Origin of the sequence: Nocardiopsis sp. B62 (assembly GCF_018070675.1) — a bacterium.
GTDB classification, from domain to species: Bacteria; Actinomycetota; Actinomycetes; order Streptosporangiales; family Streptosporangiaceae; genus Nocardiopsis; species Nocardiopsis prasina.
On the sequence record NZ_JAGPXK010000020.1, the window covers coordinates 56,439 to 100,419 of the forward strand.

44 protein-coding genes and 1 tRNA gene (1 of these 45 running past the window's edge) are annotated in these 43,981 nt (G+C 70.3%); 31 read left to right on the forward strand and 14 right to left on the reverse strand.

Going from position 1 to position 43,981, the window contains the following annotated elements:
* The 7 genes from KBX21_RS19625 to KBX21_RS19655 form a co-directional block, all read left to right on the forward strand.
* A protein-coding gene (locus KBX21_RS19625; protein WP_210842859.1) for a GntR family transcriptional regulator crosses the window boundary here: on the forward strand, positions 1-699 show its 3' portion. Its footprint begins 81 nt before the window's first position; 699 of the gene's 780 nt are visible here — the last part of the coding sequence; its start codon lies off the left edge, out of view; the stop codon is at positions 697-699.
* Between the two features lie 510 nt (positions 700-1,209).
* The gene (locus KBX21_RS26710; RefSeq protein WP_247666013.1) at positions 1,210-1,566 is read left to right on the forward strand and encodes a hypothetical protein; all 357 of its coding nucleotides are present in this window, start codon (positions 1,210-1,212) and stop codon (positions 1,564-1,566) included.
* Positions 1,563-1,994, forward strand: coding sequence for a hypothetical protein (locus tag KBX21_RS19635; protein ID WP_247666014.1), 432 nt, complete (start codon positions 1,563-1,565; stop codon positions 1,992-1,994). The genes KBX21_RS26710 and KBX21_RS19635 overlap by 4 nt, the downstream gene beginning before the upstream one ends.
* Positions 1,995-2,204: 210 nt before the next feature.
* Positions 2,205-2,945, forward strand: coding sequence for a GntR family transcriptional regulator (locus KBX21_RS19640; protein WP_210842862.1), 741 nt, complete (start codon positions 2,205-2,207; stop codon positions 2,943-2,945).
* 113 nt (positions 2,946-3,058) lie between these two features.
* A complete protein-coding gene (locus tag KBX21_RS19645) occupies positions 3,059-3,463 on the forward strand; it encodes a plasmid replication, integration and excision activator (RefSeq protein ID WP_210842864.1) in 405 nt (134 codons plus the stop codon).
* A gap of 103 nt (positions 3,464-3,566) precedes the next feature.
* Positions 3,567-3,818, forward strand: coding sequence for a hypothetical protein (locus tag KBX21_RS19650; RefSeq protein ID WP_210842866.1), 252 nt, complete (start codon positions 3,567-3,569; stop codon positions 3,816-3,818).
* Positions 3,818-5,239, forward strand: coding sequence for an FtsK/SpoIIIE domain-containing protein (locus KBX21_RS19655; RefSeq protein ID WP_210842868.1), 1,422 nt, complete (start codon positions 3,818-3,820; stop codon positions 5,237-5,239). Before KBX21_RS19650 ends, KBX21_RS19655 begins: the two co-directional genes overlap by 1 nt.
* Here the strand turns inward: KBX21_RS19655 and KBX21_RS19660 are convergent.
* Positions 5,200-5,406 carry a hypothetical protein gene (locus tag KBX21_RS19660; protein ID WP_210842870.1) on the reverse strand — a complete coding sequence of 69 codons (207 nt, stop codon included), beginning with the start codon at positions 5,404-5,406 and terminating at the stop codon, positions 5,200-5,202. The genes KBX21_RS19655 and KBX21_RS19660 overlap by 40 nt on opposite strands.
* A 71-nt stretch (positions 5,407-5,477) precedes the next feature.
* Between KBX21_RS19660 and KBX21_RS19665 the strand changes: the two genes are divergently transcribed.
* From KBX21_RS19665 to KBX21_RS19675, 3 genes are read left to right on the forward strand one after another with little or no spacing between them, the layout of a single operon-like run.
* Positions 5,478-7,166: a replication initiator gene (locus KBX21_RS19665; protein ID WP_210842872.1), complete on the forward strand. Its 1,689-nt coding sequence runs from the start codon at positions 5,478-5,480 to the stop codon at positions 7,164-7,166.
* Entirely contained in the window at positions 7,163-7,372 is a 210-nt protein-coding gene (locus tag KBX21_RS19670; RefSeq protein ID WP_210842874.1) for an AlpA family transcriptional regulator, read from the forward strand. Before KBX21_RS19665 ends, KBX21_RS19670 begins: the two co-directional genes overlap by 4 nt.
* A gap of 27 nt (positions 7,373-7,399) precedes the next feature.
* Complete coding sequence (locus tag KBX21_RS19675) at positions 7,400-8,599, forward strand: site-specific integrase (RefSeq protein ID WP_210842876.1); 1,200 nt, start codon at positions 7,400-7,402, stop codon at positions 8,597-8,599.
* 113 nt (positions 8,600-8,712) lie between these two features.
* Here the strand turns inward: KBX21_RS19675 and KBX21_RS19680 are convergent.
* Both KBX21_RS19680 and KBX21_RS19685 read right to left on the reverse strand, forming a co-directional pair.
* Positions 8,713-8,786, reverse strand: a tRNA-Pro gene (locus tag KBX21_RS19680).
* Positions 8,787-8,860: 74 nt separating this feature from the next.
* Positions 8,861-9,781 carry a metallophosphoesterase gene (locus tag KBX21_RS19685; protein ID WP_210842878.1) on the reverse strand — a complete coding sequence of 307 codons (921 nt, stop codon included), beginning with the start codon at positions 9,779-9,781 and terminating at the stop codon, positions 8,861-8,863.
* Between the two features lie 97 nt (positions 9,782-9,878).
* Between KBX21_RS19685 and KBX21_RS19690 the strand changes: the two genes are divergently transcribed.
* Entirely contained in the window at positions 9,879-10,331 is a 453-nt protein-coding gene (locus tag KBX21_RS19690) for a GatB/YqeY domain-containing protein (protein ID WP_049579534.1), read from the forward strand.
* A gap of 72 nt (positions 10,332-10,403) precedes the next feature.
* On the opposite strand, the gene KBX21_RS19695 is transcribed toward KBX21_RS19690, so the two are convergent.
* Positions 10,404-12,788: a penicillin-binding protein gene (locus KBX21_RS19695; RefSeq protein ID WP_049579531.1), complete on the reverse strand. Its 2,385-nt coding sequence runs from the start codon at positions 12,786-12,788 to the stop codon at positions 10,404-10,406.
* A gap of 435 nt (positions 12,789-13,223) precedes the next feature.
* Between KBX21_RS19695 and KBX21_RS19700 the strand changes: the two genes are divergently transcribed.
* Complete coding sequence (locus tag KBX21_RS19700) at positions 13,224-13,541, forward strand: WhiB family transcriptional regulator (protein ID WP_049579529.1); 318 nt, start codon at positions 13,224-13,226, stop codon at positions 13,539-13,541.
* 19 nt (positions 13,542-13,560) lie between these two features.
* On the opposite strand, the gene KBX21_RS19705 is transcribed toward KBX21_RS19700, so the two are convergent.
* Positions 13,561-14,733, reverse strand: a complete 1,173-nt coding sequence (locus KBX21_RS19705) for an ArsA family ATPase (RefSeq protein ID WP_210842937.1) — start codon at positions 14,731-14,733, stop codon at positions 13,561-13,563.
* Between the two features lie 86 nt (positions 14,734-14,819).
* The gene (locus KBX21_RS19710) at positions 14,820-15,887 is read right to left on the reverse strand and encodes an ArsA-related P-loop ATPase (protein WP_210842880.1); all 1,068 of its coding nucleotides are present in this window, start codon (positions 15,885-15,887) and stop codon (positions 14,820-14,822) included.
* A gap of 147 nt (positions 15,888-16,034) precedes the next feature.
* Between KBX21_RS19710 and KBX21_RS19715 the strand changes: the two genes are divergently transcribed.
* The 4 genes from KBX21_RS19715 to KBX21_RS19730 all read left to right on the forward strand — a co-directional run bounded on the left by KBX21_RS19715 (position 16,035) and on the right by KBX21_RS19730 (position 18,490).
* Complete coding sequence (locus tag KBX21_RS19715) at positions 16,035-16,208, forward strand: DUF4177 domain-containing protein (RefSeq protein WP_017590156.1); 174 nt, start codon at positions 16,035-16,037, stop codon at positions 16,206-16,208.
* The gene (locus KBX21_RS19720; RefSeq protein WP_049579293.1) at positions 16,209-16,670 is read left to right on the forward strand and encodes a RidA family protein; all 462 of its coding nucleotides are present in this window, start codon (positions 16,209-16,211) and stop codon (positions 16,668-16,670) included.
* 59 nt (positions 16,671-16,729) lie between these two features.
* Positions 16,730-17,569 (forward strand): NUDIX hydrolase, encoded by an 840-nt coding sequence (locus KBX21_RS19725; RefSeq protein WP_210842883.1) that lies wholly within the window; start codon positions 16,730-16,732, stop codon positions 17,567-17,569.
* A gap of 114 nt (positions 17,570-17,683) precedes the next feature.
* Positions 17,684-18,490: an MBL fold metallo-hydrolase gene (locus tag KBX21_RS19730; protein ID WP_210842885.1), complete on the forward strand. Its 807-nt coding sequence runs from the start codon at positions 17,684-17,686 to the stop codon at positions 18,488-18,490.
* Positions 18,491-18,689: 199 nt separating this feature from the next.
* On the opposite strand, the gene KBX21_RS19735 is transcribed toward KBX21_RS19730, so the two are convergent.
* The gene (locus KBX21_RS19735) at positions 18,690-19,364 is read right to left on the reverse strand and encodes a Crp/Fnr family transcriptional regulator (protein WP_187294582.1); all 675 of its coding nucleotides are present in this window, start codon (positions 19,362-19,364) and stop codon (positions 18,690-18,692) included.
* Positions 19,365-19,778: 414 nt separating this feature from the next.
* Here KBX21_RS19735 and nth point away from each other — a divergent pair, with 414 nt between their 5' ends.
* The 3 genes from nth to KBX21_RS19750 all read left to right on the forward strand — a co-directional run bounded on the left by nth (position 19,779) and on the right by KBX21_RS19750 (position 22,430).
* On the forward strand, positions 19,779-20,435 hold the full coding sequence (nth, locus tag KBX21_RS19740) for an endonuclease III (protein WP_049579303.1): 657 nt from the start codon (positions 19,779-19,781) through the stop codon (positions 20,433-20,435).
* A gap of 139 nt (positions 20,436-20,574) precedes the next feature.
* Complete coding sequence (locus tag KBX21_RS19745; protein ID WP_017546682.1) at positions 20,575-21,228, forward strand: CoA pyrophosphatase; 654 nt, start codon at positions 20,575-20,577, stop codon at positions 21,226-21,228.
* A 23-nt stretch (positions 21,229-21,251) separates the two neighbouring features.
* Positions 21,252-22,430 carry a MarP family serine protease gene (locus KBX21_RS19750; protein ID WP_049579283.1) on the forward strand — a complete coding sequence of 393 codons (1,179 nt, stop codon included), beginning with the start codon at positions 21,252-21,254 and terminating at the stop codon, positions 22,428-22,430.
* 78 nt (positions 22,431-22,508) lie between these two features.
* Here the strand turns inward: KBX21_RS19750 and KBX21_RS19755 are convergent, their stop codons facing one another.
* Both KBX21_RS19755 and KBX21_RS19760 read right to left on the reverse strand, forming a co-directional pair.
* On the reverse strand, positions 22,509-23,063 hold the full coding sequence (locus KBX21_RS19755; protein WP_049579281.1) for an ATP-binding protein: 555 nt from the start codon (positions 23,061-23,063) through the stop codon (positions 22,509-22,511).
* A 13-nt stretch (positions 23,064-23,076) separates the two neighbouring features.
* Positions 23,077-23,424, reverse strand: a complete 348-nt coding sequence (locus KBX21_RS19760) for an STAS domain-containing protein (protein ID WP_026117083.1) — start codon at positions 23,422-23,424, stop codon at positions 23,077-23,079.
* A 233-nt stretch (positions 23,425-23,657) separates the two neighbouring features.
* Between KBX21_RS19760 and KBX21_RS19765 the strand changes: the two genes are divergently transcribed.
* The 6 genes from KBX21_RS19765 to KBX21_RS19790 all read left to right on the forward strand — a co-directional run bounded on the left by KBX21_RS19765 (position 23,658) and on the right by KBX21_RS19790 (position 29,352).
* Positions 23,658-25,955, forward strand: coding sequence for a DEAD/DEAH box helicase (locus KBX21_RS19765; protein WP_210842887.1), 2,298 nt, complete (start codon positions 23,658-23,660; stop codon positions 25,953-25,955).
* A gap of 109 nt (positions 25,956-26,064) precedes the next feature.
* Positions 26,065-26,241 (forward strand): DUF4244 domain-containing protein, encoded by a 177-nt coding sequence (locus KBX21_RS19770; RefSeq protein WP_234004182.1) that lies wholly within the window; start codon positions 26,065-26,067, stop codon positions 26,239-26,241.
* The gene (locus tag KBX21_RS19775; RefSeq protein ID WP_156208166.1) at positions 26,219-26,575 is read left to right on the forward strand and encodes a TadE family type IV pilus minor pilin; all 357 of its coding nucleotides are present in this window, start codon (positions 26,219-26,221) and stop codon (positions 26,573-26,575) included. The genes KBX21_RS19770 and KBX21_RS19775 overlap by 23 nt, the downstream gene beginning before the upstream one ends.
* A gap of 98 nt (positions 26,576-26,673) precedes the next feature.
* Positions 26,674-27,060, forward strand: a complete 387-nt coding sequence (locus tag KBX21_RS19780; protein WP_210842939.1) for an Rv3654c family TadE-like protein — start codon at positions 26,674-26,676, stop codon at positions 27,058-27,060.
* A 664-nt stretch (positions 27,061-27,724) separates the two neighbouring features.
* Entirely contained in the window at positions 27,725-28,288 is a 564-nt protein-coding gene (locus tag KBX21_RS19785; protein WP_049579275.1) for an RNA polymerase sigma factor, read from the forward strand.
* The gene (locus KBX21_RS19790; RefSeq protein ID WP_210842889.1) at positions 28,276-29,352 is read left to right on the forward strand and encodes a CU044_5270 family protein; all 1,077 of its coding nucleotides are present in this window, start codon (positions 28,276-28,278) and stop codon (positions 29,350-29,352) included. The genes KBX21_RS19785 and KBX21_RS19790 overlap by 13 nt, the downstream gene beginning before the upstream one ends.
* Before the next feature lie 45 nt (positions 29,353-29,397).
* Here KBX21_RS19790 and KBX21_RS19795 read toward each other — a convergent pair whose 3' ends face one another.
* From KBX21_RS19795 to KBX21_RS19815, 5 genes are all read right to left on the reverse strand, one after another.
* The gene (locus KBX21_RS19795; protein ID WP_210842891.1) at positions 29,398-30,135 is read right to left on the reverse strand and encodes a type II secretion system F family protein; all 738 of its coding nucleotides are present in this window, start codon (positions 30,133-30,135) and stop codon (positions 29,398-29,400) included.
* 516 nt (positions 30,136-30,651) lie between these two features.
* The gene (locus KBX21_RS19800) at positions 30,652-31,332 is read right to left on the reverse strand and encodes a type II secretion system F family protein (protein WP_210842899.1); all 681 of its coding nucleotides are present in this window, start codon (positions 31,330-31,332) and stop codon (positions 30,652-30,654) included.
* Complete coding sequence (locus KBX21_RS19805; RefSeq protein ID WP_374225736.1) at positions 31,320-32,462, reverse strand: TadA family conjugal transfer-associated ATPase; 1,143 nt, start codon at positions 32,460-32,462, stop codon at positions 31,320-31,322. Before KBX21_RS19805 ends, KBX21_RS19800 begins: the two co-directional genes overlap by 13 nt.
* A gap of 74 nt (positions 32,463-32,536) precedes the next feature.
* Positions 32,537-33,592, reverse strand: a complete 1,056-nt coding sequence (gene ssd / locus KBX21_RS19810) for a septum site-determining protein Ssd (protein WP_049579309.1) — start codon at positions 33,590-33,592, stop codon at positions 32,537-32,539.
* Between the two features lie 964 nt (positions 33,593-34,556).
* A complete protein-coding gene (locus tag KBX21_RS19815; RefSeq protein WP_210842904.1) occupies positions 34,557-35,369 on the reverse strand; it encodes an oxidoreductase in 813 nt (270 codons plus the stop codon).
* A 205-nt stretch (positions 35,370-35,574) separates the two neighbouring features.
* Between KBX21_RS19815 and acs the strand changes: the two genes are divergently transcribed.
* The 6 genes from acs (at position 35,575) to KBX21_RS19845 (ending at position 43,576) form a co-directional block, all read left to right on the forward strand.
* A complete protein-coding gene (gene acs / locus KBX21_RS19820; RefSeq protein WP_210842906.1) occupies positions 35,575-37,545 on the forward strand; it encodes an acetate--CoA ligase in 1,971 nt (656 codons plus the stop codon).
* 224 nt (positions 37,546-37,769) lie between these two features.
* Positions 37,770-38,258, forward strand: a complete 489-nt coding sequence (locus tag KBX21_RS19825; protein ID WP_210842914.1) for a phage holin family protein — start codon at positions 37,770-37,772, stop codon at positions 38,256-38,258.
* Positions 38,259-38,264: 6 nt separating this feature from the next.
* Entirely contained in the window at positions 38,265-39,209 is a 945-nt protein-coding gene (locus KBX21_RS19830; RefSeq protein ID WP_210842916.1) for an alpha/beta fold hydrolase, read from the forward strand.
* Positions 39,210-39,216: 7 nt separating this feature from the next.
* A complete protein-coding gene (locus KBX21_RS19835) occupies positions 39,217-39,732 on the forward strand; it encodes a DUF309 domain-containing protein (protein ID WP_210842918.1) in 516 nt (171 codons plus the stop codon).
* Positions 39,733-40,326: 594 nt separating this feature from the next.
* Positions 40,327-42,753, forward strand: a complete 2,427-nt coding sequence (locus tag KBX21_RS19840) for a sodium-translocating pyrophosphatase (RefSeq protein WP_210842920.1) — start codon at positions 40,327-40,329, stop codon at positions 42,751-42,753.
* Positions 42,754-43,090: 337 nt separating this feature from the next.
* Complete coding sequence (locus KBX21_RS19845) at positions 43,091-43,576, forward strand: histidine phosphatase family protein (RefSeq protein ID WP_210842929.1); 486 nt, start codon at positions 43,091-43,093, stop codon at positions 43,574-43,576.
* Positions 43,577-43,981: the final 405 nt, after the last annotated feature.

Sequence of the window (43,981 nt, forward strand, 5' to 3'; positions counted from 1 at the left end):
GGCCGGCTGGCTCCTGCTGAGGAGATCCCGAGCGAGACGACGCTGATGGAGCGCTACGGCGTCTCGTCGGGCACAGTCCGCAAGGCGGTAGCCCAGTTGCGGACGTCGGGCCTGGTGGACACGTACCAGGGCAAGGGCTCCTTCGTGAAGTCCAGACCTCCCGTCAGACGCAAGTCCTCGGATCGGTTCCGTCGCTCCCATCGTCGTGCGGGCAAGGCCGCGTACATCGCGGAGACCGAACAGGCAGGCGTGAAGCCCACGGTCCAGGTGATTTCCATCGGCCCCGTGCCCGCTCCGGCGGAGATCGCCGAGCGCCTGGCCGTGGATGAGGGCGACAAGGTGCTTGCTCGGCGTCGGCTCTACTTCAGCGATGGCACCCCCACCGAGGAAGCGACGTCCTACCTGCCGTGGGACGTGGCGCGGGACATCCCCGAACTCTTCGAGGAGAACCCCGGCGGTGGTGGCATCTACGCCCGCTTGGAAGAGCACGGTCACGAGTTCGAGGAGTACACCGAGACCGTGCGGGCGCGTCTGGCGACCAAGCAGGAGGCGAGTGCGCTCGCGCTCAGTCCTGGCTCTCCGGTCATCCACTTGACCCGCAACGCCGTGACCGCCGAGGGGCGTGTCGTGGAGGTGTGCGACACCATCATGGCCGCTGATCAGTTCGTGCTCGACTACCGGATCCCGGCGACGGACTGACGGCCTGGCTGGCGCCCTGGGAGTCGCGTCTTCGACTCAGAGGGTTGACTCATGTACAGGAGTACGTCACTCTTATCTACATCACTCATGTGCATGAGTGAATGGGTTCAGCTCATATATAGAGGTTGGGCCTTGGGTTCGTTGATGTGACCGGTGCCCCTGCCATCGCGGCGGGTGTCGCCGGCCCAGTCCCCTTGGGAGCGTGCTTCGTGGAATCCGTCGCCGTATCCGCTCCGAAGCGGTGCAGGTCCTGCCGTGGTCGTGGGTGGAAATCGATCCGCTCACGGCGGCTCGTTGTGGTTCGCTCCTCCACCGCACGTGAACCCACTGTCCGTATGGCTCTCTGTACGGCATGCCGGGGGAGCGGAACGGGCTCGTGATGAAACGGGGCGCGGACTCCTGCGTCGGGTGGCTCCCGACTCGTCGGCGGTTCCGCCTCATAGACAGCAGACCCCCGCGACGCGGGCTAGGCGTCCGGGGGCATGGCCAACCTGATGGAAGCAGGCTGACGTGAGAGACCTTATCGCCCTGATTCGGGCGCTGGTGACTCTGATACGACCGACCCGACACGGCAGGCACCACCGCAACGGCTCTCCGTCGTTCCGGGTGCCCGCTCCCGCGCGAGTGGAGCTGTGGCCCGCTCCGGAACCCATCGTGATGGACAGCGACGATCCCCGTTCCTACTCCCTGGTGCGCGGTCCCTATGCGCACGTGGAGCGTCGTCGCTCGACTCAGCGGGCCGAGCGAGACCGGCGGGGGATCGACCTGCTGGTGCAGATCGCGCGTTCCTCCCCTGCCTTGGACGACATGGCCGAGTTGCGTGACCTGGTGCGCACGGCCATCGCTGTTGGGGCGGTGCGGCGATGAACGGTGACGGATGCGGCACGGTGGTCGACCGCGCAACCCTGATGGCGTGGGCTCGTGCTCAGGGTGTGCGGGTGCGTGTGGCCTGTGAGGACTGGGAGTCCATCACCTACGAGACCCTGTCCCGGCAACAGGACGGGACGTCTTTGGTCCAGCGGCATCGGTGTGTGCTGCCCGAAACCGTGACGCGGCGACGGCTGCTGATGTCCTATGTGGTCGGGTTGTGTCACGGGGTCGACGGGGCCGAGTGCAACCATGTCCGGCGCATCGTGCCTCCGGTGCTGTCCTCGACGGATGAGGCGGCTCGGCGTGACGTGGCCCTGGTCGCCGCTGCTCTGGTGGAAGTCGAACGCCGGGCGATGTGCGGGGCGACGGTGGACAATCTGCGGGTCTACACCGTCGAACGCGCCGTGCACTGGCGGCCCTTCTGAGAACTCCCGCGTGCCCTGCCGTCTCTCCGAGATCACGGGGGCAGGGCACGCGGGTCTCGTTCCTTTTCACACGGTGATGTGCGCGCCTGTGTGGCGTGCTTCCCGCCGTGCTCCCTGATCACGGGTCGGGGCTCAAATGTGCCCCCACCTGCTGACAGGGCCGGACCACGCAAGTAAGCTACTCGACCATACGAGTACTAGAGTCACCAGGTGGACATCATGTCGAGTTTGGAGTTCGCTCCGCCCAAGTACGTACAGATCGTGCGGGCGATCCAAGAGCGCATCGAAGACGGGACCTATCCCGTGGGGGAGATGCTCCCCTCGGAATCCCGTATGGTCCGCGAGTTCGGGGCCGGCCGCTCCACGGTGGTGCGGGCCTTGCAGATCCTGAGCATGCAGGGGTGGATCGAGCGCGAACACGGGCGCGGCTCGTTCGTGAGGGGCGTTCCGCAGCAGACCTCCGAGCGATCCCATGCCGGCGCCAGTGCCTTCGACGCCTCCGAGGAGGCCAGGAGCAACCGCATTCTCAAGGCGGGCCGCACTCCCGTTCCCGCTGCCGTGGCTGAGGCCGTCGGTGTTCCCGAGGGGTCCCCGGCGATCATGCGTCAACGCCTGGTCCTGGATGACGGCCAACTCAGTGAGCTGGTCACCCTGTGGTTCCCCCTCGACGTCGCGGACGGCACCGACCTGGGCGACGAACAGCCGATCAGCATCGGCGCGCGTGAACACGTGCAGATGGTCAAGCAGGTGCGGCCCTCCCGGGTCTCCGAGCGGCTGTGCGCGCGGCTGGCGACGGACGAGGAGGCCGAGCGCTTGGGCCTGGACGAGGGAACTCCCGTGCTCGGCATCACCGCGCGGATACTGGACGCCTCGGAGAAAGTGATCGCGGTCGCCGAGGTGGTCCTTCCCGGTGACCTGCACGAACTGGAGGACTCCTACCCGGCGGGGTAGGCACGGGCGAACACCGGCCACTTATCTGCTTGTCTGATCAAGTGTGGCCGGTTACCCTGAACTCAACTCGACCGGACGAGTGGTTGAGTGATTATCAAGCGGAAGGCTGATCGATGGCTATTCAGGGTGCGTTGCCGGTCGCGTTCGGGACGGTGTTCCCGCACGGTGCGTTCGCGTTGGGCGTGGAGGCGATCACGGACTTCGAGACCAAGCGTCCGCAGATGGACAAGGACACCGGGCTCCCACTGTGGGCGGTGGACGTGATCGACGCCGACCCCGAAGCGCGGGGCAAGGCCAAGTCGGTGAAGGTCAAGGTCGCCGCGAACGTGTGCCCGACCCTGCCCGACGAGGTTCCCGGGCTGCCGTTCCGGCCGATCGAGTTCGAAGCGATGGCGGTCATGCCCTACGTCGACGACAACGGGCGTCGTCCCCGGGTGGCGTACTCGCTGCGGGCTCGGGGTGTGAAGGCTCCCGGCGGTGCTGGTGGTCGTCGTGCTCCGGCCAAGGAAGCGGCCTGACCGCCTCCTGACACGTAAGCGGGGCGGCCTGGTGCTCCAACACCTAGCCGCCCCTGAACCCCTCCCGTTACCTGCGAAAGCTTCGTGAAGAGGTGTCTTCAGTATGTCCGATTACCCCACCGACCTGTCCACTCTGACCGGTCCGCAGTTGGTTCGGCTGTTCCTGGACGCGGTCGACTCCCGGCCCGCTACGGATGCCGAGCGCGCTGAGTTCTTCGACTTCAAGGCCCGTGTGTTCGCCACGCTCGCGGACCGGGACGACAACCCGGACGCGGTCAAGGCCGCTGCCCGTGCTCGCGCTGACCGTGACCGGATCCTGGCGCGGATCGAAGACGCGATGGGTGGTGAGCTGTGATGGCGAAGATCGGTGCTGCTCACACCCCTCCGACGCTGCCGACTCCGGCTCAGGGGGTGCGGTGGACGACCCCGATCGTGGAGACGCCGGGAATCGTGGTCCTTGGCTCCTGGATCTGGCGGCTGACCCGGTTCCTGGTGTGCCTGCCGTTCCGCTTCCCCGTCATGGTCGCCTGCTTCGCGGTGTCCTTCGCCGCCTGGTGGTGGCTGGACTGGCCCGGCCTGGCCGGACTGTGGGGAGCGGCTGCGGTCTCCTCCCTGGCGTGGTGGCGTACCTGGCCCGACTCCTACCGGACCTGGGTCACCCTGCGCATGCTGGCCTGGTGGCGGCACGTGTTCGTGTACCGCCGCCACTGGCAACCGGTGCTGGTGATCTCCGGGCTGGCCGAGTCCTACCAGGAACGCCGCTACCTCCCCCGCATCCGGCGTGTGGTCTGCTCGGAATGGGCCGACCGGGTCCGGGTCTCCCTCGTCGCCGGGACGTCTCCGGCTGATTTCGAAACGCGGGTGGCCGAACTCGCCCACGGATTCGGCGCCCCGTCCTGCCGGGTCATCGTGAACGGGCCGAGGGACATCACCCTGGAGTTCCCCCGGCTCGACACCCTGGCCGATCCCCTCGAAGCCCTTCCGGTCCCTGACGTCCCGGAACTGGACGCGCTCCACGTGGGCCAGAGGGAAGACGGTTCTCCGTGGCGGCTGCGGCTGCACGGCACGCACGTCCTGGTGGCCGGGGTGACCGGGTCGGGGAAGGGTTCGGTGATCTGGTCGGCCATCCGGGCGATGCTCCTCACCATCGCGGACGGGACGGCGCAGGTGTGGGCGATCGACCCCAAGCGCATGGAACTCGCCTACGGGCGTGACCTGTTCGCGCACTATGCCGATGACGGTGAATCCGCGGTGGCGGTGCTGGAACTGGCCGTGTCCCAGATGCAGGATCGGGCCCGGCGCTACGCGGGCAAGCGGCGCTCGCACACCCCCACTACGGAAGACCCGTTCGTCCTGGTGGTGCTCGATGAGGTGGCGTTTCTGACCGCCTACCACCCTGACCGGGACATTCGGAAGCGCTCCGAGAACGCCATTGCCACCCTGACCTCACAGGGGCGTTCGGTCGGTTTCGCTGTCCTGGCCGCTTTGCAGGACCCGCGCAAGGAGGTGATGAACCTTCGGAACCTTTTTCCGGACAAGGTCGCGCTTCGTCTGGACGAGGCGTCCCAGGTCGACATGATCCTTGGCGAGGGTGCCCGGGACCGGGGTGCGAACGCGCACCTGATCGACCCGACGCTTCCCGGGGTGGGCTTCGTGCGGATGGAGACCTCACCGGCCCCGGTACGGGTACGCGCCGCCTACGTCTCCGACACCGACATCACGGCCATGACCGATGTCTACGGCGCGGATTCGTCCTCGGACGGGGAGGCTGCCTGATGCGCGCGGTACTGGGCCAGGTCCAACCGGTAGATCACAATGGCGATTATCAGCATGCACAGCCAAAGGGGGAGGTGCATCGCCAACGTCAGCGTGCGGCTGGTGAAGCTGGGATCGATCACGAACATGGCGACGTGCCATCCGAGACCGACGAGGGCGAAGAGCAAGTACCGCAGTCTGGGTCGCTTGGGTTGCATGCGGTGGGGGACTCCCGCTGTGTGGTTGTGGGGGTGGGCTGATGCCGACTCCTACCGGTAAGTCGACACGGGCTGAGCGGCTGGCGCAACCTCTGGCCCGTGAGGTGGCCGAACAGGTCGCTGCTGACCATGGGGTGTGTATCCGTCCGGTGTCCCTTCGACGTACGAACATCACCACTGGTGCCACCGAGGTGATCGACGTCCCGTGCGGGTCCACGCTGGAATCCCGCTGTCCGGCCTGTGCCAAGCGGAAGAGGTCGCTTCGGCGGACTCAGTGTGAAGAGGGCTGGCACCTGACGGAAGAACCCGTGGTGCAGCCTGACCCGCCCTCCGAGGAACAACGGGGTTGGGTGGAACAGCGCGCCATGGTGACGGCCGAGAGGGATCGCCTCGCCTCCACGGGCGCGGCGTCGGCTGAGGATCTGGCGCGGCTGGACGCGGTGATCGCTGACCTGGATGAGGAGATCACCGCTTCGGGGCTGCGGGGATCGGTGACCCGCTCGGCCGACTCCTCCTCGTCGGGGGCACGTCGGGTGCGCTCGACCAAACGGCGTCAGGACGTCCCGGACCTTCCCAAGCGGCCCATGACCCGCAAGACGGTCGGGCGGGCGTTCACCGACTCTGCCTCGGGCAAGGTGTTCCGGCCTTCCCTGTTCATCACGCTCACACTCGACTCGTACGGGCGGGTGCGTTCGGACGGCACTCCGGTCGACTTCTCGACGTATGACTACCGGCGTGCGGCTCGGGACGCGCTGCACTTCTCCAAGCTGGTCGACCGGTTCGTGCAGAACCTGCGCCGGGTGGCCGGGTTCGACGTGCAGTACTTCGCGGCCGTGGAACCGCAACGGCGTCTGGCTCCGCACCTGCACATGGCCACGCGGGGCACGATTCCGCGTACCGAGCTGCGGCAGATCGCGGCGGCGACGTATCACCAGGTGTGGTGGCCTTCGGCTGATCAGGTCGTGTTCGAGGGCGATCACCTTCCGGTCTGGGACGAGAAGACAGGTGTCTTTGTCGACCCGTCGACAGGCGAAGTCCTGCCCACCTGGGATGAGGCGCTGGACGACCTCGATGACGATCCTGACGCGGAACCTCATCACGTGGTCCGGTTCGGCCGGCAGGTGGACGCCAAGGGCGTGGTCGCGGGCTCGGCGGATGCTGACCGGTGTGTGCGCTACCTGGCGAAGTACCTGACCAAGGACATCGCCGACTGCCATGCCGCCGAGACGGCACGCCAGGAACAGCACGTGGACCGACTCCTGGACGCGCTCCGCTTCGAACCGTGCTCGCCTCGGTGCTCTAACTGGCTTCGCTACGGAATCCAGCCCGAGAACGCCAAAGCGGGGATGCGTCCTGGGTTCTGCCGGTCCAAGGCACACCGTCGCGAACACCTGGGTTACGCGGGTCGTCGTGTCCTGGTCTCTCGGAAGTGGTCCGGCAAGACCCTCGCCGATCACAAGGCCGACCGCCTGACCTGGGTCCTGGACGCCCTCGGAGTCGACCCCACAGGCGAGGACCAGGGCGACGAGGACAACCCCCGGCCTCCGGTGCTGACCTCGGCCAACTCCGGTGACTACGCCTGGGAACTGGCGCAGCCCACTGACCCGGACGTTGCTCCCCGCGAACAACGCCTGCTCCGGGCTGTCGGTGAAGCACTCAAACGCCGTTCCCAACTCGACGCGGCTCGGCAGAACGATCTTTCGGCAACTCCAGAGACGAGGGTGGCATGAGCGCAGCGACGGCCCGTGTGGACGTTCCCGAACAGCGTCGGGCCGACGTCCTGTGGTCGGTCAAGGATGCCGCCGCCTACCTCCGTGTACCGCCGAAAACCCTCTATGAGTGGCGCTACAAGGGCGACGGGCCTCCCTCCCACCGAGTCGGCCGGTACGTCCGCTACGTGCCCGCAGAGGTCTATGCCTGGGTCCGATCCCAGTAACCCCAACCCCCGAGAGGAACACCCCCTATGGCTCGCGCGTGGGTCTACGACCGCACCAAGGACAAGGCGTACGTGGAGGCGGCGAAGAAGGCCAAAGTGACCAAGCGCACACCTCCCGCGCGCTGGATGGTCCGCTATTACGACCCTTCTGGCCGGATCAAGAGCGGCGGCACGTTCAAGAAGAAGCCGGACGCGGAGAAGAAGCAGACCGAGATCGAGAACAGCCTTCATGAAGGCTCCTACCGCAACCCCCACGACGCCAAGGTCACCGTGACCGAGATGGCTGAGAAGTGGCTGAGCACGCGCACCGACATCAAGCGGTCGACCTGGTGGAAGTATCGGGGCCTTCTGGACGCCCACGTGCTGCCTCGCTGGGGAGAGCTTCCGATCTCGGCGGTGTATTCCGAGGACGTCGCCGTGTGGGTGGCCGACCTCCAGAAGCCGCGGGACGAGGGCGGGGCCAACCTGGGTGCCTCACAGACCAGGCACGCCTACGGTGTCCTCTCCATGGTCCTGGAATGGTGTGTGCCGCGTCGCCTGCCCGCCAATCCCGCACGCGGGGTGCCGCTTCCGAAGCCGAGTGAGGCCGAACACGTCTACCTCGATCACCTCCAGGTGGAGGCGTTGGCGGACGCGGCCGGATCTCTACGCACCAAGTACGGGCAGATCGCCGCCGCCGCGAACATCAACCGGCCCCTCATCCTGCTTCTCGCCTACACGGGCCTGCGCTTCAACGAAGCCGCCGCGCTGCGGGTCGGCAGGGTGGATCTGGAGACACGGCGCATCCGGATCGTGACGGCCTTCGCCGAGGTGGAGGGCAAGCTTGTCGAGCAGTCGCCCAAGACGGGCAAGAGTCGGACCGTGCCCGTTCCCAGGTCCCTCGTCGCCGAGCTGCTTCCGCTCGTGCAGGGGCGGCCGGACTCGGCGCTGGTGTTCACCACCAAGCGGGGGAGTGAGGTGCGGCTCCGCAACTGGCGCAACCGGGAGTTCGGCAAAGCGCTCAAGGCCGCTGGGCTCGACGGGATGGGTCTGACTCCGCACAAGCTCCGGCACACGGCCGCGTCACTCGCCATCGCGGCCGGCGCTGATGTGAAGGTGGTGCAAGCGATGCTCGGGCACGCCACTGCCACGATGACCCTTGACCGGTACGGGCACCTGTTCCCCGACCGACTGGACGAGGTGGCCGAAGCGATGGACGCGGCTCGGCTGCGGGTGCTCGCTGCCTGAGAGACAGGGACACGACCTCCGCCGTGTGCAATGAATGTGCACTGCGGCTCTGACGGCTCCATGCCCAGAAAACGAAGAACGGGTGCCCACCTGCGTGGACACCCGTTCCTTTGTCGGGGTGGCGGGATTTGAACCCACGACCTCTTCGTCCCGAACGAAGCGCGCTGCCAAGCTGCGCTACACCCCGAAGCAACGTCCCCAAGTCTAGCGGACTCGGGGAGTGCTTGGGTAATTCGATTCGGGTGGAGGCGGACCCGCTGGTCAGGGGCGGGCGACCAGGTCCATGAGTGAGGCCTCCGGGCGGCAGCAGAACCGCACCGGCGCGTACGGGGACGTGCCCAGGCCGCCGGAGACGTGCAGCCACGCGTCGCCGTACTCGTTGAGGCCCCACGCGCGCCTGCGGTCGATACCGCAGTTGGTGACCAGCGTCCCGTAGAACGGCAGGCACAGCTGGCCGCCGTGCGTGTGCCCGGCGAGCAGAAGCTGGTACCCGTCGGCCTCGAAGCGGTCCAGGTTGGAGGGCTCGGGCGAGTGCAGCACACCCAGCCTGATGTCGGCCAACGGGTCGGCCGGACCGGCGACGTCGTCGTAGCGGTCCAGCTTGATGTGCGAGTCGTGCACCCCGGCCAGGGCCACGTCGAGCCCGTTGGCCTTCAGCGAGCCCTTGTGGTTGTTCAGGTCCAGCCAGCCCGAGGCCGACATCGACGCGCCCAGCTCACGCCAGGGCAGGTCCGGCACCCGGCGCTTGCGGTAGTCCGTCTTGCTGGTCCGCCACAGGTAGCGCGCCGGGTTCTTCAACTGCGGCGAGAACAGGTCGTTGGACCCGTACACGAAGGCGCCCGGACGGTCCAGGAGCGGTCCCAGGGCGTCGATGAACGGCCCCACCGCGTCGGGGTGGGCCAGCGAGTCCCCGGTGTTGATCACCAGGTCGGGCTCGTAGGCCTCCAGTCCTCGGATCCAGTCGATGAGCATCTTCCGCCCGGGCGTCAGGTGCGCGTCGGACAGGTGCAGCACACGCAGTCGGGGGCTGCCCGGGGGCAGCAGCGGCAGCTCGTAGCGGCGCAGCCGGAACCAGTTGCGTTCGATGACCGAGGCGTATCCCAGCCCAGCCACACCGACCGCCCCGGTGATCGCTGCCGCGCGCCCGATCCGGCGCAGGAGTGGTCTGTTGTCGGCGCCCATCCGGCCCTCCTTCGTCGAGTACCGATCGTCTCAGATGCGGGGTGCCCCGCGCGCAAACCGTTGGTGGGCGTGGTCTGGGCGGCCGTAGGATCGGGCCATGTCCGAACTCAAAGCCCGTCTCAAGTCCGACCTCACCACCGCCATGAAGGCGAAGGACAAGGTCCGCACCGCCACTCTGCGCATGGTGCTCACCACCATCGCCACCGAGGAGTCCGCGGGCTCCTCGCAGCGGGCGCTCGGCGACGACGAGGTCACCAAGCTCCTCATCCGCGAGGCCAAGAAGCGTCGCGAGGCCGCCGAGGCCTTCGACAAGGGCGACCGCCCCGAGGCCGCCGCCAACGAGCGGGCCGAGAGCGAGGTCCTGTCGGACTACCTCCCCAAGCCCCTCACCGACGACGAGCTCTCCCAGCTGGTCACGGCCGCGGTCGCCGAGACCGGCGCCTCCGGGATGAAGGAGATGGGCAAGGTCATGAAGATCGTCAACGCCCAGATCGCCGGGCGTGCCGACGGCGCCCGCGTGGCCGCCGAGGTCAAGCGCCAGCTGGCCTAGGGCGAACCGCCCCGGAACGACGAGGGGGCGGCGGTGACCTGGTCACCGCCGCCCCCTCCGTGCTGCTCGGGGTCAGTCGCTCCGGCTGGGCTGGGTCGCCGGGACCACCGGGTGCCAACCGCCGCGGTCCGGGGTGCCCTCCGAGTTGGCACGGCCGCCGCCGCTGCTCAGGAACACGTTGACCGTCGCTCCCTCAGGGAGGCGGGTGCCCGGGTTCGGGTTGACCGCGGCCACCGAACCCTCGCTCTCGGACGAGCGGACCGTCGTTCCGGACACGTTCGCCGAGTAACCGGCGGCCTCCAGGGCGGCGACGGCCTCGGACTCGCCCAGACCGACGACGTTGGGAACGCCGCCGTCGTCGCTGGCCGGGCTGGCGTCCTCGTCGTCATCGTCATTCCGGGGAGCGCGGGGCTCGGAGGTGGAACCGAACTTGCCGGGCGCGGACGCCAGACGCTCGGTGTCCAGGCCCTCGTGGGCGCCTCGCATGGTCTCCTGCCAGATCGGGCCGGGGATGGTCGCCCCGTACACGGTCCCGAAGTACCGGTCGCCGATCCTGACGTTGCGCAGCGGGTACTGCTGGGGACCGCGCGGGTCGCCGACGAACACGCTGCTGGCCATCTGCGGGGTGAACCCGGCGAACCAGGCCGCGGCGGAACCGTCGGTGGTTCCGGTCTTGCCCGCCGCGGGACGGCCGATGCCGAGGCTGGCGGCGGTGCCCCCGTTGAAGGTCTGCGACAGCAGGTAGCTGGTGCCGTCGGCGACGTCCTCGTCGATCACGCGCTCGCACTGCGGCTCGATGTCGATCGTGGCGCCCGCCTGGCGGTCCTCGATCTTGGTGATGGACTGCGGCTCGCAGTACATGCCGCCGGAGGCGAAGGTCGCGTAGGCGTTGGACACCCGCAGCGGGGAGACCTCCTCGCTGCCCAGCGTGAAGCTGCTGTTGGCGAGCGAGTTGTCGTTCTCCGTGAACAGGGTGCCGTCGGCGCGCTTCAGCCCCAGCTTCTCCGCCATCTTCATCGTGTTGCACAGGCCCGCGCGGGCCTGGAGCTGCGCGAAGTAGGTGTTGGAGGAGGCCTTGGTGCCGGACACCATGTTGTGGTTGCCCGCGTTGCTGTCACCGGCGTTGCTCAGCGACCACGACTCCAGCCGCCCGCCGTTGCAGGAGGTCTGGCCGCTCACCGTGGTGGAGCTCGGTGAGTTGAAGGAGGTGCCGAAGGGCAGCCCCTCCTCCAGCGCGGAGGCGAGGGTGATCGCCTTGAACGTCGACCCGGCCTGGAAGCCGCTGCTGCCGCCCCGGTCGGAGTCGGTGGTGAAGTTGATCGAGGTCTCGCCGAGCTTGCTCTCGTCGGGACCGTAGTTGCGGCTCTGCATCATCCCGAGGATGTGGCCGGTGCCCGGTTCGACGACCGCCTGCGCGGCCACCTTGCGGGAGTCGTTCTCGCGCGGCACCCACTTGTCCACGGCCTTTTGGCCCGATTCCTGCGTCTGCGGGTCCAGGGTCGTGTGGATCTCCAGGCCGGCGGTGCGCAGCCAGCGCGCCCGCTCGGTCTCGTTGGGGCCGAACCGCTCGTCCTGCTCGATCTCCTGCACGACGTAGTCGCAGAAGAAGGGCTGGTCGCTGGGGACGCACCCGTTGGGCGGGGTGTCCAGGTCCAGCTCCATCTCCTCGGCCTTGGCCTCCTCGGCCTCCTCCTCGGTGATGGCCTCGGTGGCGACCATGCGGTCCAGGACGACGTTGCGCCGCTCGGTGGTCTGCTCGGGGAAGAAGCGCGGGTTGTACAGGTAGGGATAGCGGACGAGACCGGCGATGGTCGCCGCCTGGTGCAGCTCCAGCTCGCTCGCGGGCACCTGGAAGAAGTGCTGCGCGGCGGACTCGACGCCGTAGGCGCCGTCGCTGAAGTAGGCGATGTTGAGGTAGCCCTCCAGGATCTCGTCCTTGGACATCCTCTGTTCCAGGGCGACGGCGTAGCGCAGCTCCCGGATCTTGCGGGCGATGGTCTCCTCGCGGGCCTCCTCCAGCTCCTCCTGGGAGGTGGCGGCCTCGATCTGCACGTTCTTCACGTACTGCTGGGTGATGGAGGAGGCACCCTCGGTGTTGCCTCCCATTGTCCGGAGGGCGGCACGCAGGGTGCCGGACACGTCCAGACCACCGTGGTCGTAGAAGCGGGAGTCCTCCATGGCGAGGATGGCGTCGACCATCACCGGGGAGACGTCGTCGATGTCGACGAGCTCACGGTTCTGGTCGAAGATCTCCGCGATCACACCGCCCTCGCGGTCGTAGATGGTCGACCGCTGAGGAGGTGGAGGTGTCTCGAGTTGGCTGGGCATGTCCAGGAAGCCGCTGGCGATGTTGCGGGCGGTGATCCCCATGCCGCCGACCGCCGGTAGGGCGAGTGCGGCGACGAGGAGGCCGGCGATCACACCGACGACGACCAGTTGGCTGATTCTTTGAAGCAATGTCCCCTGACCCACCCCATCAGACTAAGTGACCACGAACGCTCAGAAGCGGTGCGATCGGTAACGGACGGTGCGTTTTCACGCCGAATCGCCCATGACTACGCACGAGCCGTATCCCCGGACCATCCTTCCACGGTTAACGCAGACAGTCCCGGGTGTGGTTCAGCCGACACGCACCCCTGCCCCGGTCGGGGAGGGTGGTCGGCCGGTCGCGCAATGGCCCGCTCGGGCCATATCCGTGAGACGGAAAGTGGGTCGAGTGGGTTCTGTTGGCGCGGCGATCCGAACCGTACTTTCGAGATGGGGCGCCGTGACGATGCGTGCACGACGCGCCCCACGCGGTAGCGGGAGGCCACCGTGTTCACCTCCACTCAACCAGAGCACACCAACCACCTTTGACCGCGAGCGCTAGCACACGTCTGGGAAGTGCGCCACATGTGGACCCATCAGTGGACGACAGAGGCCCTGTGCCGTCAGATCGACCCCGACGCCCTTTTCGTCCAGGGCGCCGCGCAGAACCGCGCCAAGCTCTTCTGCCACGGCTGTCCCGTGCGTGTCGAGTGCCTCGCCGACGCGCTGGACCACCGGGTGGAGTTCGGGGTGTGGGGCGGCATGACCGAACGCGAACGCCGCTCCCTGTTGCGCAAGCACCCCGACGTCACCGACTGGGCTCCCCTGCTGGAGGAGGCCCGCCGGGAGGGTGAGGACGACCTCTCCCGTATCGCGCGGACCCTGCGGGACACGCCCGCCTGACACCGGCCCGGATCCGTCCTCAGGAGTCCTCCGGCGCGGCCTCCCCGGAACCCGCCGCACCTCCGGTCGAGGGGGCACCCTCGGTGCCCCCGGCGAGCGCCACGCCGATTCCGCGCAGACCGGCGAGGTCGTGCACGTCCTCGGGCCGCGCGGGAACCTCGACCACCCGCGCCCCCCGGTGGGCCGACAGCATCCGGGCCCGCAGCCGCTCCTCGCGCTCGTGTGCCCGGACCCGCTCCGCGTGAAGGCGCAGGGCCGCCGCCGCGAGCGGGTGGGAGCCCGCCTCCTTCAGCGAAGCGGCGGCCGCCAGCGCCTCGTCCGCGCCCAGTCGCGCCCCCGGCCCGGACGGCAGCGGATGCGTCCGGTTCAGCACCAGGCCCGCCAGTGGCATGGACTCCGCCGCCAACCGGTCCATGAAGTAGGAGGCCTCGCGCATCGCGTCCGTGTCCGGGGTCGCCACCACCACGAAGGCCGTCCCCGGCGTCTGGAGCAGCCGATAGGTCCGCTCGGCGCGTTCCTGGAACCCGCCGAACACCGTGTCGAACGCGGAGACGAAGGAACGCAGGTCGGCCAGGAACTGGGTCCCGACGATCTTGCCCACCACCGAGCCCACCACGTTGAACCCGGCGCCCAGCAGCCGGAAGGCGCCGGTGGCCGGGGTACTCAGGAAGCGGATGAGTCGGCCGTCCAGGAACCGGCCGAGCCGCTTGGGCGCGTCCAGGAAGTCCAGCGCGGACCGGCTGGGCGGGGTGTCCACCACGATCAGGTCCCACTCGCCGGACTGGCGCAGCTGCCCCAGCTTCTCCATCGCCATGTACTCCTGCGTGCCGGAGAAGCTCGTGGAGAGGGTCTGGTAGAAGGGGTTGGCCAGGATCTGGCGGGCCCTCTCGGGGTCGGCGTGCTCCCTGACGACCTCGTCGAAGGTCCGCTTCATGTCGAGCATCATCGCGTGCAGGCTGCCCCGGGCCGATTCGGGGAGCGGTACCGGACGCGGGGTGTTGTCCAGCTCCACGAGCCCCATCGACTGCGCCAGGCGCCGGGCCGGGTCCACGGTGATCACCACGGTGCGCCGTCCGCGTTCGGCGGCGCGCAGCCCCAGCGCGGCGGCGGTGGTGGTCTTGCCGACCCCGCCCGCCCCACAGCACACGACGATCCTCGTGCGGGTGTCGTCCAGCAGGGCGTCCACGTCCAGCGGCGCGCCCTCACGCGGTCCCCGGGCGTTCGGACTCGCTCCTCCCGGACCCGCCCCTCCCGGGCCCGCCCCTCTCCGGTCCTCGGTCACCGCTCCACCCCCTGATCGGTCAGGCTCCGGGCCAGGTCACCCAGCGCGGCGCGGTCCACCCCGCCCTCCACCCGGGGCAGCTCCACCATGGGCAGGCCCAATTCCTCCAACTCGCCGCGGACCCGTTCCTCCAGCAGCTGGCGCAGCGCGTGCGCGCGCACCTCGCCCGCGAGGTCCTCGGCCAGCTCCTTGTGCGCCTCCAGCAGGGCCCGGTCCAGAGGCGCGGCCCTGAGCCCCGAAGCGAGCGCGGCCGAGTCCAGCTCCCCCGTGACGGCGGCGGCGAGGTCGGCGGCGTCCAGCAGCGGCGGCGCGACCATGTTCACCAGGACTGATCCCAGGGGCAGACCCAGCTCGCGCAGCTCAGCGATCCCGTCCCGGGTCTCCTGGGCGGGCATCTCCTCCAGCAGGGTCACGAAGTGCACGCGGGTCCGGGCGGAGCGGATCACCTCCATGACCCGGTCGGCGTGGCCTCGGACGGGACCCACCCGGGCCAGCCCCGCCACCTCCGAGTTGACGTTCAGGAACCGCCCGATCCGCCCCGTGGGCGGCGCGTCCATGATCACGGCGTCGTAGTGGAAGGGGGCACTCGAGGGGGAGCCGGAGGTCCGTCCCCGGCCACCCGTGCGCCGCCGGACCGCCTCGGTGGCCTTGCCGGTGAGCAGGACGTCGCGCAGCCCTGGGGCGATGGTGGTGGCGAAGTCGACGGCACCCAGTTTGGTGAGCGCCTGACCGGCCCTGCGCATCCCGTAGAACAGCTCCAGGTACTCCAGCAGCGCGGCCTCGGCATCCGCCGCCAGCACGTGGACCGAACCCCCGCCGGGCGCGGTCATCATCTCGCGCTCCTCGTAGGGCAGGGCGGGGCTCCCGAGCAGGGAGGCCACCCCCTGGCGGCCCTCCACCTCGACCAGGAGCACGCGTCCGCCCCGGGAGGCCAGGGCCAGCGCCAACGCCGTGGCGGCCGTCGTCTTGCCGGTACCGCCCTTGCCCGTCACGATGTGCAACCGGGCACCGGCGAACGCCGTCCCCGGGTCGTCACCGCGCGGTCCCTGTTCACGATCGCTCACCCCACGGAGTCTATGTGCGGGCTCCGTCGGCCAGTGGACGCAGGTACGGCCGGGTACGCCTGGCCTCCCGAGTGGGTGCGGGTGAGTAAGGTGAGCGGCGTCGAGGGGCGGTCCCAGGGGCCGCCGGTGATCGAGAGGGGTAGACGAATGAGCAAGTGGGAGTACCAGAGCGTGGCGCTGCTGTCGCACGCCACCAAGCAGATCCTGGACAACTGGGGCGAGGACGGCTGGGAGCTGGTCTCCGTCGTGCCGGCGCCGCTGCCCGAGGGCACCGACCCGCGCAACCAGCAGTACGTCGCCTACATGAAGCGGGCCAAGTAGATGGCGACCCCGGAGGAGCGGATCGCCGAACTCGGGCTCACCCTGCCCGAGGTCGTTCCCCCGGTCGCGGCCTACCAGCCGACCGTCCGCAGCGGTGACCACGTCTACGTCTCCGGCCAGCTGCCGTTCGTCGACGGCGCCCTTCCGGCCACCGGCAAGGTCGGTGCCGAGGTCAGCCCGGAGGCCGCCAAGGAACTGGCCGCCGTGTGCGCGCTGAACGCCATCGCGGCGGTGCGGGCCGAGGTCGGCGAGCTGTCCGACGTGGTGCGCGTGGTGCGGGTGGGTGGCTTCGTGGCCAGCGACCCCGGGTTCACCGGGCACCCCGGTGTGATCAACGGGGCCAGCGAGCTGCTCGGCGAGGTCTTCGGCGCGGCCGGGGTGCACGCCCGGGCCGCCGTCGGTGTCGCGTCCCTGCCGTTGGACGCCCCGGTCGAGGTTGACATGATCGTCGAGGTCCGCTGACCGGACCCGAGGACGACCCGGGCCACAGCGCGGCCTTCGTGAACGACGGGAGTGAGTCGATGACCGAGGACGACGGTGTGGCCCGGCCCCGCCCCGCCGCCACCGTGATGCTGCTGCGTCCGGTGGCGGGCTCCGACACCGCACGAGCGGAGCGCCCCATGGAGGTCCTGCTCATGCGCAGGGTGCCGACCATGGGATTCGCCCCGGGTGCCTACGTCTTCCCGGGCGGCCGGGTGGACGGGCGCGACGCCGACGGCGACCTCCCGTGGACCGGTCCGTCCCCCGAGGAGTGGGCCGGGGTCCTGGGCACGGACGTGCCCCGGGCCCGCGCCCTGGTGTGCGCGGCGGTCCGGGAGACCTTCGAGGAGACCGGTGTCCTGCTGGCCAGCGAACCGGAGCGGGCGGGGGAGGAGGCGATCACCCTCGACACCGCCACCGACGACTGGGAGCGGGACCGGCTCGGCCTGATCGACCACACCCACTCCTTCACGGAGGTGCTGCGTCGGCGCGGGCTGGCGCTGCGCTCGGAGTGGCTGCGCGCATGGTCGAGGTGGATCACCCCCGGCAACCAGCCGCGCCGCTTCGACACCTGGTTCTTCACCGCCGAACTCCCTCCCGGGCAGGCGGCACGCGACGTCGGCGGTGAGGCCGACCTCACGCGGTGGACCGACCCGTCCGCGGTCGCCGTGGAATGGGGCGCCGGGAGGATGCCGATGCTGCCGCCGACCGTGATCGCCTGCGCCGAGCTGGCGGAGCGGCGGACCCTCCGGGGTGTGAGGGAGGCCCGGCGGGATATCGTTCCTCTCGAACCGGACGTTCGGGAAATAGGCGGACAGCTCCGTGTCGTGGCGCCGGACGGTAGGGACTTCCCCCTGCCGGGGCCCGGCGCGGGACAGTGAGCGCTGCTTCCTCTTCCGGCGGCGCGCGGCGCCCCGTCGTGGGGCGGCCCGTCGTACGACGGCCCCTCGGGGCCGTTCGGGCGGGTCCGGGTACGGCGATCGAAGCGAGGTGCGATGAGGATCGACGGTTCCGGGACACTGCGCGCCGGTTGCGTGCTCTGCCCCAACCCAGGCCCGATGACGCTGGAGGGCACCAACACCTGGGTCCTGCGTGAACCGGGCGCGCGCGGGGTGATGGTCGTCGATCCGGGCCCCCACGACGAGCGCCACCTGGAGCGGGTGGCGCGGATCGTGCAGGAACAGGGCGCCCAGGTCCAGATGGCCGTGGTGACGCACCGGCACTTCGACCACGCCGAGGGTTCCCGGTACTTCTCCGAACTGACCGGTGCGCCCGTGCACGCGGTGGACCCGCAGGTGCGGGTGGGCGGCGCGGGCCTGGAGGACGGTCAGCTGCTCGACGTGGACGGCCTGGAGGTCCGGGTCATCGCCACGCCGGGGCACACCGACGACTCGGTCTGCCTGCTCGTCGAGGCCGACAGCGCCATCCTGACCGGGGACACCATCCTGGGACACGGCACGACGGTGATCGACGGTGACGACGGCCTGGCCCCCTACATGGACTCGCTGTACCGCCTCCGGGGCCTGGTGGAGGAATACCAGGTGCGGACGCTGTTGCCGGGGCACGGGCCGATCCTGACCTCGCCGACGGCCGCACTGACCTCCTACATCGACCACCGTGAGGCGCGTCTGGCGCAGGTGCGGGACGCGGTGGCGGCCGGAGCGGCGGAGGTCGGGGAGATCATCGACCGCGTCTACCCCGACGTCGTGGAGAGCGTCCGCCCGGCCGCGGCCTCCTCGGTCCGGGCGCAGCTGCGCTACCTGGCGGTCAAGGGCGAGCTCCCCGAGGGATTCGTGGAGTAGGTCCCGCGTCCCCGGGGCGTGCGGGCCAGGAGTCCACGTGCCCCGGAGCCCGCGTGGCCGGGAGCCCGCGTGGCCGGGAGCCCCCGCGGCCGGGAGCCCGCGTCGGCCCGGAGAGCGCCTGAGAGGCCCCTGAAAGCGCTGCGGCCGCCACCCCGGAGGGCGGCGGCCGCACAGCGTCTGTGGTTCTGCTGAGGCGTCTCTAGCGGGCGCGACGGCGCATGCGCTCGACGTCCAGCAGGACCACGGCCTTGGCCTCGATCCGCAGCCAGCCGCGCAGGGCGAACTCGGCGAGGGCCTTGTTGACCGTCTCACGGGAGGCGCCCACCAGCTGGGCCAGCTCCTCCTGGGTGAGGTCGTGGTGCACGTGCAGGCCGTCGTCGCCCTCCTTGCCGAACTTGTCGGCGAGTTCGAGCAGGGCCTTGGCCACGCGGCCGGGCACGTCGGTGAAGACCAGGTCGGCCATCACGTCGTTGGTCCGGCGCAGTCGGGCGGCCAGCGACTTGAGCAGCTGGAGGCCCACCTGCGGGCGGCTGGACAGGAAGGGCCGCAGGTCGTCGTGGCCGAGCCCGGCGAGCACGGAGTCGGTGACGGCCACGGCGCTCGCGGTGCGCGGGCGCGGGTCGAACAGCGACAGCTCTCCGAACATCTCGCTGGGGCCGAGCACGCCCAGCAGGTTCTCGCGACCGTCCACGGCCGTGCGGGTCAGCTTCACCTTCCCGCTGAGGATCACGTACAGGCGGTCGCCCTCGTCACCCTCGTTGAACAGGGTCTGACCGCGACCGAGACGCACCTCGTTCACCGAGGAGCGGAGCGCGGCCGTGTCCTCCTCGTCCAGCGCCTCGAACAGAGGGGCCTTCCGGAGCACCTCGTTGATCTCGTCCACACGTCCTCCTAAAACCTGACCGTCAACAGTGTGACGTATATCGCAACCGGGTGGGAAACCAGTTCGTTACCACGGCTAGTCCGCCGGGAGACAACGTGCCCACAACAGCCGACGTCAGCCCATGCGATCCTAGTCGTTGCCGACTTGGGTCACGGCGTGTCCGCGCCGTACGACCGGACATTGGTTACATAATCTCGGTCACCAGTCGAAACGTCGGCACGCGACCGAATTCCGACACCGGTGTGAGTCGACCCGGACGTGCCCCCACGACCGGACGCCTACCCTGTGACGATGTCCCACACTCCAGAGCCCCGTCACACCGCGTCCGAGGAGGGCGCGGCCGTGCCGGAGAACGCCACGCCCACCGGGGAGAGCCGACTCGCGCTGGTCCGCCGCGCTCGGAAGATGTACCGGGAGCTCTCGGAGCTGTATCCGGACGCCCACGCCGAACTGAACTTCACCACCCCGCTGGAGCTCCTGGTCGCGACGATCCTGTCCGCGCAGTGCACGGACAAGCGGGTCAACCTGGTCACCCCGGCGCTCTTCGCGCGCTACCCCGACGCCGAGGCCTACGCGTCGGCCAGGCGCGAGGAGCTGGAGGAGATGATTCGTTCGACGGGGTTCTTCCGGGCCAAGGCCAACAGCCTGTTGGGGCTGGGCCAGGCCCTGTGCGAACGACACGGCGGCGAGGTCCCTGGAAACCTCGCCGACCTGGTCAAACTACCCGGTGTAGGACGAAAAACCGCAAACGTACTGCTCGGTAACGCCTTCGATGTGCCGGGGATCACCGTGGACACCCACTTCGGCCGACTGGTCCGGCGATTCGGGTGGACCGACGAGGAGGACCCGGTCAGGGTCGAGCACGCCGTCGGCGAACTCTTCCCCTCCAAGGACTGGACGATGCTCTCCCACCGGGTGGTGTGGCACGGCCGCCGCGTGTGCCACGCCCGCAGGCCCGCCTGCGGCGCGTGCGGCGTGGCCCGCTGGTGCCCGTCCTTCGGGGAGGGGCCCACGGACACCGAGACCGCCACCAAACTGCTCCGGATGCGCTCCTTCGCCTGACCGGCCAGGACCCGAAGACGCGGGCATGGGTCCCGGCAGTTTGTACCCTGAATCACGTGAGTGCGCGCACACCGGCTCCCGAGGCGTCCGCACCCGTACAGATGTCGGCGTGACAACCCCCGGAACAGGTTCCCAGCGAATGAACTCGACCCCGCTCTGGCTGTCCGCGCTCGCGGACGACGCCCGGACGATGCCGGTGCCCAAGCCGATGCGCCCGCCGGAGCGGGGTGGCCGCGAGTCCGCCGTGCTCATCCTCTTCGGGGAGACCGACAGGGGACCCGACCTCCTGCTCATCCAGCGCAACGACGGGCTGCGCCGCCACGCGGGCCAGCCAGCCTTCCCCGGCGGGCGGATCGAACCCACCGACGCCTCACCCGAGGCCGCCGCGCTGCGCGAGGCCGAGGAGGAGACCGGTGCCGTCCCCGCGGGGATCGACGTGGTCGGCCGCCTCCCCGAGCTCTACCTGAGCTTCAGCGACTTCCGGGTCGCCCCCATCCTCGGCTGGTGGCGAGAGCCCTCCGAGGTGCGCGCCGCCGACGCCGGGGAGGTCGCCGCGGTGGCCCGCGTCCCCGTCGCCGACCTCGCCGACCCGGCGAACAGGGTCAAGGTCCGCTACGGGGGAGGCCCCATGTGGGGTCCGGGGTTCCGGGTGGACGGCATGCTCGTGTGGGGTTTCACGGGAGCGATCATCGACAGCCTGCTCGTTCTCGGGGGATGGGAACTTCCCTGGCGTGACAGGGGTCTAACAGACGTGTTCGAAGCCACCCCGCAGGGACTCCGCCCGGTCGGGTAACGCTCACTTCTTGGAGGGCATCCGTGCTCGACGCGGTCCTGGTCATCCTGTTGCTGCTCTTCGCGGTGACCGGCTACCGGCAGGGGTTCATCGTCGGCGTCTTCAGCTTCGTCGGCTTCATCGGCGGCGGGATCGTCGCGGCGCTCACCGCGCCCGGGCTCATCCAGGAGTGGGTGGCCGACCCCGGGCGCCAGGCCCTGCTGGCCATCGCCGTGGTGTTCCTCTCCGCGGCCCTGGGCCAGTTCCTCGCCTCCTACCTGGGCACCATGGTGCGCAACAAGGTCACGTGGGACTCGGCGCGCGTCGTGGACGCGCTCGGCGGCGCGGTGGTCAGCGGGATCTCGGTGCTGCTGGTCGCCTGGTTCATCGGCAGCACGGTGGCCAACTCGGCCCTGCCGTACGTGTCCCAGCAGGTCAAGGAGTCACGCATCCTCCAAGCGGTGGACTCGCTGATGCCGGACGCCGCGCATCAGGGCTTCTCGACCTTCCGTCGGGTGGTGGACCAGAGCGCCTTCCCGCAGGTGTTCAGCGGCCTCGGCACGGGCGAACTCGCCGAGGTGGACCCGCCCGACCCCGACGTCCTCACCACGCCGGAGCTCATCGAGTCCAGCCGCAGCGTGGTCAAGGTGCTCGGCACGGCCCCCTCCTGCCAGCGGAGGGTGGAGGGCACCGGCTTCGCCTACGGGCAGGACCGCATCATGACCAACGCCCACGTGGTCGCCGGGGTCACCGAGGACCTGCGCGTGGTCACCCGGGACGGACACCAGCTGGAGGCCACCCTGGTGCTGTTCGACGCCCAGCAGGACCTGGCCGTGCTGCACGTGCCCGGGATGGACCTGGAGCCCCTGGACTTCAACGATGAGGCCGCTCAGGGCGACGACGCCGTCGTGGCGGGCTTCCCGCGCAACAGCGGGTTCACCGCCGTCCCGGCGCGCATCCGCGCCAAGCAGACCGCGCAGGGCTCGGACTTCTACCACGCGCAGCAGGTGAGCCGGGAGATCTACCAGGTCCGTGCGGTGGTGCGCCCCGGCAACTCCGGTGGCCCGCTGCTCGCCCCCGACGGCACCGTGTACGGAGTGGTCTTCGCCGCGGCCACCAACGAGGACGAGACCGGCTACGTGCTGACCGCCGACGAGGTCGCGGCCAACGCCGAGGAGGGGCTGACCGCCCTCGCGGAGGTCTCGTCCCAGACCTGCGACTGACGCGGGTCGGGGCCCGAGCCCCGAGGACGACGAAGGGGCGCCTCCCGGTCCGGGAGGCGCCCCTTCGTGACGTGAAGCCTAGTTCGAGCTCGGGTTCTGGGTCTGGTCCGCGTGGAGCGGCCAGCTCATCCGGACCACCGTGCCCGATTCCTCGGGTTCGATGCTCACCTCGTCCGCGAGGCCGGTGATCACCGCCAGGCCGAGGCCGGGGGAGAAACCGGAGATCCCGCCGGGAGGGGTGTCCTCGCCGTCCAGGAAGAGGCCGTCGAGCAACGGCTCCAGGTGGTGTGTCGTCTCCTCGGTGTCCTTCGCGGGTGCACGGTCGGAGACGACCACCTCGAAGCGTCGTGTCGCGCTCCCGTTGGAGCCCGGCGTCGGGTTCGAGGCGTCGGTACGGGGGTCCGTCACCGGATCGGGTCCGCTGCCGTCGATCAGTTGGAGCTGGATCGGCTGCGTGGGGCAGTGCAGCTTGTGCGCCGCGACCGCCCGTGAGCAGGCCTCACCGACCGCCAGCCTGATCTCGTCGATCGCGGAGGCGGCGATGCCCGCCCGACGCGCGACGGTCGCGGCCATGAGCCGAGCCGTGCGCACGTGGGCCGGGAGCGCGCTGATCGTGAGCGTGATGGTTGCCATCGCTCGCTCTGGGTTACTTCGACGAACGCTTGTCGATGGCTTCCTGCACAGAGCCGTGGATACCGAACACCTTGGTCAGTCCGGTGATCCGGAAGATCTTCAGAATCCGCTCCTGGGTGCAGACCAGGTCCAGGGTCCCGTCGTGAGCACGGACCCGCTTCAACCCGCCCACAAGCACACCGAGGCCCGTCGAGTCCAGGAACTCCACCTTCTCCATGTTGACCACGAGGTGGAAGTTGCCCTTGTTGACCAGGTCGATCAGCAGCTCGCGGAGCCGGGGCGCGGTATAGACATCGATCTCACCCTCAACGACGACGATCTCGGTGTCGCCCTCGGTGTAATGATCAAGCTTCAAATCCACAAGTCCTCCAGCGCCGAACCGCGAAATATCGCGAAGTATCTCTGCCGGGCGTTACCCCACCAGCACGCATTCAACCACGGGTGTCGCTAATGTCTGCCCGCCATGCACGCGCAAACGGCGACCCCGCGCCACTCCTACCCCGGATGACACACTGAAACCGACGTCGAGCGGTGCCCCGAACCTCGGAACGAGGTCGGACGACTCGCGAACGTGTCCAGTGAGGAGGGGACTCGATGAGGCGATCGGAGCCCGCGCTCCCCGGCGTGTGGCGTGACGACACCCGGTACCCGCAGGTCACCCACATCGAGCATGTGGCCCGGAACGCGGGAGTGAGTGGGGACTGGCCTGAGTGGACAGCCCCCCATCTGGTCGAACGACTGGCCGAACGGGGGATCACGGGTCCGTGGTCCCACCAGGCAGCCGCCGCCGACCTCGCACGCTCGGGCCGTGATGTGATCATAGCCACGGGCACCGCCTCGGGGAAGTCGCTCGCCTTCCTTATGCCCGCTGTGGACGCCGTTGACTCAGGAGAAACGGTGCTCTACCTCTCTCCCACGAAAGCGCTTTCCCAGGACCAGCTCAGATGGATTACGGACCTGGGACTTTCGGGCATGCGCGCGGCCGTCTACGACGGCGACACCACCCTCGAGGAGCGCTCCTGGGTGCGCGAGCACGGGAACTACGTCCTGACCAACCCGGACATGCTGCACCACGGCATCCTGCCCCGGCACGGGGCGTGGTCGAGGTTCCTGCGGCGGCTCCGCTACGTGGTGATCGACGAGGCCCACCGGTACCGGGGGGTCTTCGGCTCGCACGTGGCCCAGATCCTGCGGCGTCTGCGCAGGCTGTGCGCCCGCTACCGCTCCGAGCCGGTGTTCGTCCTGGCCTCGGCCACCTCGGGCTCACCCGCCGAGAGCGCCACCCGGCTGACCGGCGTCCCGGTCACCGCAGTGAGCGAGGACGGTTCTCCCCGTCCGGGGATGTCCGTCGCGCTGGTCGAGCCGGAGCTCACCGACCTCACCGGCGAGCACGGTGCGCCGATCCGCCGCACCGCGCCCTCCCAGGCCGCCGAGATGCTCGTCGACCTGGTCCGGGACGGGGTCCGGACCCTGGTGTTCGTGCGTTCGCGCCAGGGCGCGGAGGTGGTCGCGATGAACGCCCAGCGGATGCTGACCGAGAACGGTGAGCACGACCTGGCCGGACGGGTGGCCGCCTACCGGGGCGGATACCTGGCGGGCGAGCGGCGCGAACTCGAGGAGGCCCTGAGGTCGGGGGAGCTCCTCGGCCTGGCCAGCACGAACGCCCTGGAACTGGGTGTGGACATCAGCGGTCTGGACGCCGTGCTCATCGCGGGTTGGCCGGGCACGCTGGCGTCGCTGTGGCAGCAGGCGGGCCGGGCCGGGCGGCGTGGGGAGGACGCCCTGGCGGTGTTCATCGCGCGCGACGACCCCCTGGACACGTATCTGGCCCACCACCCGGAGGCCATTTTCGGGCGCTCCGTGGAGGCGACCGTCCTTGACCCGGAAAACCCGCACATCCTCGGTCCGCACCTGTGTGCGGCCGCTCAGGAGCTTCCGATCACGCGTGAGGACCTCGAACTCTTCGGGGAGACCACCGAGGGGCAACTCGCCGAACTCGTGGACCGTGGCCTGCTGAGGAAGCGCCCGAGGGGTTGGTTCTGGACAAGTCACGAACGGGCAAGCGACCTCGCCGATATCCGTGGTGCGGGTGGGCCTCCGGTCCAGATCGTCGACACCGCCAGCGGACAGCTGCTCGGGGAGATCGACGAGGCGGCCGCGCACGGAACCGTCCACGCCGGGGCGGTCTACCTCCACCGGGGCGCGACCTACCTGGTGGACGACCTTGACCTGGACGAGGGAGTGGCCCTGGTGCACGCGGCCGAGCCGCCCTACAGCACCTGGGCCCGGGACACCACGGACATCACGGTGCGGTCGGTGCTCCGTGAGGAGGCCTGGCCGAGCGGGGCGACTGTCTGCTTCGGCGAGGTCGAGGTGGTCCGCCAGGTGGTGGGCTTCCTCAAACGGGACGTGCGCACCGGCTCCGTCCTGGGCGAACAGCCCCTGGACATGCCCGAACGCACCCTCCAGACCCGCGCGGTGTGGTGGACCCTGCCCCGGGAGGGGGAGGACCGGCTGCGCGGGGAGGACGTCGCGCTCCTGGGCGCCGCGCACGCCGCCGAGCACGCGGCGATCGGCCTGCTGCCCCTGCTCGCCACCTGCGACCGCTGGGACATCGGCGGGGTGTCCACCGCCCTGCACGGGGACACCGGGAAGCTGACGGTGTTCGTCTATGACGGCTACGAGGGCGGCGCGGGGTTCGCCGAACGCGGCTTCGCGGCGGCCCGGGAGTGGCTCGGCGCCACCCGGGCGGCCATCGCCGACTGCGAGTGCGAACAGGGCTGCCCCTCATGCATCCAGTCGCCCAAGTGCGGCACCGGAAACGAACCCCTGAGCAAACCCGGGGCCCTGCGCCTCCTCGACGAGGTGCTGGGAACCGCGAGCCGGGACTGAGCGGGAGTTGTCCACAGGCTGGGGACAACGTCTTCCGCCCGGCCCGGGATGACCGCACTCTGGAAGGACCGGGCGGACGCCCTTCCGCCCGGACCACCAGGGAGGTCCCGTGTTCTCTTCGCCGTGCCCGCTCACCCTCGACCGGGGCATGAGTACCGCCGAGTACGCCGTCGGCACGATCGCAGCCGTGGCCATCGCAGGGGTGCTCTACCTGATCGCCACCAGCGAACCCGTCTCCGCCGCTCTCACCAAGGTCTTCGTCGATGCGCTCCAGCCCCGGCACTGACCACGGCTCCGTGACGATGGAGGCCGCCATGCTGCTTCCCACGCTGATGCTCCTGCTGGCGGTCGCCCTCGGCGGGATCGCCGCCGCCGAGGCCCGGTTGTCCTGCGCCGACGCCGCCCGAATCGGCGCCCGCGCTCTGGCCCGTGGGGAACCACCCGAACGGGCCCGGTCCCTGGCCCTGTCCGCCGCGCCGGACCGGGCCCGCGTCGAACTCTCCGACGGCGATGGAACCGCCCGCGTGACCGTCAGCGCCGAGCTCCGGATCGGCCCTCTCCGCGCCCCACCGATCGGCGTGGGTGCTGAGGCGGCGGTCCCGCTGGAGGCACACGGATGAGCCCGGGACTCGCGGTCGGTTTTCCGGTGGCCGCCCCGGAAGTTCCCAGAGGCAAGGAACGGTCGCCCAGCGATCGAGGATCACCCGTGCCGGGACCGGTGGCCCCTTCGCGCCCACGGAGCTCAGGGGCATGGGGCCCTGCGGACTCGGGGTCGGCAAGCGTCTGGTGGATCTCGCTGAGCCTGGTGCTCTGGTTCCTGGTCCACGCCGTACTCCTCACCGCCACGGCGCGCCTGGACCGGGACCGGGCGGCGACCGCGGCGGACCTCGCCGCGCTCGCGGCAGCGGCCCGGGCACACGAGGGCGCCGAGCCGGTCTGCGTGGTGGCCCGACGAACAGCCGAGGCCAACGGGGCGGTGCTCTCCTCCTGCGAACTGGACGGCCTCACCGTTGAGGTGACCGTCTCCCTTACCGCCTCGGCCCTGCCCCACGAGGTCACCGCGCGCTCCCGGGCAGGGCCGGCTCACGATCCAGGGGAGGCCTGATGGCCGTTCGGAGCCGCGCTTCGGGCCTTCGAGTCTGCTGTACGAGGACTTCGCCAGTTCCCGGGATGGACCGGCCCATGCTCCTGTGGGTGCGTGGTGACCTCGGAAGTGGACTGCCGAACTTCGGTCCGGTCCCCAGCGATCTTCGCCCGGCCTTGGGCAGGACCGGCTCACGATCCGGAGAGGTCTGATGGCTGTTCGAAGGTGAGGCGAGCCTTGGCGCCTGCTGCACGAGGTCACCGCGCGCTCCCGGGCCGGACCGGTCCACGCTCCCGGGGAGGCCTGATGGCCCCGGGAGGAGAGCCCTCGGACGGCCGCGTCGGGACACCGGGGGATTCACAACGGGAACGAACCAGGCCCACCTCTGGCTTGGTAGACCTCCCGGAACTCCGGGTTCGGTCGGGGCGTCCGGCGGCGACCCGCTCCGTCGCCGGATCCTGCCTGTTGGCTGCGGGCGGTCCGTACTCCTGCTCCCGGGGGATCCCGTGGTGAGGCGTCGACCCAACCTTCGAGGTGGGACGGGCCCCGGGCCAGTCGGCCCTCCCACCTCCACACCGGTCCTGTGACACAGGACACGTGCGGGTCCCACGAGAAAAGTCGCCTCCCGATCAAACACACACCCCCTCCACAGACATAGACGGGTGAGAGAACGGGAGGAACGCCGATGCGAGAAGGCCGGGCCGGAGACGAACACTCCGACCGACGCGACTTCAACGCCGTGTTCGAAGAGCACTACGACGCGGTTTACCGCTACGCGCGCCGACGTGTGGGGCCCGACCAGGCCGATGACGTCGCCTCGGAGGCCTTCGCGGTGGCGTGGCAACGCAGGGGGCGGGTGCCCCCGGGCCAGGAACTGCCCTGGCTCTACGCCTGTGCACGCCGGATCAGCCTCGCCCACATGCGCACCGCGCAACGCCAGGGGCTGATCGCCGCGTCACTCGGGCGTGAGACCGACGCCAACCACCACGACGACGCCGACCAGTTCATCGACCGTGCCGGAGCGCTGGCCGCCCTGGCCCGGCTGACGGAGGTCGAACGCGAACTCGTGATGCTCGTGACCTGGGAGGGGCTCGACTGCCGCCAGGCCGCCAGGGTGATCGGCTGCGCCCACGTCACCGCTCGCGGGCGTCTGCACCGGGCTCGAAGAAAACTGACCGCGTACATGAAGGAAGACGCCCCCGCACCCGCTCGGGTCCGCGTCCTGAAGGAGGCCCCGTGGACGACCTGACCGCTCTGCGCAACGCGTTCGAGGGGACCGACCCCGCGAAGGACGTCCGCCCCACCCCCGAGGCCCGACAGCGGGCGCGTGTCGAAGCCATCGCGAAACTGGAGGAACACGAGACCATGGCCCGCCCCCTTTGGAAGCGCATCCCCGTCCTGGCCGCCGGTGCTGCCACCGCAGCCCTCGCCGTGGGCGCTGGTGTGGTCATCCTGCCCGGTGACGACCCTGTTGGTATCCCGCTCGCCTACGCCGCGCAGCCCGAACCCATCGAGGTGACCGGAGGTGACCCGGTGGACGGCACCGAGCCGCTGACGGAGCTGGCCGACGTCACCGAGACGCGCGGCGCGGCCCCCGGTGAGGGCGACGTCGCCTTCGTGTCCACCACCGGCGTGCAGCTGCACCTGCTCACCGCCAACGCCGGTGACGAGGACCCCGACGAGACCTACGGGTACCGGTTCGTTCCCTACGACTGGACGGACTGGGAGGACCTGGAGGGCAACACCCGCCAGGACACCGAACCCAAGCCCCCGCTGGAGACCGGTGGCGAGGAGGCCGACCACGAGTGGTTCCTGGACCAGGGCAGCGAGTCCCACGAGGACACCCAGCACCAGAGCCTGGTGTGGCCCGCCGAGCTGCCCACCGACACCGACGGCATGCTGGAGGTGCTCGCCGACTTCGGGGAGGGCCCGGCCGACGAGTCCCTTCCCGCGGTGGCCAACGCCGTGGACAGGCTCTACGAGTCGCGTCCGCTGTCCGGTGCCGAGGAGGCCGCCGTCCAGCGGGTGTTCGCCGAGGTCGCCGACGTGACCTATCTGGGCACCGCCACCGACACCCTGAACCGTGAGGGTGAGCTGTTCTCCTTCACCGTGGAGGACGACGGCCGGGTGACCGAGGCCCGGTACATGTACGACGCCCAGGACGGCGCGCTGCTCTACCGCGACACCACCCTGCTGGAGGAGGGCCCCGGCTACGGGGACGCCGCCGACTTCGGGCTGGAGTACCCGCTCCTCACCGAGCAGATCGGGTTCGTGTGGTCGGGCTGGGTCGGCGAGATCGGCCAGCGCCCCTGACGTGAGGCGGGTCGCGGCGGACACGGCTCCGCCGCGACCCGCTTCTCAGTGCGCGAGTGCGGCCAGCAGCAGCTCGGCGGCCATGGGCACGATGCCGATCAGCACGAAGGCGGGCAGGAAGCACAGGCCCAGCGGGGCGACGACCAGGACCCCCAGTCTCTCGACGCGCCCGGTGGCGGCGGCTCGGGACCGCCGTCGCAGGTCCCGCACGTGTCGGTCGAGCAGGTCGGCCACGGGAGCACCGGTCTCCGCGGCCCGGGCCAGGTCCTGGCCGACCGCGACCAGGGGTTCGGGCAGAGCGGAGCGCCGCCAGGCCAGGGCTGGCTCGGCGCCCAGCCGCAGCTGGTCCCGCACCACCGACAGCTCCGCGCCCAGGTCGCCGCGTGCCGCTCCGGACACCGCGCCCAGACAGGCGGGGAGCGTCGCCCCGGCCCGGACCCCCGACGCGATCAGGCCGATGAGGACCGGGAGTTCGTCAGTGACCGGCAATCTGCGGGCGAACTCCCCTCTCCTGTGGGTCCGCCACCACAGGTGGGCGCCCACAGCCAGCGCGGCCAGCACGCCCACCCAGCCGAGGAGGGCCGTCAGAAGCGTCGCGGCACCGGCCAGGGCGGCGACGCGCGGCCACGGTCCGCTCCGCCACCTGACGGAACTCCGCTCGCCGGACCGCTGTGGGCGTTCCCGGGTGCCGAGCACCCGCCGGAGCACGTGCGGCCGGTCCGAACCGCACAGGACCCACACCGCCCCCGCCGCGCACAGCACCACCGCCACTTCGAAGAACATCGCTCCTCCTCCCGTGTCCGGCGGACACGATCATTCCTCGCACTCATCGCACTCATCGCACTTGTCGTGCCTGTCGTGCCTGTCGTGCCCGCCACAACCGGCGCACCCGTCGCACCCGCCACACCCGTCGCACCTGCCGCGCCCGTCGCACTTGTTGCACTTGTCGTGCCGACCACACCCACCACATCCGGCGCACCCGTCGTACCTGCCGTACCTGCCGTACCTGCCGCGCCCGTCACACTTGTCGTGCCTGTCGTGCCCACCACACCCGGCGCACCCGGCGCACCCGCCAAACCCGCCGCACCACCCCTCCCGTTCTCCGGCCCTCCAGCCCCCTGCGGACTCTCCTCCTCCGGTCCCTCCGACAGGCACGGACGTCCAATCGGCGGAGCGGCCCCTCACGGCTCCGGCCCCGCCCCCGGGAACGGCGCGCATCAGACGGTCGCCCGTCGGTGTTCGGGTCCAGGGACGGAGCGAACCTCGGGCTCGTCGGGGGTTGGCCCACTTCGCCGTGGGTCACCTCACCGCTCCTCGGACCATGCGCAGGGTCCACCAGGCGCCCACCAGATCGAGCAGCACACCGACGCCCAGGCACAGCAGTCCCACGGGCGTGGTGAACAGGAACACCAGCGGTGAACCACCCAGCCCCGCCGACATCGCCATCCCGACCAGTGGCAGCCCCGACAGCACCAGGGCGGTGGTGCGCGGACCGGCGGTCCGCGCCCACACCTCGGCCCGCTGCTCCTCGCGTTCGGTCAGACTCTCCGCCAGCTCGTCCACCACCCCGGCCAACCCGGCGCCGGTCTCCGACGCCACCTCCCAGCAGGCCGCCAGGTAGGCGAGCGCCCACAGGTCCGCGTCCTGCTCGGCCGCTCTGCGGAGGGAGGCCACGTCCGACACCGCGCCGACCAGTGGTCCGGTCTCCAGCACCGCGACCCGCAGAGCCGTCTCCGGGGGCTGCCCGGAGCGGAGCTCGGCCGCCATCACCCGGCAGAGCTGGACCACCGCCCACCGCCGCTCGGCTGCCTCGTTCCGGCGGTTGAGCAGGGCGCGGAGCGGTGCCAGGGAGGGTCGGGGGAGTGGACCGCGCGGGCGCCGTGGCACGAGGTCCGCCAACCGGTACCAGCCGGTGCGGGGCACCGACCAGGCCAGGGCGGCCGCCAGAGCGAACACCACCAGGAGGGTCACCGCCGCCACCCCCGGCCCAGGCGGGCGGCCACCTCCTCGGCTCCGAGGTGCTCGTGTCTGCGCCCGTCCGCGGTGAAGGCCACCGCCGGTTCGGCCCGCACCAGCCCGGAGGGCTCCCGCCGCAGGACCCTCACCTCGGAGAGGCGGCGCCCACAGTGGTCCCTCACCAGGTGGACCACCAGGACCCCGGTGGCGGCGAGCTGGCTGTGCACCGCGCCCCGGCTGAGCCCGGCGGCGCACCCCATCGCCTCCACCCGGGCGGGCACCTCCTCGGCCCCGTTGGCGTGGAGGGTGCCCGCGCCGCCTCGGTGGCCGGTGTTGAGGGCTCCGAGCAGCGAAACGATCTCCGGACCGCGCGCCTCACCGACCACCAGCCGGTCCGGGCGCATCCGCAGCCCCTGCCGGACCAGGGTCTCCAGGGAGACCTCCCCGCTGCCCTCGATGTTGGCTGGCCGGGTCTGGAGGCGCACCACGTGCGGGTGCTCGGGGCGCAGTTCGGGGGAGTCCTCGGCGAGCACGATCCGCTCCTCCGGGTCCACCAGTGACAGCAGGGAGGAGAGCAGCGTGGTCTTCCCCGTCCCTGTGCCGCCGCTGACCAGGAAGGGCTCACGGTGGGAGACGAGGGCGCGCAGCAGGTCCGCGCCGGAGGGGGTGAGGGTGCCGCTGGCGGTCAGCTCCCGGAGGCCGAACACCCTCCGGGGCGGTATCCGCAGGGAGAGGCAGGCTCCCTCGGGGGCGATCGGCGGCAGCACCGCGTGCAGCCGGGCCCCGTTGGGCAGGCGGGCGTCCACGTAGGGCGCGGCCGCGTCCAGGCGGCGGCCCGCCTGGAAGGCGAGCCGCTGGGCGAGCCTGCGCACCTCGTCCTCGGACGCGAAGCGCACGTCCCTGACCCGGCGCAGACCCTCCCCGGAGTCGACCCAGACCTGGTCCGGGCCGTTGACCAGGACGTCGGTGACGTCCGAGGTGAGCAGCTCCTCCAGGGGCCCGGCGCCGGACAGGTCGGCGGCCAGCCGACGGGTCATCGCGAGCAGCTCGCGGTCGCCCAGGGCACCGCCCTCGGAGCGGATCGCGGCGGCGACGTTGGCGGGGGTGACCGGCGCGCCGGAGGCCACGAACCGGTCGCGGACCCGGTCCAGCACACTGTTCACTTGTGGTGTGCCCGGGGTGTCGGACGGAGTCGGCGCGCGGTTGGTGAGTCGGTCCCAGACGGCGTTCACCGCGCCTCCCGTTCGGTGACGAGGGAGCCCACGACCTGGTCCGCGTAGCGTGCCAGCGGGGACCGGGGGTGCCTGGCGGGGACCTCACCCACGCGGAGCACTCGGGACAGGCCCGGTTCCGGTGGCAGGTCGGCGCCGAGCTCCACACCGAGGGTCGTGGTGACCACCCCGGTGGACAGGCCGCCCCTGGTGCCGCGCACCACCGCCCGCACCCGTGTCGTCTCCTGCCGCAGGCGGTGGGTCATGCGCGCGGCGGACACCACCGAGTGCACGTCGGCGGGGACCACCACGAGCACGAGGGTGGAGTGGTTGAGGAAGACGGTGGTGCCCGGGTCGAAGCAGCGGGGCAGGTCCGTCACCACGAGGTCGGTGCCCCTGCGCGCGGAGTCCAGGGCGGCCCGCGCGGCCCCGACCGGCAGCGGGTGACCCTGTTCGGCGCCGTTGCCCCGGGCCCAGGTGAGCACGTCCACCCGGCCGACCCTGGGCAGGCCGTCGCGCAGTGTGCGCCAGGGAACCCGGCCGCGTTGTCGGAGCAGGTCCGCCCATCCGGTCTGGGCCGCCGGGTCGGCGTGGTCGCAGCCCAGGTAGATGTCGGGCCCGCAGCCCAGGGGGTCGGCGTCGAGCAGGGCCGTGGCCAGGCCCGCCCGCTCACCGGCGAGGGACAGGGCGACCGACAGCAGGCTGGCTCCGGCTCCGCCCCGGCCGCCGACGACAGACACCACGGGAGCGGGGGAGCGGTCGGAGACGGAGGAGAAGAGGTCGACGAGGGCCGACTCGTCCCTGGGCAGCAGATAGACGCCGTCGCCGCGGGTGTCCCCGGTGCCGTGGGCGACCACCGCGACGCGGGGGTGGGGTGGGGGCCCGGCCGCGCGCAGGGCGTGGTCCAGGTCGCGGCCGACCACGACGAGCGGGGAGCGGCCCCAGGCGCGCAGGGCCTGGTCGGGGTCGGGGGCGACGGTGACCTCGGTGGCGGCCGCGGCCGTCAGCCGGAGGAGGTCGTCGAGGAGGGCGGGGTCTGCGGTGGCGATCAGGGTGCGCTGCGGGACGTCCATCGGACCTTCCGGGAAGGGCGGGAACCTGCCCTTTCGACCTTCGCCGAACCGGGGGCGCGGCGGAAGCCACCGTTTCGGATCTGTGGATAACCCGGTGCGGTGTCGCGGAACGGTCGGGGTCCGACTGAGGAGGAGGCGGCGGAGGCCGGATCCTGCCCCACCCGGCGGGCGGGACACACGTACGGGGGCTGTCGTGTGTCCCGGCCCGTCAGGTGAGACGGAGCGGAGGACGTCGAGCGGCCCCCACAGGGGGAACTGGGGGCCACTCGGTTCCGGCCTCGGGGGGACAGGCCGGAGTCCGCTCTCCGGGGAAGGGTCCGTCGGGAGCGCTGGCGTGAACACGCGGGACCCCGTGTGAGGTGTCCGGGTTCGTGCTTCTCGCGAGGAACGACGGCGACACAGTTCCGCAGGCGCAATGTCCGTATTGGCGGCTTGTGTCCATAAAGACAGTAAGCCCGGATTTTCGGCCCGTCGCAGTCGACCCTTCGCGCAACTCCGGAACAGACGCTATCACGGGACACTGTCTATGAGTTCGGGAATCCAACAGAAAAACTCCGCCCCACCACCTTTTCGAAGAAGGGTCCTCGGCCTGCAAACAAAGGAGAGGGTGGCTCTGGTCCGAGGTGAGGTACGGGTCGAGAAGCCGCGTTCCGTCGGCCATCACAGGGCCTGCCCAGGTTTGACGGAGCCACGTTTTACCAGGTGGGGCCACTTGTGGTGATGTCCGCTAACTCGCTCCGGCACATCAGAAACGGCACCCCGGACGGTCATCTGGAGTGCCGTTCGCATGCACGTGCATGTGCGTGAGCAATCAGGAAACATTCGCGCACGGTCAGCGTGATCGAAACGAGACGCGTTCGCGTTACTACTTGTTGGTAAATCAACGAAGTGGGTGAACTGCCGAATATCCGAGGGCGCCCCGAAGTGCGGTATGAACGAACACTGTTCGGTCTCCGCCTCGGGATCACCCGCGCTTGAGTGCCTCACACGTGGCGAGGGAGTCCTGTGCGCCGGCCCGTACCGCGTGGCAGCAGTACGCGACCCACGCGGCCACGCCCTCGGCGGTGCCGGCCATGTACCCGCGCAGCGCCGGGGCGTACTCGTCCCTCAGCGTCTGGTGGCCCAGCTCGGACGTGACCAGGGACTTGGGGTCCAGGCCCCGCTCCACCAGGGTCAGCCGCTCGGCGGCGCGCGCCACCAGCCCGTCCCCCCAGCCGAACGGCCGGATCGCCATCAGCTCACCGTGCACCAGCGCCGACGTCACCAGGGCCGGAACGCTCGTGCGCGCGCCCAGCAGCGCGTACAGGCCCTCAAGGCGAGCCGATGCCTCCGCCGCGCTCGGCGCCGGACCCAGGTCGAGCGGGTCCTCGACCCGCTCACCCTCCAAGCGGGGTCGGCCCAGGGCGTCCTCGGACACCGCGTCCGCCGCGGCCAGCGTGTGCAGTCGCGCCAGCGCCTGCCGAGGGGCCTGGGGCCAGGTGTCCACCATCGTGCCCAGCTCACCCCCGATACGGAGCGCGCCCTTGATCCGGGTGTCGTACACGTGGCCCTCGCGGATCTCGTCCATCGAGACCTCGGCGCCCTCCAAAGCGGCCGACGCGCACGCGCCCCGCAGTGAGGACTCCATGGACACGTCGCTGCTCCGACGGCGCAGGATGCGGTGTCCCAGCAGCCTGTCGACCAGGGTCCGCGTCTCGTTCACCGCGTCGCTCACCCCGGGGAGGCCGGCGATCCGGGACAGTGGGTCGGACAGGGATGCAGAAGTCGATTCGCTCACGGAAGCCAACACTACGCGTCGGTAACACCGTGCGCTCCACGGCCCGCACCGGTCCCACAGGGACCGCTCGTCGCGGACCGGTGACCGTTCGCCGACCGTTCGTCGCGCGCCCGCGCCGCGCCGCCGCTGGACGCGGACCCGGCTGTTCCCCCGGTATGGACCACATGATTAGTCTGGACCCAAAGCCAACGTAAGGAGAATCACAGTGGCCGACAGCACTCCCCCGAGCCAGGAGACACTGTCCAACCTTCTCCACGAGACCAGGAGTTTCCCGCCGCCGGCGGACCTCGCCGCGAACGCCAACGTCAAGGCGGACGCCTACGACGTGGCCGACGGTGACCGCCTGGGCTTCTGGGAGGAGCAGGCCCGGAGGCTCCAGTGGGAGCGGACCTGGGACACCGTCCTGGACTGGAAGCCGCCCTACGCAGAGTGGTTCGTCGGCGGGCAGATCAACGCCTCCGTCAACTGTCTGGACCGGCACGTGGAGGCCGGGATCGGTGACCGCGTCGCCCTCCAGTGGGAGGGGGAGCCCGGCGACACCCGCGCCATCACCTACGCGGAGCTCAAGGACCAGGTGTGCCAGGCGGCCAACGCCCTCACCTCGCTCGGCGTGACCAAGGGCGACCGCGTCGCCATCTACATGCCGATGATCCCCGAGACCGTCGTGGCCATGCTCGCCTGCGCCCGCATCGGCGCCGTGCACATGGTCGTCTTCGGCGGCTTCTCCGTCGACGCCCTCGGCCAGCGCCTCGACGACAGCCAGGCCAAGCTCGTCATCACGGCGGACGGCGGCTACCGGCGCGGCAAGCCCAGCGCCCTCAAGCCCGCCGTCGACGGCGCCGTCGCTGACCGCCCCGCCGTCGAGAACGTCCTCGTCGTGCGCCGCACCGGCCAGGACGTCGAGTGGAACGAGCGCGACGTGTGGTGGCACGACGCCGTCGAGACCGCCAGCACCGAGCACACCCCCGAGGCGCACGACGCCGAGCACCCGCTGTACATCATGTACACCAGCGGCACCACGGCGAAGCCCAAGGGCATCCTGCACACCACCGGCGGCTACCTCACGCAGGCCTCCTACACCCACTGGGCGGTCTTCGACCTCAAGCCGGAGACCGACGTCTACTGGTGCGCCGCCGACATCGGCTGGGTGACCGGCCACTCCTACATCGTCTACGGTCCGCTCTCCAACGCGGCCACCGTCGTCATGTACGAGGGCACCCCGGACACCCCGCACAAGGGCCGCTTCTGGGAGATCATCGAGAAGTACAAGGTCACCATCGCCTACATGGCGCCCACGGCGATCCGCACCTTCATGAAGTGGGGCGACGAGATCCCCGCCGAGTACGACCTGTCCAGCCTGCGGGTCATCGGCTCGGTCGGCGAGCCCATCAACCCCGAGGCCTACATGTGGTACCGGGAGAACATCGGCGGCGGCAACACCCCGGTCGTCGACACCTGGTGGCAGACCGAGACGGGCGCGATCATGGTCAGCCCGCTGCCCGGCGTCACCTCCGGCAAGCCCGGAGCGGCCATGCGCGCCATCCCGGGCGTCGTCGCGGACGTCGTGGACGACCAGGGCGCATCCGTCCCGGACGGCGAGGGCGGCTTCATCGTCATCCGCGAGCCGTGGCCCTCCATGCTGCGCGGTATCTGGGGCGACGACCAGCGCTACAAGGACACCTACTGGTCGCGCTTCGAGGGCCTCTACTTCCCGGGCGACGGGGCCAAGAAGGACGAGGACGGCGACATGTGGCTGCTCGGCCGCGTGGACGACGTCATGCTCGTCTCCGGCCACAACATCTCGACCACCGAGGTGGAGTCGGCCCTGGTAGCCCACCCGAAGGTCGCCGAGGCGGCCGTCGTGGGCGCCGTCGACAAGGTGACCGGCCAGGCCATTGTCGGCTTCGTCATCCTGCGGGGCGGTGCCGAGGAGGTCCCGGCGGACCTGGTGCAGGAACTGCGCAACCACGTCGGCAACTCGCTCGGCCCCATCGCCAAGCCGGCCCGGCTCCTCGCGGTTCCCGAGCTGCCCAAGACCCGTTCCGGCAAGATCATGCGCCGACTGCTGCGCGACATCGCCGAGGAGCGCGAGATCGGTGACACCTCGACCCTCACCGACTCGTCGATCATGGACGTGATCGCCAAGCAGCTGCCCTCCGCCAAGAAGGGCGACTGAACGGTCTGACCGCCCGACGGCGCGCGCACTCGCCGCGCCGCCGTCCGGCCCGGACACCACGGCGCCCCGTCCCTTCCGAAGGGACGGGGCGCCGTTCCCGCTCACCCACGTGACGAAACCGAAGCCCCGGGTTTTGCGTGCCGTGAGAGACACGGGTGGGAGGGCATGTGCGAGGATGCGGAGGATCATCCGCGTGTACGGACCGAGAGAAGGGAACCCCCACGATGGTGGACAAGCCGGGTACCGGTCGACCTGGCACTGCCAGCGACTCCGACCGTTCCATCGGTGAGCTGGTCTCCGACGCCACCGACAACCTCTCCCGCATCGTGCGGCTGGAGCTCAGGCTCGCCAAGCTCGAGGCCAAGGCCGACGCGACGAGGATCGGTAAGAGCGTCGGCGAGTTCGGGGCCGCGGCCTTCGTCCTCCACCTCGTCCTGATCCTGTTCTCGGTCACCGCGGGACTCTTCCTCGCCGAGGTCGCCGGGTGGGCCTTCTGGCTCTCCTTCCTGACCGTCACCGGCTTCTACCTCCTGATCGCCGCCGTCCTCATCCTGGTCGCCGTGATCAACCTGCGCCGCCGCCAGGGCCTGGCCCGCACGGCGCTCACCACCTCCCGGCTCATGGGCATCCTGCGCGGCGAGATCCGCCCGCCCGGGAACGGGTCGGTCGAGGCCGCCTCGGACAGCGAGGCGCCCGAACCCGCCGGCCGTTAGTCTCCGGTGCTGGACGACTCGGCCGCCTATGTCGACGGCCCCTGGACCCACCGGACGGTCAGTGCCGCCGGTGCCCGGTTCCACGTGGCCGAGCTCGGTGAGGGTCCCCTCGTCCTCCTCCTGCACGGGTTCCCCCAGTTCTGGTGGGCCTGGCGCACCCAGCTGACCGGCCTGGCCGAGGCCGGGTACCGGGCCGTCGCGGTCGACCTGCGCGGTTACGGAGCCAGCGACAAGACACCGCGCGGCTACGACCTCGTGGGGCTGGCCCAGGACATGGCGAGCCTGGTGCGCGCGCTCGGAGCGGCGGACGCCGCCGTGGTCGGCCACGGGGTCGGCGGACTGGTGGGCTGGACCATGACCGCCCACCACCCCGGTGCGGTCCGTGCCCTGGCGGCGGTGTCCGCGCCCCACCCCCGCCGCGCCGCACGTGTCCTGTTCTCCGGAGGGCCTGGCACCCCGCACATGCTCCGCGCCCAGGTGCCGGTCCTGCCCGAGCACCGCCTCCTCGCCGACGGCTGCGTCCGGGTGGGCGAACTCCTGGACTCCTGGTCCGCCCCCGGCTGGCCGGACCGGGAGACGGAGGAGCGCTACCGCCTCGCGTTCGCCATCCCGAAGGTCTCGCACTGCTCGCTGGAGTACCACCGTTGGATCTTCCGGTCGCGGTTTCGCGCGGACGGGTTCAGGTACGCCAGGAGCATGCGCCGCCCGGTGCGGGTTCCCGTCCTCCAGCTGCACGGTGCCCTGGATCCGGTGTGCCCGCCCGGGACGGCCCGCTCCTCCGAGCGGTTCGTCCGTGGCCCCTTCCGGTGGGTGGAGGTGGCCGGCGCCGGACACTTCCCGCACGAGGAGCGCCCGCGCGAAGTGGAACGCGCTCTCGTAGGGTGGTTGCGGGAAGTCGACGGTGGGATCGGCGTCGCCGGGGAACGGGGCGTCGACGGCGAACGGCGGTGAGGAACGTATGACCAGGGGATCCCGACCCGGGGCGGACGGCGTCCGCGATCGCAACGAGTCCGGGCAGGCGCAGAACCAGCGCCCGCGTGACCGCTACGGCCGTCCGATGCCGCACGGCAGCGCCGGTGAGGTCGACCGGGTGCCCGACGACGCGGAGTTCACCGTGGAGGAGGGTGTCGCGGAGGCGCAGCTCCTGCTGGACGGCGGCTTCGCGTTCACTGCCCACGAGGTGCTCGAAGCGGTCTGGAAGTCCGCGCCGGAACCGGAGCGGGAGCTGTGGCGGGGCCTCGCGCAGACGGCCGTCGGCGTCACCCACGCCCAGCGCGGCAACAGGGTGGGTGCCGCCCGGCTGCTCAGGCGCGGCGCGGACCGCGTGGAGGCCTTCGGGCCGGAGGCGCCCCACGGTGTCGACGTGGACGGAGTGGCCGCGTTCGCACGAGGGCTGGCCGACGATCTCGACTCCGGCAGGGCGACCTCGGGGGACGGGATCGACTCCGCGGGGATGCGGTTGCTCCGCGCGTAGTTCCGCTCGGACCGAAACCCCTTTCTCCGCCCTTCTCAGAGAGGAGTCCACCGCCTCGCGCGGGCGTTCCGTGCGTGACACCGCACGCGAACGCGGGCCTGATGTTGTGCGCGGGGCTGATGGGTGGGATGAGGCCAAAGGGACAACTTCCCTGTTCCTGGCTTTATGTGTACTTTAACGTTAACATCGAGTTAACGTGTTATGCGAGGCTATGCAAGCCCAATAATGTCACTAAAGGCATTTATCCGATTCCCAGGATCACCGTGAGATCACATCTTTAATCTCTCTTGGGCAAATGCCGAACCGGCTCTCTGCTTTATTCCCTTCCGTGCGTAGAATCCCCGGATCACCGTCCGCGCGTGCGTGACTGCGGGCGGCGTTCACCACACAGGAAGGTGGCACCGCTTCGACCCCGGCAAGCGTGCCGTCGAGCCAGTTCAGGAGCCTTACGGACGGCGGTACGTCCACGGCGGTGCGCGGCACCGGAGCCCACGAGGCCCGACGTCCCGCGCGCCTTCGAACAGGGGCCGAAAAGGACGTGCCCGTCTCAAGGAGGACGGATTGTCTGGGCTCAACCTCGCCACAGGAAGTGGCATGGCACTGGCACTGGAGGGTCGGGACCTCACACTCGTCATCCTCGTCATGGTGGTCGCGCTTTTGGCGCTCGCCGTCGCGGGGATGCTGGTTCGTGAGGTACTCGCCGCCGGCCAGGGCACCGAGCGAATGCGCAACATCGCGGTCGCGGTACAGGAAGGAGCCGCGGCCTATCTGAAACGGCAGTTCCGCACCCTCGCGGTGTTCGTCGTCGCCATTCCCCTTCTCCTGCTGCTGCTCCCGGCCGACACATGGGCCATCGCGGTCGGCCGGTCGGTCTTCTTCGCCCTCGGCGCGCTGCTCTCGGCCGCCACCGGGTTCATCGGCATGTGGCTCGCGGTACGCGGCAACGTCCGGGTGGCGGCCGCCGCCCGGGGAGGAACGGAGAGCGACAACCACACCGCCATGCGGATCGCCTTCCGCACCGGCGGCGTCGCGGGCATGATCACCGTGGGCCTCGGCCTGTTCGGTGCCGCGCTCGTCGTCCTCCTCTACCGGGGAGACGCCCCCATCGTCCTGGAGGGCTTCGGCTTCGGCGCCGCCCTCCTCGCGATGTTCATGCGTGTCGGCGGCGGCATCTTCACCAAGGCCGCCGACGTCGGTGCCGACCTCGTCGGCAAGGTCGAACAGGGCATCCCCGAGGACGACCCGCGCAACGCGGCCACCATCGCGGACAACGTCGGCGACAACGTCGGCGACTGTGCGGGCATGGCGGCCGACCTCTTCGAGTCCTACGCCGTGGTGCTGGTCGCCTCGCTCATCCTCGGCCGTGTCGCCTTCGGCACCGAGGGTCTGGTCTTCCCGCTGCTGGTCCCGATGATCGGTGTCCTCACCGCCATCATCGGCATCTTCATCGTGGCGCCCAGGACCCGGGACCGGAGCGCGATGACCGCGATCAACCGGGGCTTCTTCATCTCCGCCGCGATCTCCGCCGTCCTTGTCACGGCCACCGCCTTCTGGTACCTGCCCAGCAGCTTCGAGCAGATGTCCGGGGTCAGCGACACCGTCCTGCAGGAGATCTCCGACGCCGGGACCAACCCCGACCCCAGGTTCATCGCGGTCGCGGCCGTCCTCATCGGCCTCGTGCTCGCCGCCGCCATCCAGCTGCTCACCGGCTACTTCACCGAGACCGACAAGCGTCCGGTCAGGGACATCGGGGAGAGCTCGCAGACCGGTGCGGCCACCGTCATCCTGTCCGGCATCTCCGTCGGCCTGGAGTCGGCCGTCTACTCGGCACTGCTCATCGCCGGCGCCGTGTACGCCGCCTTCCTGCTGGGCGGCGGGTCCATCACCCTGAGCCTGTTCGCCGTCGCCCTCGCGGGCACGGGACTGCTCACCACGGTCGGCATCATCGTCGCGATGGACACCTTCGGCCCGGTCTCCGACAACGCCCAGGGCATCGCCGAGATGTCCGGGGACGTCGAGGGCAAGGGCGCCGAGATCCTCACCGGCCTCGACGCGGTCGGCAACACCACCAAGGCCATCACCAAGGGCATCGCGATCGCCACAGCGGTCCTGGCCGCCACCGCCCTCTTCGGTGCCTTCCGCACCTCGGTCCAGGAACGCCTCGGGGACACGGAGGTCTTCTCCCTCTCCCTGGACCAGCCCGACGTGCTCGTCGGGGTCATCATCGGCGCCAGCGTCGTGTTCTTCTTCTCCGGTCTGGCGATCATGGCCGTCGGCCGCGCCGCCCAGCGTGTGGTCCTTGAGGTGCGCAACCAGTTCCGCACCCGCCCGGGGATCATGGACGGCACGGAGAAGCCCGAGTACGCGCGGGTGGTCGACATCTGTACGAAGGACTCGCTGCGGGAGCTGGTCACCCCCGGCCTCCTCGCGGTCCTGGCACCCATCGCGGTCGGCTTCGCCTTCGGGTACGCCCCGCTCGGCGCCTTCCTGGGCGGCGCGATCGCCGCGGGCGTGCTGATGGCGGTGTTCCTGTCCAACTCGGGCGGCGCCTGGGACAACGCCAAGAAGCTCGTGGAGGACGGCCACCACGGTGGCAAGGGTTCCGCCGCCCACGAGGCGACCGTCATCGGCGACACGGTCGGCGACCCCTTCAAGGACACCGCCGGACCGGCCATCAACCCGCTGCTCAAGGTGATGAACCTCGTCGCCCTGATCGTCGCGCCCAGCGTGGTGATCTACGCGGACAACGTCGCCCTGCGGGTCGCGGTCACCGTGGTCGCGGTCGGCGTGCTGGTCGGTGCCGTCCTGTGGTCGAAGAACCGGGGGTCGGGCACCGAGACCGACCTCGCCGAGACCGGCGGGGCCTCCGCTCCCAAGGGCGCCCCGGAGGCCGGAGACGGATCCGTCTCCGGTGGCGGGGACCAGGGCGCGGACGCCGTGAGCGGTGACGTCGCCGACCCGGCCAACGAGGACGGCGGACCCAGGGAGGAGGCCCGGGCGGGGGAGACCAACCAGGGCTGAGACCCGGACCGGAGCACCTGACCGGACCCCACCCCCACTGAGTACGAGGGGTGGGAAGGCCGGCGGGGGCGAGGCCGGTCCGATGCGATGGCGCGGCCGTCCGGGGAGACCCGGGCGGCCGCGCCGCGTCCTGGGGTGAGGGCGCCGCACCGGTCCGCGGGGGCGCACCTAACCTGAGGGAACGCGTCCGTGCGGTACCCGGCGGAGCGGTCAGTCAGCAGGGGTAGCCGGAGTCGAAGGAGTTGGCCTTGTCCGGGATGAAGGGTTTGTTGGTCATCGTGGGGGCGATGGTGGGCTTCATGGCCCTGCTCGCCATCGTCGCGACGGTGTTGACGCCATGAGCCGCACACTGCTGCTCATGCGCCACGCACAGGCGGAGGACGGTCACGGGGGCACCGACCACGAGCGCGCGCTCACCGATCTGGGCAGGGAACAGGCACGGCGGGCGGGAGTGCTGCTCGCCGAGCTCGGGCACGCACCGGACCACGTGATCTGCTCGACGGCCAGGCGCACCCGGCAGACACTCGACGGAGTCCTCGGAGCCATGGACCCGACCGGAGGGCGCGGGACCGCCGTCGACTACTCGGAGGACGCCTATCTCGCAGGGGTGGACCAGCTCCTGGAGCTGATCAACCAGGGGGACGCGGACGCCGCCACGCTCCTGGTGGTCGGGCACAACCCGACCATCGCCCAGGTGGCCGCGTCCTTCGTGGGCCCCGAGGCCCTCACGGCGTACTCCCCGGGGACGGTGGCGGCGGTGTCACTGGAGGTGGAGTGGTTGTACGCGGCCCCGGGAACGGGCGGCGGGAGCATCCTCAACTGATGTGACCCGCGTCATGCGCAGAACCGTTTGCGCGACCCCGGGCCGAGGGGTAATGTTCTCCGAGTCGCCTCCGACCGGCCCAAGGCCGCAAGGGGGGATCAGGATCTTCTCGATCGAAACGAACACGGGTTCTCCGTGGGCGTGATCAGATCTTCGAGTCAGACAATCTCCGAAACACACCGGTTCGAGCACTGCTCCGGCCATGTAAACTCGGAGAGTCGCTTCAAGGAAACGAACAAAGGCCGCAAGGTCGGAACTCGGGACCTAACGAAGCAAAGCGGGCTTTACCCCGATCTCGTGTTTAGCGGAAACGCTGCCACAAACCGCCGATTTGGCGGGGCGCGGAACACCTGATAAAGTAAAGACACAACGAAGCGGAAACGCAAAAAGCCTTCTCCGGAAGAG

Excerpts from the sequence above, each read along its gene's own strand:
- KBX21_RS19835 (WP_210842918.1), top strand. The coding sequence starts at position 39,217 with ATGACCAGGGGATCCCGACCCGGGGCGGACGGCGTCCGCGATCGCAAC.
- KBX21_RS19765 (WP_210842887.1), top strand. The coding sequence starts at position 23,658 with ATGAGGCGATCGGAGCCCGCGCTCCCCGGCGTGTGGCGTGACGACACC.
- KBX21_RS19795 (WP_210842891.1), bottom strand. The coding sequence starts at position 30,135 with ATGTTCTTCGAAGTGGCGGTGGTGCTGTGCGCGGCGGGGGCGGTGTGG.
- KBX21_RS19725 (WP_210842883.1), top strand. The coding sequence starts at position 16,730 with ATGACCGAGGACGACGGTGTGGCCCGGCCCCGCCCCGCCGCCACCGTG.
- KBX21_RS19655 (WP_210842868.1), top strand. The coding sequence starts at position 3,818 with ATGGCGAAGATCGGTGCTGCTCACACCCCTCCGACGCTGCCGACTCCG.
- KBX21_RS19745 (WP_017546682.1), top strand. The coding sequence starts at position 20,575 with ATGAACTCGACCCCGCTCTGGCTGTCCGCGCTCGCGGACGACGCCCGG.
- KBX21_RS19635 (WP_247666014.1), top strand. The coding sequence starts at position 1,563 with ATGAACGGTGACGGATGCGGCACGGTGGTCGACCGCGCAACCCTGATG.
- KBX21_RS19690 (WP_049579534.1), top strand. The coding sequence starts at position 9,879 with ATGTCCGAACTCAAAGCCCGTCTCAAGTCCGACCTCACCACCGCCATG.
- KBX21_RS19650 (WP_210842866.1), top strand. The coding sequence starts at position 3,567 with ATGTCCGATTACCCCACCGACCTGTCCACTCTGACCGGTCCGCAGTTG.
- KBX21_RS19675 (WP_210842876.1), top strand. The coding sequence starts at position 7,400 with ATGGCTCGCGCGTGGGTCTACGACCGCACCAAGGACAAGGCGTACGTG.
- KBX21_RS19700 (WP_049579529.1), top strand. The coding sequence starts at position 13,224 with ATGTGGACCCATCAGTGGACGACAGAGGCCCTGTGCCGTCAGATCGAC.
- KBX21_RS19755 (WP_049579281.1), bottom strand. The coding sequence starts at position 23,063 with ATGGCAACCATCACGCTCACGATCAGCGCGCTCCCGGCCCACGTGCGC.
- KBX21_RS19845 (WP_210842929.1), top strand. The coding sequence starts at position 43,091 with ATGAGCCGCACACTGCTGCTCATGCGCCACGCACAGGCGGAGGACGGT.
- KBX21_RS19775 (WP_156208166.1), top strand. The coding sequence starts at position 26,219 with ATGCGCTCCAGCCCCGGCACTGACCACGGCTCCGTGACGATGGAGGCC.
- nth (WP_049579303.1), top strand. The coding sequence starts at position 19,779 with ATGTACCGGGAGCTCTCGGAGCTGTATCCGGACGCCCACGCCGAACTG.
- KBX21_RS19715 (WP_017590156.1), top strand. The coding sequence starts at position 16,035 with ATGAGCAAGTGGGAGTACCAGAGCGTGGCGCTGCTGTCGCACGCCACC.
- ssd (WP_049579309.1), bottom strand. The coding sequence starts at position 33,592 with ATGGACGTCCCGCAGCGCACCCTGATCGCCACCGCAGACCCCGCCCTC.
- KBX21_RS19665 (WP_210842872.1), top strand. The coding sequence starts at position 5,478 with ATGCCGACTCCTACCGGTAAGTCGACACGGGCTGAGCGGCTGGCGCAA.
- KBX21_RS19785 (WP_049579275.1), top strand. The coding sequence starts at position 27,725 with ATGCGAGAAGGCCGGGCCGGAGACGAACACTCCGACCGACGCGACTTC.
- KBX21_RS19825 (WP_210842914.1), top strand. The coding sequence starts at position 37,770 with ATGGTGGACAAGCCGGGTACCGGTCGACCTGGCACTGCCAGCGACTCC.
- KBX21_RS19840 (WP_210842920.1), top strand. The coding sequence starts at position 40,327 with ATGGCACTGGCACTGGAGGGTCGGGACCTCACACTCGTCATCCTCGTC.
- KBX21_RS19730 (WP_210842885.1), top strand. The coding sequence starts at position 17,684 with ATGAGGATCGACGGTTCCGGGACACTGCGCGCCGGTTGCGTGCTCTGC.
- KBX21_RS19645 (WP_210842864.1), top strand. The coding sequence starts at position 3,059 with ATGGCTATTCAGGGTGCGTTGCCGGTCGCGTTCGGGACGGTGTTCCCG.
- KBX21_RS19720 (WP_049579293.1), top strand. The coding sequence starts at position 16,209 with ATGGCGACCCCGGAGGAGCGGATCGCCGAACTCGGGCTCACCCTGCCC.
- KBX21_RS19685 (WP_210842878.1), bottom strand. The coding sequence starts at position 9,781 with ATGGGCGCCGACAACAGACCACTCCTGCGCCGGATCGGGCGCGCGGCA.
- KBX21_RS19670 (WP_210842874.1), top strand. The coding sequence starts at position 7,163 with ATGAGCGCAGCGACGGCCCGTGTGGACGTTCCCGAACAGCGTCGGGCC.